The following is a 57,671-nucleotide window of genomic DNA, read 5'->3' as shown; positions in this document are numbered from 1 at the left end:
CCGTGCGCTCGGTGTACGTGGAAAGCTGTTCCATGTTCACCCGCGGCGGCGTGTATCGCGTGGTGAAAGAGGCCCTGGGCGGAACGTTTGCCAAGTTGAGCGTCTCCGCGCTGATGTTTGACTACATCCTCACCGGCCCGATCTCCGGCGTCTCCGCCGGCCAATACATTGCCGGGCTGATCAACGAGCTGTTCTCCGCGGCAGAAGTCCACGGCTGGGTGCCGCGGGCCATGCACCACATGCTGAACGGCCACGCTCTCCACATCAATGAGAATTACGCCGCAGCGGCCTTTGCCCTGGCCGTGACCATCTATTACTGGTGGGAAAACATCAAGGGCATTGAGGAGTCCAGCGACAAAGCGCTGCGCGTGATGCAGATCACCACCGTCATGGTGGTCATCCTGTTGGTGTGGGCGATTTACACGGTGATGAAGAACGGCGCTTCCCTGCCCCCGCTGCCCGTGCCTGCAAACCTGAAGTTCAGCGACGAGGCGCTGGGCTTCCTGAAAGGGACGGACCTGGCCAAATCGTTCGGGCTATTCGGGATTCTCATCGCCTTCGGCCACTCCGTGCTGGCCATGAGCGGCGAAGAATCGCTGGCCCAGGTGAACCGCGAAATCGCAAGTCCAAAGCTGCGCAACCTGAAACGCGCGGCGCTGATCATCGCCGTGTTCAGCTTTGTGTTCACCGGAATCGGCTCCATGCTGGCCGTGATGATCATTCCGGACAGCGTGCGGGTTTCGGTTTACAAAGACAACTTGATCAGCGGCATGGCCATGTATATGGTGGGGCCGCATATGCTCAAGCTGATCTTCCGGGTATTTGTGGTGGGCGTGGGGTTCCTGATTCTCTCCGGCGCCATCAACACCTCCATCATCGGCTCCAACGGCGTGCTCAATCGGGTTTCTGAAGACGGGGTCCTGACGGACTGGTTCCGGCGCCCGCACCGGAAGTACGGCACCAGCTACCGCATCGTCAACTTGATCGTTGGACTGCAGTTGATCACCATCCTGGCCAGCCGGGGCAACGTGTACGTGCTGGGTGAAGCCTACGCTTTCGGCGTGATCTGGAGCTTCACCTTCAACAGCCTGGCCATGCTGGTGCTCCGCTTCAAATACAAGGGCGAACGCGGTTGGCGCGTGCCTCCTAACATCCCGTTCCCCATCGGAAGAGACAAGGCCACCGGCAAGTGGAAGACGGTTGAACTCCCCGTGGGCCTGGCGTCCGTCCATCTGGTGCTGCTCTCGACCGCGGTGGTGAACATCTTCACCAAACAGGTGGCCACGGTGGCCGGGCTGGCGTTTTCCATCGGGTTCTTCTTCATCTTTCTGGTCTCAGAAAAGGTCAACAAACGCAAGTTCGCGCACGTTGAGCAGCAAATGAAAGAGCACTTCCAACTGGTGCAGCAGGACACCATTGGACGTGAAACGGTCCAGGTGCGTCCGGAGAACCTGCTGGTCACGGTGCGCGACTACAACACGCTCAACCACCTGCGCTGGGCGCTGGAAGTGACCGACACGCACGACCAGGACATTGTGGTGATGGAGGCCCGCCTTACCGGCTACGGCTCCGCCGAATACGACCTGGCCATGGAACAGATCTTCAGCGACTACGAGCAGACCTTGTTCACCAAGGCGGTTTCCATCGCGGAGAGCTACGGCAAAACCATTTCCCTGCTGGTGGTCCCGGCGCGTGACGTCTTCTCGGCGATTGTGCAGACCGCCAGTTCCATGGAATCTTCCGCCGTGGTCTCCGGACTCTCCAGCAAAATGACGGGCGAAGAGCAGGCCTTCCGCCTGGGCCAGGCCTGGGAGGCCATGCCTGAACCCAAGCGCCAGTTCGTGTTCCAGGTGGTGCGCCCTGACCAGTCCGTGGAAAGCTACCGCATTGGCCCGCACACGCCAACCATGAAGACTGAGGACGTCCATCTGGTGCACAAGATCTGGCTGGACTTGAAGAAGTTTCCGGGGACGGAAGAGATCCATCACTCGGACATCATCACCCTGGCGCTCACCCGCCTCTCTCGCGACTACAACCTGGACAGAGACGACGTGCTGAAGAATCTAAAGCGGAGTAGCCGCGCAGCCTCGACCGCCACCACCACCGCCACGACCGCGTCCTTTGTGCGCGAGCCCGACACCGTGGACACCCAGAAGCGCACCGACGATCCGCGCAAAGACCGGCCCATGCCTCCCATGACCGGGCCGAAATAGCGATTTACCGCAACGGGCGCGAAGGATTTCACCGCAAAGGACGCAACGGACGCAACGGGGTGGGAAGTCTTTGTTGATTCATGTCGCGGCAGAAAAACTTCGACCAAGAAGCGATCTTTGCCCTAAAAAGAAAACATCTCTCTCTTCCGTTGCGCCCTTTGCGTCCTTTGCGGTAAATCAGGCGTGAATGCGCGCGGCCAATTGTTCGCGAACAAACGAGACAATCTCCGGCGTCACGTACGGAGGAGGTTCGATCAGAAACTGCGGCTTGCCCGCAAGACGGTCCATGGAAACCAGGTCCCACTTGGCACCACCCATGCCCATGCCATTGGCCTTGTGCAGGATCACCGCGTCGGCGCGGTCCAGAAACTCGTTGGCGGAAACTTTAAAGTCCTGGGTCCCGGCGTCGAGCACGCTGAGGTAGAGGTCGGGCTTGAGGAAGCCCATGATGCTGTTGGATTCCATGATCACGTTTTCCGCGCCGGCAATCTTGCGCTCAATGTCGGCGATGGCTTCACTCAGGCGGCCTTGCCGCGTGCGCACCCATATGGAGCGCTTGGCGCCCGCGACCAGGTAGCGCGAGGTGTCCGTCTCGCCGCTCAGGTCTTTTTCGTCGCTCAAGGCGCGGAAGTGGTCGTCTCCGGTGTCGCAGTCGCAGGGCTTGCCGTCGGCGGAGCAGACACCGTGGCCGAACTGGGTGATCTTCAGGGCGGTCCAGTTGAACTCCGGCAACGCCGCGATCAGACCCGCGACCACGCTGGTCTTGCCCACGCTGCGCGAATGCCCGCCAATGACGACTAGTGCCATGGCGCTATTTTCGCAGCTTTGGAGAGCTTTAGAAAGAGCCAATTCCACCACGGAGACACACGAAATTGGTAATCGGGTAATTTGGTAATTGGGTAAGGTAATTATCCCTTGACATCAAGTAGAATGCAGGGCATAATGTTTGTGGTGAAAAGATCATGAACCGCAGACAAACAATTCCAAAGCACTTGCGCTATACGATCAATGATTTTAACGCTCAATTCCCTGATAACGATAGCTGCCTTGAGCACCTCAAGGAACAGCGGTTCCCCGGCGGGATTGCCCACTGTGAGAAGTGCGGAGTCGAGCGGAAGCATCACCGCGTTACGGGTCGCCCTGCGTATGCTTGCGGTCACTGTGGAACGATGATTTCCCCGATGGCGGGAACAATCTTTGCGAAGTCGAGCACGTCTCTCCATCTCTGGTACTACGCTATGTATTTGATGGCTTCCACTCGTTGCGGAATTTCGGCAAAACAGATTCAGCGGGAAACTGGAGTCACGTATAAAACTGCATGGAGAATGTTCAAACAGATTCGTTCGTTGCTGTCCGAAAACAATGACACGCAATTGGAGGGAGACGCCGTCGAAATGGACGAATCTTACTTTGGCGGAAGAAACCGCAGAGGGTCTAAACCCGGTCGCCCAGGAATCAAGAGCCATAGACAGTGTGTGGTGGGTATCGTGGAACGCAATGGACGTGCTCTTGCGCTGACCTCGGAGAACGCAACAAAGCAAAATCTGCATCGCATTGCACAAGAGCGAATCCTGCCTGAGTCCACAGTGTTCACGGACGATTGGATGGGCTATGGCGGGTTGGCTGAGGCCGCGAACGTTACGCACAAGCGCATCAATCACTCCGAGAAAATTTACGTCCTAGGTGACATTCACACCCAAACGATTGACGGCTTTTGGAGCCTGATAAAACGCGGCATCGGCGGCGTCTATCATCAGGTTTCAAAGAAGTACCTGCAAAGCTACTTAGACGAGTACACGTTCCGCTACAACCGCAGAGATCAGGGGAATTTGATATTTAATGCTTTTTTGGAGAGGGTTTGCGAGAGAGCGGTTTAGCCGCTCTCTGTAAGATTCCGTGGAATGATTGGCGTGATATCGGTCGCATCTTCTCAGCTACCTCTTGAGAAGGCGCGAATTTAGCTCGGGGTTGATCGCTCTTTGAGTTGCCGCTCATGTAGCGTTCTCCTTCCCCTAGTTCGTGATTTTAGCACGAACGGGAAGGGAGAAGTGTCCTCACTTGATCTCGCCGGCGAACATACTGACAACATTTTTGATGTACTTCGCAAGCTGAAACAATCCTGGGATGACAGGCTTGTAATCCAGGTCCCCAAACTCTCTGAAGGATACTTGCGGGGTGACTATTGCATACTTTTGCATGGCTTCGGGGATTGTGGGGATCGGCTTGTTGGCCATTTCCGCCTCGCGCTTCATTCTGTCAATTTGGGACACAAATTCGCGGAGGTCGAGTCTCGAGTGGAGACCGGGGAGAAGGATGACCAATTCTTGATGCTTGTCAATTCTGTCCATGTTGTGGACGATCAACAGGGGATCATTAATAACATCATCCCCTCTTTGGTAAGGCTGGAATTGCTCGATAAGCAAGCGTGCCTGAGTACTGGAAATTCCCTCTATCTTTCTCTCGTATCGGGAACGTTCCTTTTTCTTGACGGGTTCCTCGTCAAAAATTGGAAACTCAATAGCGCGGGCAAAATCTCGCCTATATGTGGTACTCGAAAGCTGCCAGGCGACGTGGTCGAGAGCCGATCGGAGATGATGAATTACCTCCCCTGCCAAAACGCTGAATCGTGGGGACATAGCCCGAGAACTGTGGTAATCAATCGCCTTCTTGAATGTCTCCATGTCTCCTTGGGGGATTATGGGATACTCGCTTTCTTTGAAAAACAAAGCGATTTCAGATTCGAGATTTCGGATATTTTGATCGGCCCGTTCTAGTTTTTCAAACGTGCCATCCAGCGGATGCGTCATGCCCTAGATTGAAACACAAAGGGTACTTGATCTCAAGGGATAATTACCTTGGGTAATTGAAACCAACGGCACCGGCTGCGAGTTTTGCTCTCAGAACCTTTGCGAGGTCCTTCAGATTACTCAATTACCAAATTACGAAATTACCCAATTACCAAATCTCTCCTACAATGTCCCCGTGGACAACTGGAAGGCTCATTGGCTCTGGCGTTATGGCAGCGCGATTCTGGCGCTGGGGGTGCTCGTCGCCGGGCTGCACGCGCTGCGTCCCGCGCTCAGCCAGACCACCATCGCGCTGGGGCTGGTGCTGCTGGTGGTGTTGGTGGCGGCGCAGGCCGGACGCGGCCCGGCGCTGTGCGTCTCCATCCTGGCCGGGTTGTCGTTCAACTTCTTTTTTATCGGTCCTTATTATTCTTTTCGCATTCATCGCCCGGAAGACGTGGTGGCTTTCTTCGTCTTTATCATGACGGCGGTGCTGGTGGGACAGCTTTCTTCGCGGCTGGAGAAGCGCGCGCTGCAGGCCGACGAACTGCGCCGCAGCGAACAACTGAAGACCGCGCTGCTGGACGCCGTCACGCACGATCTGCGCACGCCGCTGACTTCCATCAAGGCGGCCATCAGCACGCTGCGCGAAGAGCACGTTTCCGCGGAAGTCCAGCAGGAGTTGTTCGAAGTGATTGAAGAAGAATCTGACCGGCTCAACCACTTCATACAAGGCATGATGGACATGGCCAAGCTGCAAGCCGGCGAGATCAGCCTGGAGAGCCACACCGTCACCGCGGAAGAAATGGTGGAAGACGCGCTGCAGCGCGCCGGGCCGCTGCTGGGCAAGCATCCGGTGGAAACTTCCATTGAGCCGGCGCTGCCCGCGCTGCAAGTGGACCCCCGCCTGATCTCGCAAGTGCTCTTCACCCTGATTGAGAATGCGGCCAAGTATTCTCCGGCTGGCGCGCCGATCAGTCTCTCCGTCCGCCATAGCGGTAACCATTCGGTTTGCTTTGCGGTTTCCGACCAGGGCCCGGGCATTGCGCCGGAGCTGCGCGACCAGGTCTTCCAGAAATTTTTTCGCGCGGGAGCGCGGCCGGGCTTTGGCGTGGGGCTGGCCATCGCGCACGGCATTGTGCAGGCCCATCGCGGCAAGATATGGATTGAAGACGGCGCCCGTGGACAAGGCACGTGTGTTCAGTTTCAAATTCCCTTGCGGGAAAATGCGTGAGCCGGGAAAGCGGTGCGACGCAAGAATTCGCGCGCCGAGAAACCCATGACTGAAGACGGCAAAAAAATCCTGGTGGTGGACGACGAAGCGCAGATCACGCGCGTGTTGCGCCGCGCGCTGGAGTCCGCGGGATTTCAGGTGCGCGTGGCCGACGACGGCCGCTCCGGGCTGGAAGGCTTCCGCTCATGGATGCCGGACCTGGTCATCACCGATCTTTCCATGCCCGGCCTGGACGGCCTGGAACTGTGCTCGCGCATACGGCAAATGAGCGAAGTCCCCATTCTGGTGCTTTCCGTTCGCGAAGACGAGGCCAGCAAAGTCAAGGCCCTGGACTTGGGCGCCGACGACTACGTGGCCAAACCCTTCGGCATGGCCGAACTCACGGCCCGCGTGCGCGCCTTGCTGCGGCGCAGCGCGCCTCCGCTGCAGAACGAGACCGGAATCGAAGTGGGCGACTTCAAGATTGATCCGCAGCAGCGGCTGGTGGAGGTGGGCGGGCGCGCCGTCCATCTAACGCCCAAAGAGTTTGACCTGATCCAGTATTTCGTCGCCAACCGCGGCAAGGTGCTCACCCATCGCGCCATCCTCTCCGCGATTTGGGGCAGCAACAGCGCGGAGCAGCCGGAGTACCTGCGGGTGTTTGTCGGCAACCTGCGCAAGAAGCTGGAAGCCGACCCGCGCGCGCCCAAGTACATCAAAACAGAGCCGTGGATCGGCTACCGCTTTGATCCGCAGTGAGCTGGATCACAAACTGCAGGTGCGAAACAGCCATCGGCCCTTACCCTTTCTTTGCGGTCTCTTTATAACTTCTTTATGCCGTTTGGCCGTAGCTTGGAAGAAGAGGGATTCTTCCAATGTTTTTGCGCGTTATGGTCGTGATTCTGGAGTCAATCTTCCTGATTGGGCTGGCAGGATCGCTGGTAGTAGCCATTATGGCGTTTGTGGGCGACGTCCACGTCTTCTTCGACAAGGACGATGTGAAGGACAAAGAGCCGACCCGCTCCCATTCAACAACGGCCCTGCCCACCCATCTCTGAGGATTGGCGGCTACATCTTCTCAAGACCCAATTGCACGCTCTCCCTTGTCTCTCCTCGGCTGTGGGGAATTCCTGAAACCTCCTCAATCGAAGCCAACCGGCTCCGTATTGCCTTCAGTTCTTCGTGACCCAGCTTTTCGGCGCAGCCCGTAGCAATCCGTCTCCCGCGTTCCACGAGCGAAGCCCGGAAGCTCTGATCTGGGGTGGTCATAGCAATATCACCGAGGGCGCGCAGGATACGCAGGCTGACGGCCGCGTCCCCCTTCGCGTAAAGACGTATTTGCTCAAAAGCTGAGTCAAGCAGCCGGTCAAAGCTGCCCCATGGAATGCTGACCCGCACGACACCCGGTGGATCAAAGAGCAGAGATTCAGGCGGTTCCTTGGAGACGTAGCGGATCAGAATGCGGCTCAATTGGTCCACACAGCCGATTGCGGTAGTAGGGTCGTTCACCGCAGGCGAAATGGCTTTCAGGGCAATGTCGACAATCTGCAAGACACCAAACTCGACATCCTGCTGCAGAGTTCTGGAGGGACCTATGTCGAAAGCCCCGCGAAACTCGGCGGCAATCTCAGGCGACACGCGGTCCTCTTTCGAGACCACCAGGAGAGGTATGCCCGCTGGCACGAAATGCCCAACCCGCCGCAGAAGATGGACCTGTATCCGGTACTTTTTCGCCAGAAACGTGAGGCGCTTGGTATCGACAAAGCGGATGTAGCCTGAGGACTGGTTCAGAACTGCCGGCGCCCACGCGCTTGGATCGATCAAATTGGCGTACCGCGGATAATTGTCCATGTGGGGCCTTGGCATGAACGCGTCAATCACCGCTTCTGTTTCCGACGCGATTCGGTCAACGATATGGCTGACGCTGATTGCTTGGGTGATGTGGTGAATGAAAAACAGCAGCCAAGCCACGCACGCCAGGGCGAGAACCATTGCGCCAAGGACCGTTGCGACCGGAGCGAACGGGGCAGGCAGGGAGCGCGCCGCCGGCAGGGCCGCCATGCAATAGGAGAAAGTGCCAAGAAAGATGCCAAGAGTCCATTGCGTCACGCGGTCTCTTGCGAAACTCACGATGATACGCGGGGAGAACTGCATGGAAGCCAGCGTGAGCGTCATCAACAGGATGGCGAAAACAATAGAAACCACCGTCATGATGGAGGTGGCTATTTGTCCGAGAATGACCTGCGCGACTTGCGGGTCAGCATGCGAGGGGAACAGGATCTTCGGCACCCAGGCGCTGATGGTGGGGACGTTTTCTTCCAATTGCGACAATAACGCCCCCGCACATCCCAGCGTGAGTGCGATCGCCAGCGGACGAAGCAGAAAGCCGCCACGCAGGTTATACGTTATGTGCCGCAGCAATAATCGCAGTCGAATATTCATGGGACGTCTACCCAAGTTTAGCCGCTCGAGCTTAAGCCAGAAAGAAAAACCGTCGGTCGCAAAAAGCAAACTACCCGGTTGAGTGTGGCCTGGAACGCATATATTGCTATTGGAAGGCTTGGCGAGAAGGCCGGTACTTCGCTCGTGTGAATATCCCGCGTTAGGGGCCGACAACTCAAACGCTACCGGAATAACAAATGCTCCAGAATCGGACCCAGAGTTAGCGCGGGAAAATAGCACAGCCCGGCAACAATCAAGATTGTGGCGGTCAGGGCCAGCGCGAACAATGGAGAGTCCGTGCGCAACGTGCCTGCCGACGGCGGGGTGCTTTTTTGCGTCGCGACCAAGCCTGCCAGGCCGAGAGCGGGGGCAGCCAGCGCGAATCGTCCCAGAAGCATGGCCACCGTGGTTGTCAGGTTGTAGAAGACGGTATTGGCGCTCAGTGCGGCAAAGTTCTGGCCGTTGTTGGCAAAGCAAGATGTGTAGGCGTACAGAATCTCGGTAAAGCCGTGGACGCCCTGGTTGGTGGTCAATCCGGCAAGCCCAGGCTTGCAGAGCACGGCCAGAGCGGTGAGCGGAAGAATGGTAAGCGGCGCAGCCAACGCGTAAAGCATGACCATCTTGGTTTCCGCCGGGCCTATCTTCTTGCCCAGGTACTCGGGCGTCCGGCCCATCATCAAGCCAGTCAGGAAAACAGCGATCACGGCGACCATCAGCATGCTGTACATGCCCGTGCCGAGTCCGCCGAACGCTACTTCGCCCAGCAGCATGTTGACCAGCGGCGCCATCCCGCCCAGCGGACTGAAACTGTCATGCATCGCGTTGTAGGAGCCCGTGGCGGTGTTCGAGGTCACGGTTGCCGTGAGCGCGGAGCCGCCGACGCCGAAACGGACTTCCTTGCCTTCCAGATTTCCCGCAGCTTGATTCACCGCCGCGAAAGCATGGTTGCCCCTGTGTTCCGCCCAATGCGTCACTGTCAGTCCGGCCACGAACAATGCCAGCATGACGCAGTAGAGCATCCAGCCCTGGCGCGGCTGCCGCGTCATTCTCCCAAAAGTATTGGTCAACGAAGCTGGCAACAGCGCAATGGCCAGCATTTCAAAAAAGTTGGCCAGCGGCGTGGGATTCTCATAAGGATGAGCACCATTGGCGTTGAAGAAGCCTCCGCCGTTGGTGCCTAGGTTCTTGATGATTTCGAACGCGGCCACCGGGCCTTGCGGGATGACTTGTTTGGTCCCTTCCAGCGATGCCACCTCTGTGTAGGGGTGGAAATTCATCGGCACACCCTGCCACAGCAGAAGAACAGCACCCAGCAGAGCGCCCGGCAGCAGGACCCACAGCAGAGACCGGGTCAAATCCACCCAGAAATTGCCCAGCGTTTCCGACCGCTGGCGGGCAAAGCCGCGGATGAACGCCACGCCAACCGCCAGGCCTGCAGCCCCGGCAAGAAAGTTCTGCGCGCAGAGCCCGGCCATCTGGCTGAAGTAACTCATGGTGTTTTCGCCGCCGTAGGCTTGCCACGTGGTCGTGGTGGAAAAACTGATGGCCGTGTTCATGGCCAAGTCAGGTGTCAACGGAGTGGTGTGATATTGCGGATTAAACCACGGAAGAAAATTCTGCAATCGCAGAATCGCGTACAGCAGGAAAGTTCCCGCCAGACTGAAAAGCACAAAGCAGGTTGCGTATTCCCTGGCGCCCATTTCCACCGCGGGATTCACGGCCGCAACGCGATAGAGGAGTCTTTCCATCGGCGAACATAATCGGTCGAGGGCGGTTTTCTGCCCGGAGAAGACTTTTTCCAGGTATCGCCCCAGCGGCTTCACGCAAACCGTCAGTGTGACGATGAACGCAACGTATTGGAGGGCGCTGTAAAAGTCCATAGATGGCTTGGCCGGTGCGCGGGGCACGCTGCCGTCATGCCGCATACGCCCGTTGCTCCGCGCAGGCCTACTTGGCCGCTCCGACCTTCTTCACGGGAAATTTCTCGTCCAACGCCAGATTCAACTGCAGCACGTTGACGCGCGGTTCGCCCAGGAAGCCTAGCTGCCGGCCTTCGGTATGTTCACTCACCAGCACGCGAAGATCGGATTCCGCGATGCCCCGGGCCTTGGCGACGCGAGGAACCTGAAAGTCCGCGCCGGCAGGCGTGATGTGGGGATCAAGGCCAGAGCCGGACGTCGTCACCAAATCAACCGGCACCGGCTTGCCGGGATTTTCCGCCTGCAAGGCTGCGACGTCAGCCTTCACGCGATCAATGAGCTTCTGATTGGTTGGGCCGTAATTGCTTCCGCCGGAGTTGGTGGCGTCATAGCCGTTGCCCGCCGCCGACGGACGGGGATGAAAATATCCAGAGCCGGTAAACGGCTGGGCGATGATTTTCGATCCGACAATCTTTCCGCCCTGCGGCACCAGTTGTCCGTTGGCTTTGTCTTTGAACAGCACTTGTGCGAGGCCGGTGACCAGCAGCGGGTATGCGACGCCCAGCAGGACGGTGGTCACCACCGTGTAGAGAATCGCGGTAACAAGATTTTTCTTCATCTCCATCCTCGCTTCATTCCGAACTATGCCAGGCCCACGGCCCGGATGATCAAGTCAATCATCTTGATTCCGATGAACGGCACAATCACGCCGCCGGCGCCATAGATCAGCAGATTGCGGCGCAGCAGCGCGTCCGCGCTCATGGCCCTGTATTGCACGCCGCGCAGCGCCAGCGGAATCAGCGCCACGATGATCAAGGCGTTGAAGATCACCGCCGACAAGATAGCGGACTGCGGCGTGGCCAGGCGCATGATGTTCAGCGCGTTCAGCACCGGGAACGTGCCGGCAAACATCGCCGGGATGATGGCGAAGTATTTGGCGACGTCATTGGCGATGGAAAAGGTGGTCAGCGATCCGCGCGTCATCAATAGTTGTTTGCCAATCTCCACAATTTCCAGCAGCTTGGTGGGGTTGGAATCCAGGTCCACCATGTTGCCGGCCTCTTTGGCGGCCTGCGTGCCGGTGTTCATGGCCACGCCCACGTCTGCCTGGGCCAGCGCGGGAGCGTCATTGGTGCCGTCGCCGGTCATGGCGACGAGCTTGCCGTCGGCTTGCTCGCGGCGGATCAAATCCATTTTGTCTTTGGGCGTGGCCTGGGCCAGAAAGTCGTCCACGCCGGCTTCGCGGGCGATGGCCGCGGCGGTGAGCGGGTTGTCGCCGGTAATCATCACGGTGCGGATGCCCATGGCGCGCAGTTGCGCAAAGCGTTCGCGAATCCCGCCCTTCACAATGTCTTTGAGTTGGATCACGCCCAGCGCGCGCCGGTTTTCTGACACTACCAACGGCGTGCCGCCGGCGCGGGCAATGGTCTCCACGGCGGCGCGGACTTCATTGGGAAACGCTCCGCCGTTTGCGAGCAGATGTTTTTCAATGGCGTCGGCGGCGCCTTTGCGGATGGAACGGCCGTCCAGGTCCACGCCGGACATGCGCGTCTGCGCGCTGAAAGGTACGAACACGGCTTGTGACGCAGCCAGGTCGCGGCCGCGCAGCCCGTATTTCTCTTTGGCCAGGACGACAATCGAACGGCCTTCCGGAGTTTCATCGGGCAGCGACGAAAGCTGCGCCGCGTCGGCAAGCTGATCATTGCTCACGCCCGGCGCGGCGACAAAGTCCGTGGCTTGGCGGTTGCCCAGCGTAATGGTGCCGGTCTTGTCCAGCAGCAGCGTGTTAACGTCACCCGCGGCTTCCACGGCGCGTCCGGACATGGCGAGCACGTTGTGCTGCACCAGGCGGTCCATGCCGGCGATGCCGATGGCCGAGAGCAATGCGCCAATGGTGGTGGGAATCAAGCAGACCAGCAGCGAGACCAGGACAAAGATCGTCTGCTTCGCGCCGGAGTACATCGCGAACGGCTGCAGCGTGACCACGGCGAGCAGGAAGATCACGGTCAGCCCGGCGAGCAGGATGTTGAGCGCAATTTCATTCGGCGTCTTCTGCCGCTCGGCGCCTTCCACCAGAGCGATCATGCGGTCCAGGAACGTTTCCCCGGGGTTGGACGTGATCTTCACTTTGATCTGGTCGGATAGAACGCGCGTGCCACCGGTGACGGCGGAGCGATCACCGCCGGCTTCGCGGATGACCGGCGCGGATTCGCCGGTGATGGCCGATTCGTCCACGGAAGCCACGCCTTCCACGATTTCACCGTCGCCGGGAATGGTTTCGCCGGCGACAACCAGCACCAGGTCGCCGAGCCGCAATTGCGATCCCGGAATGCGCTCGGTTCGGCCGCTCGCGAGCAGCCGGTTGGCCACGGTTTCTGACTTGGCGCGACGCAGCGTTTCCGCCTGCGCTTTGCCGCGGCCTTCGGCCATGGCTTCAGCAAAATTTGCAAACAGCACGGTGAACCACAACCACAGCGTGATCTGCAGATCAAAGCCGAATCCCGGCTTGTGGGCCATGGCGTCACGCACCAAGAGCACGGTGGTGACCACGCTGCCCACTTCCACCACAAACATCACGGGATTTCGCATCATTTTGCGCGGGTCCAGCTTGACCAGCGAGTCCAGCAGCGCCTGGCGGACGATTTTTACGTCCCACAGCGATTTTGATTTTGTTCTTGCCGCCATTCGATTGCTCCCCTTAGAAAGTCTTTCCTGCATGCATCAGCAGGTGTTCCAGGACCGGTCCCAGGCTCAGCGCCGGGAAGAAGGTCAGCGCGCCGACGATCAAAATCACGCTCACCAGCAGCACGGTGAACAGCGGAGTGGTCACCGGGAACGTCCCCGGCGAAGGCGGAACAATCTTCTTCTTGGCCAGGCTGCCGGCCACCGCCAGCATGGGCACGATCATCAGAAAGCGGCCGATGAGCATGGTGAACCCCATTGCCAGGTTGTACCAGCGGTTGCCGCCCAGGCCGGCGAAGGCGGAACCGTTGTTCCCCGTGCCGGAGGTGAACGCGTAAAGGATCTCTGACAGCCCGTGCGGCCCGCCGTTGTTCAGCGTCGCAAGTCCCGAAGGCAGCAGGGACGACAGCGCCGACAGCACCAGGATCGCCAGCGGGAAGATGAGCACGTACAGCATGGCCATCTTCACGTCATAGCTTTCGATCTTTTTGCCCAGATATTCGGGCGTGCGGCCGACCATGAGGCCAGCAATGAAGACGGACACCACAACAAAAATCAGGATTCCGTACATGCCGGCGCCCACGCCGCCAAAGACAATCTCACCCAGCATGATGTTGACCAGCGGCACCATGCCGCCCAGCGGGGTGAAGGAATCATGCATACCGTTGACCGCGCCGCAGCTGGCGTCGGTGGTGACGGTGGCAAACAGGGCGGAGTTGGCCATGCCGAAGCGGACTTCCTTGCCTTCCATGTTGCCGCCGGGCTGCATCGCCGAACTCTGCTGATTCACTCCTGCCAGCAGAGGATTTCCCCGGGTTTCCGCCCAGTACGCAGTGGTCACGCCGGCAAAGAACAGCACAGCCATGGCCGCGAACACCGCCCAGCCGTGCTTCTGCGATCCGGTCATACGCCCCAGGGTGTAGGTGAGGCCGGCCGGGATGGCGAAGATCAGCACCATCTCCAAAAAATTGCTGAACGGCGTGGGGTTCTCAAACGGATGCGCGCTGTTGGCGTTCAGAGGGCCGCCGCCGTTGGTGCCCAGTTCCTTGATGGCCTCCTGGGAGGCAAACGGACCCTGCGCGATGACCTGGTCGGTGACGGTGTCCATCACCGGTTTGCCGTCTTTGTCCACGACCGGCTTGCCGTCCTGACCGGTTTTCTGGACCTGTTGCGGCTCAACCAGCTTTACGGTGTCGTAGGGCTTGAAGTTTTGAATCACGCCTTGCGAGACCAGCAGCAGAGCGGCCACTAACGAAATCGGTACCAGCACCCACAAAGCCGCACGCGTTGTGTCCACCCAGAAGTTGCCCAGGGTGTCTTTTTCGCGGCGCGCAATGCCGCGGATGAAAGCCACGGCCAGCGCCATGCCAACGGCGGCGGAGGCAAAGTTGTGATAGGCCAGCCCCGCCATCTGCGTGAGGTAGCTCATCACCTGCTCGCCGGTATAGAACTGCCAGTTGGTGTTGGTGGTGAAGGAAGCAGCAGTGTTGAAGGCCAGATCGGGCGCGACCGCCGCGAACTTCTGCGGGTTGAGCGGCAGCCATTGTTGCGTGCGTTCCAGCAGGTACAGCACCAGCATGGAGACGCCGCTGAACAGCAGCATGGCGATGGAGTATTCCGTCCAGCGCATCTCGCGGTCTTCATCCACGCGGGTGAGCTTGTAGAGCAGCTTCTCCACCGGGCGCATGACCGGGTCCAGGAAGGTGCGCTCGCGGGAGAAGACCTTGGTCATGAAAATCCCCATGGGCTTGGCCACGAGAAGAACCACGACAAAGAAGAACAGGATTTGCAACCAACCGTTGAGCGTCATCAGAATTTCTCCGGACGCAGCAGCGCGTAGATCAGGTAGACCATCAGCAACGCGGTGATGGCCAGCATCAAAATGTTTTCGAGGTTCATAGTTGGCCTCTACTTCAGCTTGTCGCACGCGACCGTATAGGCGATGGCGACGGTAAAGAACACAAACGTGAAGACAATCATCAACAGGTCAAACATTTGCAGACCTCATCAAAGCGCCTACCAGGAGCCTTGCTTCTGGCCAAACCACCAGATCAGGCCCAACGTGGCGGTGTTTTGTTCCTTCTTCAGCACGTTCGGTACGTCGGTAAGGAAGAATGGTTGATTGGAGAAATCGCGGCGCCATTCCATGCGCGCCAGGAAACCGTCGGCAAACTTGTATTCCGCCGTGGCCGTGGATTCCTTGAGCGCCTGGGTCACGCCGCTGAACAGGCCGCCGCGGTCGGACAGGTACTCGCCGCGCGCGGCCAGCGCGAACTTAGGCGTGAATTGATAACGAACGTACGCGGCGCCGCCAGTCACCCGCGCAGGCGCGGAGCTGCTGAACACCCGGTTGATCACGTAGTCGGCTTCTGCCCCCAATGTCAATTTCGACGTCGCGTTCCAACTGACGTATGTGTCCAGGATGTGCTGGCGTCCGTTGGGCGTGGGAGTGATGTTCGCTACCGGCAGTCCAGGCTGGGTTGGACCCGCGGGCAAGCCGGGATTCAAGACCGCCAGCACGTCGCGCTGCTCCTGGCCAAAATAGTAGTTCAGGTTCCAGGAGACGGTGCTGCGCGGCTTCACGGTGAAGATAAACGCTTGCGATTTGAAGCCGTTGAAGTCTTCGGTTTGCTGCGCGCCGTTCACCAGCCAGTAAGTGAAATTGATTTTCGGACTGAGGTTGTAACCGGCCCGGAAACCCATGTGGTAGAACGGCAGAAAATTGAAGTAATAGGAACGCGAGTAATTGATCTGGTCTTTGGTGTAGTTGTTCTCAAATCCCAGCGCGCTGGCCCACTTGCCGAAATCAACGGTAAGGCCGCTGCCCACGGGGAACACGTACGTCCCGTAAGCCTGGAACAGCGGACGGTAAGTCTGCGGCCGCAGTTCGTTGGCGGCGCTGCCCTGCAAGGTTTCCGTCGCCTGGCCATACTGGAAATCCAGCCGCACGCCGTAGCGCCGCTTGGCGTCAAGGTCCGGCGCGCGCTCAATGATCAGATTGGCCTGGTTCAGACTGAAGCTGTTGCTGCTCACGTCGTAAGCGCGGAGGAGGTTGACGCGGCCGATCGGCTGGTTGAAGTTGTAAGCGTAGTAGCCGTCCAGCGAGCCGTTGATGGTTGTACCGCGAAAGAAATCGAGCACCGCGCGGTCTTCCTTGGCGATGGACTGGCCGTCAGGCTTTGCTGCGGCCGGTTGGCTTGGAGTGACGGCAGTTTCTTTGGCCGGTTGAGGATTGGAAGCCTGATTTTTCTCGAGCTGTTCAATCCGCGATTGCAGTTTGAGCACCAGTTCGCGAAGCTGCTGGACTTCCGAATCAGAGGAGCCGGAGCTTTGCGCGTGCATCGGCGTGCCGATCAAGCCAAATCCCGATAGCATTAGCATGGCCAGACTCCAGTAGACAAAACGAGAAAGCGTGAATTGTGAATGCATAACTTGGCTCGAGATGGCGTTACCATCTGGCGAACCAAGTTAAATGGTTTGCAACTGCAATACCCGCAAAAACTTTCTGGAAACATAAATGTTTTATAAAGACGCTGCCGTCCACTCGTCTTAAGAATCAGAATTTAACCAGAATGGCCATGTTCAGCCGGTTTTCCCGCTTGCGCAGATCGGGGGTGAAACCGGTGACCAAGGAGCCGGGCGCGCCCTGGTTTCCGCCCGCAGGGGTGATTCCGCCGGAGCCGGAGAAGTACGGCACATTGGCCGCGCGATGGTTGTACTCCGAGCGGAACGTAATGTATTGGCTGGGCATCCAGTCAAAGGTCGCGGACGCGTCCCAGGCTTTGTAGGGATCACCGGGGCTCTCGGTGAAGTAGGGCGTCCCGGAGAAGGCCGTTGCGCCGTTGATGGGCGGCAGCAGCACCAAGTAACGTCCGGGATTGTTGATGGCCCCGCCGCCCAAGGTCACAGCGTACAGGTCTTTGTGGAACCAAAGCCGGTTGTAGATCATGTAGCCCAGAAAGCTCTGCTTGGGACCGCTCTTGCCGTTGCCGAAGCAGCTTACGCCGCCGCCACTTTCGCAGCCGGCATCACCGGTAAGGGAGAATGCTGCCTTGCTGATGAAGTTGTCCGGGCGGTCGTAATACTTGTATTGAATGCTGTCGTCAGTGTGCCAGCGGGTGCGGCCAGACACGCCCAATGCGTCCCTGCCCAGAGCGTACTGGTTGCCGAGAATGGACCACTTCCCGTTTGGACGCCACAGGATCTGGCCGCCGACACCCGGCCGGTGGTTGAACCTGCCGTAGGACTGCCATCCGTTGGTGAGCCACGGTTCGATCTTCAGTTTGTCCGTGGGGAAAAACTGCACCCGGAGTCCATTGAAGAACCAGGGCGTGTTGGAAGATACATACGAAGGCTGGTAGGCCCAGTTGTCGAAGTTGTAGTAGCTGAACAATCCAACGTACGACATGAAGATGCCGGCGTCCACGTTGATTCCATGCATCACGTTGAAGTGATACCCGCCGTAGGCCTCGGAAATATAGCGGTAAGCGCCAGCCAGGTCCCACTGGCCGCGTCCGGGACTGGCGTCATTGCGCGGCGTGGTGACCGAGTACATGCCAAACTGGGTCATCAGGCGGGCGCGCACGTTGTCATAGTGAAAGTCGCCGCCCACGCCCAACTGTGTGAGTTGGAACTCATTGGCGCGAAACACTTCGCTCGATCCGCCGATGGTGTTATCGGAAGGATGGTTGAAGTCGTAGATGTAATCAACGTCTGCGCGGATTTCCGGCGTAAAGAATTTTGAATCGAAAGCCGCTTCTTTGGTGCGCGCGTTGCCGTTGAGCCAGGTGAAGTCGGCGAAGGCGAACGGGTCGGCCGGTTTCTTGACTTCCGGCGTGGCCGCCTGGGGAGCAATGCTGGGCGACGCAGGACGCGCTGCGGACACGCTTACAAAATTCGCGTCCCTCGCAGGCGACGGCGAATTTGACGGTGTCCCGGCAGCAGTGGAAACACCCTGGGCTTTGAGCATGGCCTCCAGTTCCTGAATGCGCGCCCGCATCCTTGCGAGTTCTTCCAGAACTTCAGCATTCGTGTTGGGCGCGCCCGGCGCTGCAGCAACAGAGCTGGAAGAAGCGGCGGGCAAGCCAGCCGCTTTGTTGTCAGCCACTGTGGTCTGGGCATGAACACGTGGAGCGACCGTGCACAAGCAAATTGCGATCAGAATGGCGACAGCGCAGGCACTGGTGGCCGCACATCGCCTTTGTCTCGTTTTCATGATGAATGCCAACCTTTCTGTAAGAAACGTGTGTTGACTCTGTCTCGCGGCGCAACTTTCCACCAACGTCCCATCGCTGAGCGATATTTGTTGGCGAGAGCGCCATACTGAAGTCAAGCGGAACGGCCTGGCGGGGTTCCAGGAGCCTGCTGCTTGGATGCTCGCGCGGTTCGCTTTCGTGTCCGTGTGATTTCGACAACATGGCCGCCATAGCTGAAGCGCGAAGGGGCCCAGCGCTCGACGCACACCAGGGAAGCAGCGCTGCCCTGGTAACGGCGTAGTTCTTGGGAAAAACCCAGAAGGCACCACAGCAGGAACGGAGTCGCTAAAGCGGCGCAACCAATGATGAAGCCTGAAAGAAGCATTGCCCACATCCTGCTCGCTATTCTCAAAGGTGAGAGCAGCGCGCAAGAGTCATTGCACAAGATCAGGCATAAGGAAGGAATTGGGAAAACGTAAATGTTTTGTAAAGGCGGATTGACGCACGCGGAATGAACGGTGGTTGCGGGAAAGACGCTTGGCTGGCGAAAACAGCAAGCGAGCTAAGGCCTTAAGACCAACAAAGAATATTGGCCGGCCCCGCTTACGCAGGAGTTTGCCCGGCGCTAGCGCCGGAAAGCCGAGTCCCCGAGCCGGGTAGTGCGCGCTTCCATCTGAGGATTGATCGAAATCACGTGAATCGTGTGCTTGTCTGGGTCCACGTGGCACCGCACTGTGAGGTAGGCGCCCTCCCGGCCTTTGAGAGTGTCTGCGTTGTCCACGGTCCACTTGTTGATCTCGTCGCTGATAAGGGACTTTCCGTTATCGCGAACCTCGCCCGAGATGGCGAACACTTTCATTCCCGTTGCCGGGCCGGGCTTGGTGCTTCTCTGCGCCGCGACCACTGATGACAACGCAAGGACGACCGCAAGACCAGCCAACATACGTCTTTTCATGCATCCCTCCGATTGACTATGGCCAGCGGACCCCGATTCTCGGGCACTCGCTGGCCGCAGCAATAGTTGGACGCTACCTTATCCCGTAAGAATCCAGTTGGGAAATTGAAACTATTTATGATCGCTATTCGGAGTGGTTATAGGTCGCCTGCGGGCAGGACAGCCGTTGGTGATCACCGCGCAGGCTACGCCTCTGAGCGGGAATCTCCGTCTGGCGATGGTGGTAAGAGGACGCCCGCCATCCTGCGCAGGCGGGCCTATCCTGGAGAAATCCACCGGATGAAGGGCGTACGGCTTTTCAGCGCGATCCCAACAAGATGGCCAGCCCGATCACCGTGGCTGCGCTAGAAACCCGGGCGCGAGCCGGGGTGGCAGCGGGCTTGATGGATCGCGGCGCAGGACGCACAACTTTGACGCTCACGATCCTCTTGTGCGCTGTTGCGCCATCATCCACGCGCACCAACAGCCCGATCGGCTTCCTTCCCTGCTTCAGCTCGCGGGTAAAACCTCTGAAGCACCAAAGCATGGCGAGGACGGCCAGAAAACTGACCATCATAAGAACCATAAACAACGTCATGACCGACTCCAGTTCCCGCGGCCTCTTGGATGGCACTCGGGAAGAAGATCAGTTGACTACATTCGGCATAAGGAGACGGTAAGCAATCCATCAATGTTTTATAAGGCTGGAGCCGCGCGTCCTTACAAAAGATTGATGCTTCGCCAATGCAATCCTTATGAGCGGTTTCGTCTAATGTAACTGGGCAATTTGCCCAGGAGTGGTTGACACCATGTTGTACAGAAGCATTAAACCGCTGGTGGTAGAAGCCGTCCAGGTGGCGGAACAAACTGAAGTTCGCACCGAAACAGGTATTCTGCACGCGGAAAGAGGAGATTGGCTGGTGCGCGATCCGCAAGGCAATCTTGCCCTTTGCGACGACATCAATTTCAAGTGCACGTACGAGTCGCTGGCCATGTCCACGCCGATTGAAGACCTCAACGAAAGCAAGCCCTGCGGTTGCTGAGTTACGCCCAATTCATAGAGGCTCGCCGCTGGGCTGGAAGCGGTAGCCCACCCAAGGCTCGGTAAGGATGTACTGCGGAGTTTCGCCGTGCTCAATCTTTTTGCGCAACTGGTTGATGAAGACGCGCAGGTATTCGGGCTGCTGCACGCTTTCTCCGCCCCACACGGCGTTGAGCAGAATGCGATGGGTAAGAACTTTGTTGGGATGGCGCGCCATGAAGATGAGCAAGTCAAATTCCTTGGGCGTGAGATGGACTTCCTTGCCGCTAACTTTTACCTGGCGCGATTCCGGATTGATGTAGAAATCGCCTTCTTCCACCGGCGAGGAAACTTCTTCCGCCGTGGCGGCGACGCGGCGCAGGTTGGCGCGCACGCGGGCCAGGAGTTAGTTCACGCTGAAGGGCTTGGTGACGTAGTCGTCGGCGCCGGCGTCCAGGGCTTCAATCTTGTGCTTCTCTTCTCCGCGCACCGAGAGCACGATGATGGGCACCTGGGAGCGCTCACGCACGGCGCGCGTCAGCTCGATGCCGGTCATCCCCGGCATGGAAAGGTCAGTGATGATCAAGTCCGGCAGCCAGTCCATGGCGGCGTTGAAGGCGCTTTCGCCGTCGGCGGCGGTCTTCACTTCGTAGCCCTGGGAGTTCAGCGTGGTCTTGAGGACGCGCGTGATCTGGGTTTCATCGTCCACCACCAGGATGCGGCTGCGTTCCGCCATCAGTCGCTTTCCTGGTTGACGATGTGGACGTCCACCTGCGGCGCGTTCATCAGGAAGCGATGGATGGCGCCCAGGTAAAGATATTTTTTCCAGCCGTGGACGGCGGAGCGGCCAAAGATGACCTGGGTGATTTTTTGTTCGCGAACAAAGTCAGCGACGGTGGTGGCCACGGTGGCGCCTTCCAGTTGGACTACTTTAGCGCCCAGGTTTTCGGCAAAACGGATGTTGGCCAGCAAGCTGCGATCGCGCTCTTCGGTGCGGCCTTCACCGCGCTCCACGTGGACCACGTAAAACTCCGCGTCCAGCCCCTGGGCCATGCGCGCGCCGCGGGCGATGATCTGCTGCGAAGCGGGATTGGAGCTGATGCACACCGCCACGCGCTCACTCACGCCCCAGTTCTGATCAATGTGCTTGCGCTGGAGATACGATTCCAGGCTGCGGTCCACCGAGTGCGTGACGTGCCGCAGGGCCAGTTCGCGCAACGCCAGCAGGTTGCCGGGACGGAAGAAGTTGCTCAGCGCTTTTTCCGCGCGCTCCACTGGGTAGATATCGCCGCGGCGCATGCGGGTCTGCAGCGCTTCCGGCGTCAGGTCAGCCAGCACAACTTCATTGGCGCGCTCCAGCACCCAGTCCGGCACGGTTTCACGCACAGTGATGCCGGTGATGCTCTGGACGGTGGGCGTCACGCTCTCCAGATGCTGGATGTTCATGGTGGCCAGCACGTCAATCCTGGCTTCCAGGATTTCCAGCACATCTTCATAACGTTTGGCGTGCTTGCTGCCTTCGATGTTGGTGTGCGCCAGTTCGTCCACCAGCACGACCTGGGGCTTGCGGGCAAGGATGGCGTCCACGTCCATCTCCTGGAACACGGTGCCTTTGTACTCCAGCGCGCGGCGGGGGACCACGTCAAGCTGGCCCAGAAGTTCGTTCACGCCTTTGCGACCGTGGGTCTCCACCACGCCCACCACCACGTCCTCTCCGCGCTTGCTGCGGCGCGTGGCTTCGCTGAGCATGTTGTAGGTCTTGCCCACGCCGGGAGCGTAGCCAAGAAACAGCTTGAGGATGCCGGCCTTCTTTTCCGGCGCGGCCTGCTCCAGCCATTGTTCGGGCGTTTTGGGCACGGCAAACTCCTCAAGCGGCTCTCGGACTTTGATCCACGATACAATCAGCGCGTGAAACTGTTTCGTTCAGCACTGCGCGCGCTGGCGTGCGCCGCCATGGTGGCGCTGATCGTTCTTGTATACGTGAAATTGCTGCACGTCAATCCCACCACGGCGGCGGTGACGTTTTTGCTGGCGATCTTGACGGTGGCCGCGGCCTGGGGACTGCGCTACGCGCTGCCTATGTCATTGGTGGCGGCGCTGTGCTTCAACTTCTTTTTTCTGCCGCCGGTGGGGAAGCTGACCATCAATGACAATCAGAACTGGGTGGCGTTGTTTGCATTCTTTTTCACTTCCGTTCTGGCCAGTAACTTGTCCGAACGGGCGCGCAAACAGACGGCGGAAGCGCATCGCCGCCGGCAAGACGTGGAGCGGCTGTACGTCTTCGGCCAGCAACTGCTGGTCGCCGACAACGTTCTCGAAGTTCTGAAATCCGTCCCGGGCTTTGTGACCGAAACTTTTGGGGCGACGCACGCGGCGCTGTACGTGACCAGCAAGGACCAGGTCTACCGGTCCGACCCGGAACGCCAGGAAATTCCCGCCGACGACTTGCGCGATGCGGCCGTCCGCGGGGAACTGATGATCAGCGCGGAACGCCACTTGGCCGTGGCTCCGGTGCGCATGGGCATACGGACCGTGGGGGCTTTTGCCGTGAGCGGCGTGATTCCTTCCCGCGAGACGCTGGAAGCCATCGGCAGCCTGATTGCCACGGCCATTGAGCGGGCGCGCGCGGTGGAAGACCTGGCGCATACCGCGGCGTCGCGGGAAAGCGAGCGTCTGCGCTCGGCGCTGCTGGATTCGGTGACGCACGAGTTTCGCACGCCGCTCACCGCCATCAAAGCGTCTGTGACTACGCTGCGCTCCGGCGCCAGCCTTAACGACGAGCAGCAGCAGGACCTGCTCGCGGTGATTGATGAAGAAAGCGACCGGTTGAATCGCCTGGTGGGCGAAGCCGTGGAGATGGCGCAACTGGACGCGCATGAAGTCAAGCTGTCGCTCGGGCCGCACCAGATTCGTGAAGCCATTGACGCCGCGCTGGCGGAGGCCAAGCACGTCACGGCCAGCCATACGGTTGAGGTCCGCCTGCCGGAGCGCCTGCCGGCCGTACAGATGGACGTGGGATGGATCAAGAAAGTTTTGCAGCACTTGCTGGAAAATGCGTCGAAGTACTCGGCCGAAGGAACGCCGATCTTCATCAGCAGCGAGGTCCGCGGCGACCGGCTGGTCACCAGCGTGGCCGACCGCGGCGCCGGCATTGACGACCTGGAACGCTCCATGATCTTCGACAAATTCTATCGCGGCCAGAGCCAGCGGTTTCGCGTACAAGGCACGGGTATGGGACTGGCCATCGTCAAGGCCATTGTGGAAGCCCATAACGGGCGCATCGAAGTCACCAGCCAGCTTGGACAAGGGTCAGTGTTTTCCTTTGGCCTGCCGCTGGCGCTGGAAAAAGACAAACAAGAGAAGCTGGCCCTGGCGTGAGGCGCGTCGGGTCAGCGAAAAATGAGCAATTTCGCGGCCGGCAAAGGCCCTTCTATACATAGTTTCCCAGCTAAATTCGTCGGCAAAGGTCATTGAACTTCCAGTCAATTGAAACTGGCATCCTGCTGTGATAGCGTACCAAGAACGCCCGCAACTGAAATCCAGCTCCAACGATTGGGTTCAGCTCGGCTGCCCAAACCGGCGCCCCGGCCGGCAAGGTTTTTTGCAGGCGGGAGACGGGAGCAAAGAAGAGGGTCATGAAGGACGCAATGGACGCAACTGCCCCACGCCAATCCCCCGATCGCACGGACGAAGAATTCATCAGCCGCAAGCTGATTCGCCCTTCGCTGGGCGCCGCTCCTCCGCGGACGGAGCCGGTGCAAGAGCGCCGCGAACGCCTGGAGCGCACCGACCGCGCGCCCAACAACGGTCCGCGGCGGATGAACTCGTCTGACCAGACGCACGCGGAAAACTACTATTACCAGAAACAGATCCAGGGCAAGACTCCGGTGGTGGTGGTGCTCAAGGACGGCGAACAGGTGCAGGGCGTCATCGAGTGGTATGACAAGATTTGCATCAAGATGGTGCGCAACGGCGGATCCAACGTGCTCATCTACAAGCCTGCCATCCGCTATATCTACAAAGCCGGCGAAGCGATCAAACCGTAAGGCCTAAGCATGGGCCACGTGGCGAACGCGGTCTTGTATTTCGTCTTACACTTCATACTGGCCAACTGGCAAGAACTCCTGGGTTTCATCACCGGGGTGCTGTGTGTCTGGCTGCTGGTGAAAGAGAACATCTGGAACTGGCCGGTGGGGATCGCCAACAACATCTTCTACATCCTCATCTTCTTTCAGTCCGGCCTGTACGCCGACATGGGTTTGCAGTTCGTGTACATCGCCATCGCGCTTTATGGATGGTGGAACTGGCTGCATGGCGGACGAAACCACTCTGAGCTGGCCGTAAACCGGGCTTCCCCAGCGACGCTGCTGGCGTACGCGGGCGTCGCGGCGGCCGCCACCGGCGTGCTCTACTTCCTGCTGCGCCGCTTCACCCCCAGCACCGTCCCCTTGGCCGACGGCCTGACCACGGCCATGTTTCTGACCGCGCAATACATGATGTCGCGCAAGATCGTGGAGAACTGGTGGTTCTGGATCATCGGCGACGCGCTGGCCATCGGACTGTACATCTACAAAGATCTTTATCTGACGGCCGTGCTGTACGTGGTGTTCATGGCCATGTGCGTGGCGGGATTGGTCGAGTGGCGGAAGACGGCGAGCCGGGTGGCGATGGTGGCGGCGTAGATCAGGAGTTTTTCACCAAGGAGGCACGGAGAAGAGCAAGAGAGGCCTTTGCCGGAGCTACCACCGTCACAAGGTAACGACATTGCAACGCCAACGACAGCCCAGCGCCGGAGGCACGAGGGACCATCAGCGGGGAGGCGCTGGAGAGACCCAAACCCAACTTTCTCCCAAATTTTCAAAGAACCAATTCTCAGCCGCCTAGGCAGCAATCCTGATCCGCGGTCATCCGCGTCAATCCGCGGCAAGACTTTCTTCTTCAAAATTCACCCGGCCAACGTTGCTCAACGCCAGTTGCAGGTAGTAACCCAATATTGACGCCTGCTTGTACTCCAACTTTCCGTCCACCACCGCCTGCGCGCCTTTGGCGATCGCCGCATGGATCGCGTTGGCGTCGCCCAGGTTCGGCAGCTCGATCCGCTGCGGACGCGCCTCCTCCAGCATTAGGTGCATGTGGCAGTATTTCTTGCCCCGAACCCTCGGGGCCCGGCATGTCCCGCCGCTGGCTTTCCGGTACCGGCAACGCGGGGCGTTGTTCGCCCGCTCCAGCGTGCTCCTCATCTTGTTGAAAATTTTCTGATTTGTCTCGTCAAATTCCAGCGCTTTCTCCTGCAAGCGCGGATCCTGCTCCAGGCATTCCCGGTATTCTTCAAAGCACGCTCCCAACTTCTTCAACAGTTGGGCCGCTCTGGTTGAAGTCCAGGCCTGCCGTTCCCGTTCCTTGTGCTCGCGTGCCCGGCGCTCGTCGCGCTGCCGCATTAGGACCGTGCGCTCGTCCTGCGTCCTCGCCTCGTTCCATAACGCCCGCTCCGCCGCGTTGAAGCCCAGCGCGTCTTCGCCCGGAGCGTAACCAAAATCGTCATTCACGCCATACGGCGGACGATACCCATCCATAAATCTCTCCTTGCTCTTGCTGCTCCTACTTGGGGGCGATTGCTCATGGTCTTGGTTTTCAAATTACCCGATTGCCAAATTACTCAATTACCAATTTCCCTACCCCCACCCCCGGTTCCTCCTTTTTCGTTGAAAACAAAGGCACAACTCCATTCGACCGGCCGGTCACCGCCCGGTCACCGGTCAGTCATCGAACGGTCACCGCACGGTTGACCCCTCTTTTTTGCCTCGTTTCGGCCTCGAATCCCTATGTTTCCTGCTTTCGACTCTTCTTGCCTTTCCTGAGGACCGACTGCTGAGTGCTCAAAGGCTTCTTTATTAGCGAATACATAGCGAATCATACGCCAAATCCTAGCGCATTCGGTAGCGAAAGTAAAGGGAATACACGTCTATTTTTTGAAAGAGAAACGCCCAGCGCCGGGCGTGGAATGACTTACCCAGGCTGGCACCGATAAATTGGGGCTTGACCGCCTGGCATGACCCAGCGCCGAAAGCGCGAAATGAGTTGGCCGGTGGCGATGGAAAGGGGTTTTGACCGTCTCGGATGTTCCAGCGCCGAAGGCGCGAAATGAGTTAGCCCAGGCCGGAAGGCCTGGGCAATGGGGAGGGAAACCAAGCAGAGCCCGTAGGGGGCGGCATTCAGATACGATAATCGAATTGGCAAACATATTTCGGCACACAAGTTTTACAACGATATGACCTGATTTCGCGTCTTCATTATTATTAATGAAAAAGCGCATGCCATTCTTCAAGGAGAATTTTTATTGCCAGGAGAAAGATTAGGACGACGCCCAACCATTCGATAATTAGCTTTTTTGCTCGGAGAGGACTCACACTGACCTCCAGAATTTTTTCTTCTGTTTTGGTTCAGTGCGACTTAAAACCAGTATGAATCCAAACTCCCAACTGTCAAGACCCCGTATGTGCTTCGAAATTGCCTCAGCCACTGTGCACAGCAAAAACGGGCGCCAGGAGGCGAAAAACCAGGTCGTTTTGCGGCCTTAAACGTACCCGCTAATCTCTAAATTCAGAAATTACGGGTTTTAAACCACTTACAAATCTGTGGAAATCTTCCGAAAATATTTTTTCTCTTTCGCATATAGGGCACTCCCCACCGTCGCTCTCAAGGCGACAACACTGCAATCGCAACGGCAATCCAGCGCCGTAGGCGCGAAATGAGTTAGCCCAGGCCGGAAGGCCTGGGTAGGATGGTAAAAGACTCACGAGCGCCGTAGGTGCGGCACTATCCAAATACGTACTTGGGATCAAACTCGATCCGGTGTTTCTTGAGCAGGGCAATAAACTCTTGCTCAAACGTCATCTTGCGGTGGTGCTTGGGCTGGTTGCGAATATACCGCTCGACCGCGGCGAGGTTCGACTCGCTCACACTGAACGCTCCATACCCTTCCTGCCACGCAAACTTGATTCCGTGCTCATTCATCCACTTCGAAGAGTTTGATTTCAGCAACGACACTGCTTTGGCCAACGCCAAAGCCGGAGGTACCTGGATCAGCAGGTGGACGTGGTCCTCGATGCCGCCGTTGGCCAGGACCAGGAATCCATGATTTCGTCCAATTCCGCCCATGTAGGACCACAATTTGGGCTGCATTTGTTCGGCGATGATCTTCCGGCGCTCTTTCGTGCTGAAAACAACGTGAAGATGGTTTTGCGAATAGGTGTGTGACATGTATCGCCCCTCCGGGGCTCGCCATTTTAACCTATCCCTACCCAGGCCTTCCGGCCTGGGCTAACTCATCCCGCGCCTCCGGCGCTGTAGCAGCTTGGTAATTGCGGTTGGCTCTGAAAAGGCACTGTGTTTATTCCGGCTGCTCGACCCTTCGCCCGCGAGACAAATGGGAGGTGCTTACTCCAGCGCCGCTTTCAAAGTCATGATACTGCACCCACGACAACTCCAGCGCCGTAGGCGCGGACTGAGTTAGCCCAGTGCGTCCCGAGGCGCGTAACACGCGCCGAAGGGCAAGCGCTGGGTAAGCAAAGAAAGAAATCCTTCCTTACTGCCGTAGGCCGGAGCGCAGCGAAGCGACAAAAGAACAGCACGCGCTCACCGCCGTTCCCACCCCTATCCCGGCCTTGCGCCACTCCACCGACCCAAGACGCAATTCCTCTCTGTGCCCTCTGTGGTAAACCCTTACAGCTTCGGCAGCACGATCCCCGCCTGCTTCTGGTACTTGCCGGCTTTGTCTTTGTAGCTGACTTCGCACGGCTCGTCGCTTTGGAAGAAGAGGATCTGGCACAGGCCTTCATTGGCGTAGATCTTGGCCGGCAGCGGCGTAGTGTTGGAGATTTCCAGGGTGACAAAGCCTTCCCACTCGGGTTCAAACGGCGTGACGTTCACGATAATGCCGCAACGCGCGTAGGTGGACTTGCCCACGCAGATGGTCAGGACATCGCGAGGTATTTTAAAGTACTCAACGGAGCGGGCCAGGGCAAAGGAGTTAGGCGGCACCAGGACGGACGCTCCTTTCACGTCGATAAACGAATTGCGGTCAAAGTTCTTGGGGTCAACGATGGAGGAGTTCACGTTGGTAAAAATCTTGAATTCATCGGCCACCCGCAGGTCATATCCGTAAGAGGAGAGCCCGTAAGAGATCACGCCTTCGCGCATCTGGCGGTCATTGAAGGGGTTAATCATGTCGTGTTCCAGGGCCATTCTGCGGATCCAGCGGTCACTTTTTATCGCCATTGGTATGAGGGTCCTTGAGGTGCTGTAGAGTCGTTTTTCCGGGTGTGACGAAGAAGTCATCTTACTTGGCCTATTGGGGCATTGACAACCGGCGTGAAAGTCCAATAATATCTGCAAGTTACGCCCCCTTTGCAGAATTTGAGGAGAGCTGACCCGTGATTAAGCTCGATATCATCAACGAAGTGGTCAATAAAACCGGCATTACCAAGACCAAAGCCGAGCTGGCGGTGGAAACCGTGTTTGACAGCATGAAGAAGGCTTTGGGCCAGGGCGAGCGCATTGAGTTGCGCGGCTTCGGCGTGTTCAACGTGCGTCCGCGCAAGACTGGCATCGGGCGTAACCCGCGCACCGGCGCTGAGGTCAACATTCCTCCCGGCAAAGCCGTGCGCTTCAAGCCGGGCAAGGAATTACAGTCCATCGACTAAGAGCCAAGGCTGCCGAGCACAGGGCCATCCGTATCAATGCCGGACCAACTATCTCCTCCGCTGGAATACCAGGTCTACGATCCTGAGAGCCGCGAGATCAGGGTGTACGTGATCCATCCGCCCAAGCGGCGGTACTGGCTGCACGCCCTGCTCTTCCTGGCGACCATATTCACCACGCTGTGCATTGGCGCGCGCTTGCAATACAACTTTGACCACCACTTGCCGGCGTTCTCCAGCAGCGTCTCCGATGATCTGGACTACTGGCCTTACTCCTGGGCGCTACAGGATTGGCGCCGGCTGCTGCTGGGCGCTCCGTTTTCCGCCTGCCTGCTGGGCATCCTGACCGCGCATGAGTTCGGGCATTTCGTTCTTTGCGTGCGCCGCAAAGTTTACGCCACGCTTCCCTTCTTCATTCCCGCGCCAACTTTGATCGGCACGCTGGGAGCGTTCATCCGCATACGTTCTCCCATTCGCAACCGCTCGGATCTTTTCGATATCGGAATTGCCGGGCCGATCGCCGGGTTTGTCGTGGCCGTGCCTGTCTTGTTCTACGGACTGATGATGTCGTCGCCGATGCCCGCCGGCATGGCCCAGAACGATCTGGTCTTCGGCACGCCGCTGATCTTTCATCTGGTCCACCGCGCGCTGGAGTTGTTCGGCAACCACTTGGGCGGCCAGTTCGCGGTGAGCAGCCTGTATCTTCATCCTGTGGCCATGGCCGCGTGGGTGGGCATGTTCGCCACCGCGCTCAACCTGCTTCCCGGAGGACAACTGGACGGCGGACACATCATCTTTGCCCTAAACCCGCGCTGGCATCGCCGCATTTCCCTGCTCACCGTCACCGTGCTGCTGCCGTTGAGCTGGTTTTACTGGGCCGGATGGATGCTCTGGGCCATTGTGCTGCGCATGACCGGAGACCGCCATCCTGACGTTCCGCTTTCTCCCGCACTGGACAAAAAGCGGCTGTGGCTGGCGGCGTTTGCCTTGTTCATGCTGATCGTCACGCTGGCGCCCGCGCCCATCACCAGCAGTAAATCCGATGAACCTTCAAGTCTGCAGGGAATCGTGGAGCAATATCATAAGAATCATCCAGCAAAATCAAAGTAATGACAGCGCGTCCACGTCCGCGATAACGCTGGTGCGGGGAATTTTTTGTTCGTCGGCGAAGGCCAGCATGCGGCGCAGCGCCGCGTTGAGTTTTTCGCGACCTTCGCCCTTGACGATGAAGTGATAACGGTAGTCGCGCTTCAATCGCATGATCGGCGCCACGGACGGTCCCAGCACGCGCAAGCCTTCATTGCGCGTGGATTCAAACCAGTGAGCGAGCTTTCCTGTCCACTGCAAGGTTTGTTCCAGCTTGTCACTGCGCACCAGCACGTTGGCCAGCGCGCTGAACGGCGGATAATGCATCCATTTGCGGAAGCGAATTTCCTTTTCGTAGAACCCGTGATAGTCGTGCCGCTGCGCAAACAGAATCGCGTAGTGATCGGGATGAAAAGTTTGCAGGACCACCTTGCCCGGCGTCTCGCCGCGCCCCGCGCGTCCCGCGACTTGCGTCAGCAACTGGAAGGTGCGCTCCGCTGCGCGAAAATCAGGGAAGCCCAGCGCGTAGTCGGCGCCCACCACGCCCACCAGCGTCACGCCGTGAACGTCGTGCCCTTTGGCGATCATCTGCGTGCCAACGAGCAAATTGATTTCGCCGGCATGAAATTGGTTGAGCACGCGCTCAAAATCGTGGCGCGTGCGGACCGTGTCGCGGTCCAGCCGCCCGATGCGCGCCGTGGGAAACGCCGCGTGCAGCCGCTCTTCCACTTTTTCCGAGCCTGCGCCCAGGAAATAAATATGTTCGCTTTGGCACGCCGGACAAACTTTAGGCACTGGCTGGCGATATCCGCAGTAGTGGCATTCCATACGATAGCCGGCTTTGTGAAACGTGAGCGCGATGGAGCAGTTCTTGCATTGCAGCGAATCGCCGCACGCGCGGCACAGCACAATGGACGAATACCCGCGCCGGTTCAGCAGGATCATGGCCTGCTCGCCTCGGCCCAGGCATTCGGTGACTTCCTCGATCATCTGCCGCGAGAACAACCGGTCTTCGCCGCTCTGCTGGAAGTCAAACTTCATGTCCACCACTTCCACTTCCGGTAACGGACGCCGCTCCACGCGCTCTTGCAGCTCAATCAGTTGATACTTGCGCGACTCCGTGTTGTGGTACGACTCAACCGACGGCGTGGCTGACGCCAGCACCACCGCGGCGTTGCTCAGCTTGCCGCGCATCACCGCCACGTCGCGCCCGTGGTAGCGCGGCGTCTCTTCCTGCTTGTACGACGCGTCGTGTTCTTCGTCCACCACAATGAGCGCCAGGTCGGCGACTGGCGCAAACACCGCGGACCGCGTGCCCACCACGATGCGCGCTTCGCCCCGGCGAATGCGGTGCCACTGCTCGGCACGCTCGTCGCCAGACAAAGCCGAGTGCAGGATGGCGACTTGCTCGCCGAAGACCTGATGCAGGTTTGCGGCCGCCGCGGGCGTCAGTCCGATTTCCGGGACGAGCAATATCGCCGCACGGCCCGCCTCCAACACCGACTGCATCGCCGCCAGATAAACGGCGGTCTTGCCCGAACCGGTTACGCCGTGCAGCAGCGAGACGGAGAACTTCTTTTCGACAACTGATTTCTGAATGGATTGCAACGCGGCCTTCTGCTCCGCATTGAAAATAAAGTCAAGATGCGAAGGGCCTCGCTTCTTCAAGCCTCCAACATGGAACTCCGCCGCTTCTTCTTCTATCTCCACCAGGCCGCGCTTGACCAGAGTCTGCAACGTGGTTCGCGGGACGGGTAATTCTCTGATCTCTTCCACCGCTGCGCGGCCTTGACCTGTTTGAAGAAGCCTGGCTTGTAGAAAGGCGATGATCGTTTGCTGGTTGGCGTTGAGCTTGGCTGCGGGTTTGCCTTCTTCGGGCAGTTTGCTTTCCACTGGCTTGAGCACCGCGATCTCCACCGTGCGTCGCGCGTCGCGTGCTTGCGAAGCGTCCTCCCGCATCACCCATTTCTTGCGGACCAGATTGCTGAGCACCTCGCGGGTCGCTCCGGTGGCCGAACGCAGCGTTCCTTCCAAGGCCTCGTCTGACATGGCCAGGTAATCGAGCACAGCGTGCTCCACCATCTGCGCGTCAATATCCTGCTTGGAGCGCCGCGACGACCCGGCCGTCGCCGAAGCATGCAGCGCGTCATGACCGGCGTCGGTGATGCGGTAGATTTTGGCTTTCTTGATCTCCGCCGCCAGCGGCAGCATCGTTCTGCAGACTTCGCCGATGGGCGCCAGGTAATACTGGGCAATCCATTGCCCCAGCTTCATGAGGATGGCGTCCAGCACCGGCTCGGCGTCCAGCACCTGCAGCACGGTCTTTGCCTGCATGGAAGGCGGCCGGTCATGCAGCGCGGTGACTACGCCGGAGAGCCGCTCATTGCGAAACGGGACCAGGACGCGCCCGCCGACTAGCGGCGTATGGTCACCATTGAGATAGGTGAACACCATGTCCAACGGGACCGGCAGGGCGACGTCACAGAATTGGGGAAGCGATGGCAAGGAACAATTGTACGGGCTGCCCCCTGAGTCGGCGAATCACGCCTTTCCTCTGCGACCTCAGCGCCCTCTGCGGTTACGCATTCGAGATCACCCGATTTTCAATCTGCGTCATCAGCGTTCATCAGCGGTAAGGTTTGCCTGCGATCCCGGCGACCACCGACGACCGTGTGGCACCGGCACTCTTGCCGGTGCTCTTGTTCTTACGCTGCGACGTCTGCATCCTCTGCGGTGAATCCGCCTTTCCCGATCACCGGATCACCCGATGGCCCGATCTCCCGATTCTCTCAGGTTGTATCATGTAATTTGAGGTTTCATGGAGCTACGATGAAGTTTCCCATCAAAGTTTGTGCCGTCTGCTCAGAAGAGTTTGAGTTGAAGCCGGGCAAGCCCGGTTTCGCCAACCGCTGCCCAGCATGCAGCGAAGCGGAGGCTGCTGAGCCCGCGACCAAGCGCCGCATGGACGCCGACGAACGCAAAACGGCCAAGGAAGCCAACGAGGCCCGCCGCCAAGCCATGCGCAATCTGCTTTATCGCAAAGATAGTTAGCACCGATTTGCTTTGCGCTCTTTGCGTCCTTTGCGTGAATCCGCCTTCCTGATCACCCGCTCCTCTTCTCTTCCGGCAGCGCGCTCTCAATCGCCACCTGCACCGCTTGCATCAGCTCTTCGCGGGAAGAAAACTTCTTTGGGTCAACTGGCGGATGGAACACCAGCGTCGCCGTCCCGCTGCGGATGAGGTTGCTGCCTCGGGGCATCAGCTCGGCCGTGCCCAGCACGGTGATGGGAACGATGGGAAAGCCGGTTTCCGCCGCCAGATGAAACGGACCTTTCTTGAAGGGCCGCAAACGCCCGTCGGGCGAGCGGGTGCCTTCCGGATAAATGGTCATGTTGATGCCGTGGCGCATGACTTCGCCGGCGCGATGCACGCTGTCAATCGCCGACTCGCGGTCTTTGCGGTCCACCGGAACAATTTCCGCCAGCTTCAGCGCCTGGCCCAGAATCGGAATGCGCCACAGTTCTTTCTTGGCCAGCACCGACGTGCGCCGCGGAATCATGGGCACCAGCACCGGCGGATCAAGATTGGAAACGTGGTTGGACATAAAGATGTACGTCCCCTGGGGATCAATCTTGTCCAGGCCGATGAGTTTGACCTTGACGCCGGCGATGCGCACGCCCAGGTAGGCGAAGCCGGTGCCGAGAAAATACAGAAAGCCGATCTTGCCGGTGATGAGCGTCCAGGGAAAAGCGATGAGCGCGCAGGGCGGGACCGCGACCAGCAAGAACACCAGCGCCATCGTGGTGCGGACGGCGGCCACCAGCGTCCGCAGCGTTTTCATAATGCCCGAGGGGCCCCGCGCAGTTCTTCCAGCTTGCGCGGAAGCTTTTCATAAATTCCGCCAAAGCCGCCGTTGGAGAGAATGGCTACCACGTCGCCCGGTTGCAGTTCGGGCGCAATCTCTTGGACGATCGCATCGGCGTCGGGCAGTTCGCGGGCCGGTTTGCCCGCGCGCTTCAGCGCGTTGACCACCGTGGAAGTCGCCAGGCGTTCTTCTTCCGGAACCGCTTCAGGTTTGAAAATGGTGGTGATGATCACCTGGTCGGCCAGCGCCAGGCTGGCGACCAGTTCTTTCTGCAGGACTTTTCTGCGCAGCGTGTTGGACCGCGGTTCAAACACCGCCCACAGCCGCGCAGCCGGATATCGCGTGCGCAGCGCCTGCAGCGTAGCCGCAATGGCCGTGGGATGATGGGCAAAATCGTCAATGATGGTGATGCCGTCAATCTCGGCTTTCACTTCCAGGCGGCGCTTCACGCTCTTGAAGCTCTTGAGCGCCTCGGCAATCACCGCCGGCTCAATGCCGTAGTGGGCGGCCATCGCCGCGGCGGCCGTCGCGTTGAGCACGTTGTATTCACCGGCAAGAGAAAACTCAAAGTCCGCCCAGGGCTGGCCTTCCCGCAGGACTTGCCAGGTCGTGCTCTCCGGCGCAAAGTTCATGTTGACGATCCTCCAGAACGCGCCTTCGCTCAACCCGTAGCGTTCCACAGGCGTGAACGCTTTGGCCAGGCACTCGCTCACGTTGGCGTCGGCATCGTAGGCGATGATCTTGCCGCGTCCGGGGACCATGTTCACCAGGCGCTTGAACGCTGTTTTCACCGCGCCCAGGTCGGCGTAAATGTCCGCGTGATCAAATTCCACGGAAGTAAGAATGATGGCCTGCGGAAAGTAATGAAGGAATTTGGGGCCTTTGTCGAAAAACGCGGTATCGTATTCGTCGCCTTCCAGGATGAAGTGTTTGCCCTGGCGAAGGGCAAAACTGCTGCCGAAGTTTTCCGCAATCCCGCCCACCAGAAATGACGGGTCTTTGCCGGCTTGCTGAAAAATCCAGGCCAGCATGGACGTGGTGGTGGTCTTGCCGTGCGTTCCCGCCACGACGATCGGCTCGCGCGTGCGCAGAAAGAAATCGTAGAGCGTGTCCGGCATGGAGCGGAACGGAATGCGTTCGTTCAGGACGTGTTCCACCTCCACGTTGCCGCGCGAAATGGCGTTGCCGATTACCACCCAGTCGGGCCGCGGCTTCAGGTTGGTCTCGGCGTACGGCTGCGCCACCGGAATGGCGATGGACGCCAGAAAATCCGACATCGGCGGATACGCCGCCGCGTCTGACCCGGTGACTTTGAACCCGCGCTGTTTGAGCAGCCCGGCCAGTGACGCCATGGCCGTGCCGCAGATTCCAATGATGTGTACGTGCTGCTGGTCCACGATAATTCCAGATTAACGGATTTGCGTTGCTGCTTCCAATATCTTCAGGACTACGCCCTGCGGCCCGGCGGTCAGCTCCGCTTGCACGCCCAGCGGCAGCGTGACGTTGCCGCCGGAAACGTGCCCGGACTTGAGTCCGTACGTGATGGGCACGCGGTATGGCTCCAGTACGCGCTTGATGACCTGCTGCAACGTGTACGTTTCGCCCGCGGGCGGCACACAATCCAGCATTTCGCCGAACACGAACCCGCGCACCCCGCGCAATTTGCCCGCAAGATGCAACTGCATCAGCATGCGGTCAATGCGAAACGGCTTTTCCGCCACGTCTTCAATAAACAGGATTGTGCCTTCGGTCTGGACTTCAAACGGAGTTCCCAGCGATGCCGCCACCATGGACAGGCACCCGCCGTACAAACGTCCCAGCGCGTTGCCGGGCTGCAACACTTCAACGCCGCTGCCGGGAACCGTCCACGAGCTTGCGCCCTGTAAGCAGTTGTTCCAGCTCACGTTGTCGAAAGTTCCGTCAGCAATGTCCTTGGCCAGCATCGGGCCGTGGAAGGTGACCAGGCCCGTGCGGTCGGTGATGGCCGTGAGCAGCGAAGTAACATCGCTGCAGCCAAGCAGGATTTTAGGATGCTTTGCGAACAAGCCGAAGTTAAGTTTGTCCAGCAGGTAGTTGCTGCCGTAGCCGCCACGCACGCAGATCAGCGCGGCAATATCATCGCGGACCAGCAAGCCTTCCAGCTCGCCCAGCCGCCGGCTGGCGCTGCCCGCGAAGTAAAGGTCGCGATCAAAAATATCTGGCGCGAAGACCGGCTCGTATCCCATCTGCCGCAGGCGATTGCAGCCGGCTTCAAAGGCCTCGCGGTTGAAGCTGCTGGCCGGGGCCAGGATGCCAACTTTATCGCCCGGCTTCAGCGCCGCAGGTTTTATTGTTTTTGCCTCAGCCAAGAAACTCACCTCGGCAAATCAGCTCGGCGCTTCCGCGCAGGAAAACGCTGTTGCCTTCCCATCGGACAATCTGCGTTCCGCCCACGGCCTGCACCTGCACCGGCGACTTCACTTTGCCCGCGGCAATCGCCGCCACTGCGGACGCGCACGAGCCCGTCCCCGATGACTGCGTTTCCCCTACGCCGCGCTCGTAGAAGCGCACTTCGATGGCGTTTGGGCCGGGAATGCGGACAAACTCCACGTTGACTCCATCCTTGAAACTAGGCTGGCGCTGCACTTCCGCCGCATGCGCCGCCCAGGCAGGAGGAAATTGGCTCACCAGAATCACATAATGTGGATTGCCCATGGAAACCGGCGTGCCGCGAACTTCGCCCGCGCTGGTGGTCAGCGAAAACGGCTCGCCAACCTTCGGCTGGCCCATGTCCATCGCAAACTCGTAACGGTTGTCCGCGCGCGAAATCAGTTCACAATGTTTCACACCCGCTCCAGTGCGGATGGCCAGCTTCTCCGCCGCGCCTCTCGCAACCAGGTACGCCGCTACGCAGCGCGTGCCGTTGCCGGAGATTTCCGCTTCGGTGCCATCGGCGTTGATCAGCCGGATCTCCGCATCGCAGTCCTGGCCGGGGGACAGCCACTCCACGCCGTCGGCGCCCACGCCGTGGTGGCGGTCGCAAATCCGCTTGCTGAACTCCGCCACGCTGGCGGGGGCATGCCGGCCTTCGATGATCAGAAAGTCATTGCCGCACGCTGAAGCCTTGGTAAAGGGTGTGGTCATGGGAGATTGATCTCGGGTTCAGGAGCTATCTTTACTTTGGGAGTCATCCTCGCTTAAGACGCATCCTGGGACTCGACGACAGATTCATAGTCGCGCAGGTCTGGCGAAAGGCGCATGCGGTCGGCCAGTGCTTTGTGCTCGCTGCGCGTCGCGTCCACGCTAAAGTCTACTCGTCGCTGGCCATTGGTCCGGCTCAATCGCATATTGTGCAGCTCTCTGCCGCTCTCCTTGAGAGTGGAGTTGATTTCATCCACAATCTCGTCAACGGACTTGCCGGTGACCACACTGTAGCTCATGCGCAGCGGCTTCAGGTTAAAGCGGGTCTCCATCTGGCCCAGCACGATCAGCGCCAGCACGATCAGCACCGTGGAAAATCCGGCCAGCAGGTAGAGTCCGCCGCCGCACGCCATGCCCACCGCTGCAACCACAAAGATGGTGGCCGCCGTGGTCAGCCCGCTCACGCCGCCTTTGGAACGCAGAATGGACCCGGCGCCGATGAAGCCGATCCCGGGAATGATCTGCGAGGCGATTCGTGTCCAGTCACCCCCTCCCCCAAGTTCCGCAGAGAGGATGGTGAACAAGGCCGAGCCGAAGCAGATAAACATGTTGGTGCGCAGGCCGGCAGGCCGTCGTTTGATTTCGCGTTCAATGCCAATGATCCCGCCCAGCACCGCCGCCAGAGCGAGCGCAACCAGGTGCTTGGAAACCAGAGTCTCAAACGGAATGTGAGGAATCGCCACTAGCGCGTAGATCATTGCCGGCTAATCTTGCCCGATTGTAGCACTCGCGTCAGCGCGTGAGTCGTAGCATTGCGAATACAGTCTACTCAATGCCCGGTTTTCGACTGCGGGTGCTTGAATAATAGATGACAGCCTTTTGCCCGCCCGGAGTACCCACCGCGGCAACCTCTTCCAGCCCCTGCGGAAATAGGCGGACGGAGCGGGCAACATCGTCGCCTTGTAACGCAACTACATAGTCTGCCGAAAGCGCGGGCTGGGACAGCGCGATTTCCCAATACGGCGGATTGCTTTCCCGCAGCACGCGGCGGAATGGAATGCCGGCCAACTGGACCGCGCCCGGATGCGTGCCGCAATCCATCATGATCGTCGCCGATGGCGGCAGTTTCTTGAGCTCCGCCGCCAGCAAGCGATCGAAATCCATCCGAACTTGGCCGTTGGCCTGGGCTTCACGCAGACAGATAGGCGCGCTCTGCCACACCGACGCGTAGCTGATGGCGACGGCCACAACCACTGCGCTCGCCGCCAGGCGCGGCGTAAAGAATTTGCTCAGAAATTCGCAGCCCAGTGCCACGAACACCGCCACAGCAGGCAGCAACTGCAAACCGTAGCGCACGTTGTAATAGCTGAAGGGCCACCAGTCGGGCAGATAAATAGGCACGCTGCCCCATGCCATCATCACCACATAAAACGGGACTGGGACCCACAACAGCGCCCACGTCCAGAAGCGGCGGTCAAAATAAATCATAGCCAGCAGCGCCACAAAAGCCGCGGGCAACATCAGGTACTCAGTCCGTCCCTGTCCCATATTCAACCGGACCGTCTTCAGGAAATACTGCGCAGCCACGCGCGGTGAGTTTTCTCCCGGATACGTGTGCATGGTCGCGGTCCGTGTGCGCTCCTGGATGGCATGCGCCGAGTAAGGACCGTTGGCAAACTCCAGCGCGTTGTCGTACGCCGCGTGGTTGTAAGCCAGCCATACGCCCGCAGTCGCGCCCGTGAGCAGAAGAAATCTGATCAGCCCGCGGCGCACCGGCCACGCCGTCAAGCGAATCTTCCACGCAGCCGCGAAAGCCGCCACGGCCACCACCGCGGCCAGCAACCAGCCGTCGTAGCGGACCAGCATCGCCGCGGAAACCACCATCGCGCATTTTTCCAGCGCGCGCCTTCCCTGCCCCGGATCGTCTTTGGCCGCGCGCGCGAACTCGGCGAAATACACCGCGGTCCACACGAACAGCGCCAGGTACAGCGGCTCGGTCATCGCCGTGGACTGCATATAGATCAGGTTGGAATTCAGCGCGAAAATTGCCGCCGCGATCCATGCCGCCGTCCGCGAAGCCATTTCGCCGACGAGACGCAACACGCCCAGCGCGCCCGCAACGTATGCGACCAGCGAAGGAATCGCCGCGCCCACGCCGCTCTGCCACAGCCAGTTGTTGGCGACGAAAGGCAAATCGAGCACGTGCGGCAGCGGCAGCCACACCGTCCCCAGTTGAAACAAGCCAGGCGTCCGCGAATCAAACACCCTCCGCGCGATGTTGATGTGGGCCACCGCGTCGCCATATAAGAGGATGGCGTTCTGGCGATAGTAGAAGACCAGGGCAGCCGCTCCAACCAGGCTTGTCAACAGCGCCAGCAACGCGTAGTCGCGCCCGCGGACCTCCTGTTGGGAACTTTGTGGCTGCATAGGTTTGTAGAAGTCTCTGCCGAAAGAATTCTATATGGACGCCACGGCTTGACTCGGCCCGCGAGCTTTGCTAACTTACCTGCCGTACCTCGCGGGTCCTGACCATCAGCCTAAAGATGTCAGGGGCCCTACCTACGATTCTCCTCGCAGGATTCGTGGATGGAGGAGATTGCGAGCATAACGATGGCGTGTGCTTGCTCTTCTTCAGGTTGGGAATCCTGCCGTTCGGTCCCCAGCCGCGGAGCGGCCACTAACGAGGAGAATCCATGATCAACAAAACCAAATCCATACTTTTACCCTGCGTGCTCGCGCTGTGTCTTGGTGCCATAGCCACCGCCGCGCCTCAGTCCAACAATTCATCGCCGTCGCCGGCGTACAATCAAAACCAACCCAAAAAGGAGAAGCCCGTGAAATTCAACAAAGTCACTCCCAACCTCATTGTCGCCGACATGGAAAAGAGCCTGAAGTTCTATCGCGACGTACTCGGCTTCTCCGTCTCGCAAACCGTGCCGGACAAGGCGCCCTTCATCTTTGCCTGGATGCAGCATGGCGATGCCGTTGTTTTCCTTAACCAGCACATGCCGCCGCAACCCGGCCAGCCTGACTTGTTCGCCGGACGCCAGATCGGCGGTACGCTCAGCTTGTATATCGCCATGGATGGCATTGATGAGTTCCTCAAGACCGTGGAAGGCCGCGGGGTCAAGCTCGCCGTGCCGCTGCACAAAGAGTTTTATGGGATGAAGGAGTTCGCCGTGTACGATCCCGACGGCTACCTGCTGATCTTCGCGGAGAGAGTGGAGTAGCCGGTTCGCCTACTTCCGAAGTTCCGAACCCCGGCGCAGTTTGCCGGGGTGAGGAATCCCTATCGTTCTAAAAAGCACTGACGGGAGAGGGCACGACTTTGTGAACCAAAAGCCGCGAGGCCGGCTTGCGCGCCGAGCGGCTTGCTGCAAGCGCTGAGTGCTTTCGCAACGCAGCTATGCACGCTGGCGGTTTGGAGCGGAGCGACATCAATCCAGATGCGTCAGTTCGCGGAACACTTTATAGCGTTCGTCAATCTCTTCGCGCGTGAGTTTCTGCAGGCGCTCGGTGCCGAAAGCTTCCACGGCGAACGATCCCATCACGCCGCCGTAGAACATGGCGCGCTTAAAGACGTCGCGAGTCAGCTTTTGTTGCGACGCAATGTAGCCCATGAAGCCGCCGGCAAAGCTGTCACCGGCGCCGGTGGGATCGGTGACTTGCTCAATCGGCAACGTGGGCGCGCGAAACGGATGCCGCCCGATGCCGAAAGAGCCGTCCTTGAAGAACACCGTGGCGCCGTACTCTCCGTGCTTGATCACCAGCGCCTGCGGGCCCATGGCCAGCACTTTTTGCGCCGCCCGAGCCAGGCTGGCGTCGCCGGCGAGCATCTTGGCTTCCGTGTCATTGATCAGCAGCGCGTTCACCTGCTTGAGCATCTCCAGCAGGTTCATGCGGTGGTCTTTGATCCAGTAGTTCATGGTGTCGCCGCCCACAAACTTGGCGTGGTGCATCTGCTTGCGCACGTTGACCTGCAGCACCGGATCAATGTTCGCTAGAAATACAAACTGCGTGTCTTTGAACTTCTCCGGGATTTGCGGATTGAAGTTGCCAAACACGCCCAGTTGCGTGTCCAGCGTCTTGGCTTCATTCACGTTCTCGCCGTATTCGCCGGCCCAGAAGAAGCTCTTGCCCGCTTCCCGCGCGATGCCGCTGATGTCAATCTTGCGAGCGAGGAAGACCTGCTCTTCTTTTTCCGTGAAGTCCTCGCCCACTACGGCGACGACGCGCACCGGCGTGAAGAAGCTGGCCGACAAAGAAAAATACGTGGCCGCGCCGCCCAGGATCTTGTCGGTCTTGCCGTAAGGAGTTTTGATGGCGTCAAACGCAACGGAACCTACCACAAGCAAGGACACTAGGGCTTGCCCTCCTGGGTCTTGGCGAGATATTTGTCCAGCAACAGCGCCAGTTTCTGCCGCGTGGCCGCGGGAATCTTGGTGGGATCGGTGAGCAGCGCAAACTCCAAGGCCGACCCGCATTTGCATTTGCGCTCTTTGGGCATCACGGCGATGGCCTGCTTCACCACTTTCGCCGCGTTCTCCGCATTGGTGTTCAGCACTCTTACGATCTGCTCCACCGTGACCGAATCGTGCTCCGGATGCCAGCAGTCGTAGTCGGTCACCATGGCCATGGTGGCGTAGCAGATCTCGGCTTCGCGCGCCAGCTTGGCTTCCTGCAGGTTGGTCATGCCGATCACGTCCGCGCCCCAGCTGCGGTACAGGTTCGATTCCGCCTTCGTCGAAAACTGCGGGCCTTCCATGCAGACGTATGTCCCGCCGGACTTGCCCACTACGCCAATGTCCTTACAGGCTTGTCCGATGGCCGTCCCCACTTCCGGACATACCGGATCGCCGAAGCCTACATGGGCAACGATCCCATGGCCAAAGAACGTTGAGACACGGTGAAACGTACGGTCAATAAACTGGTCAGGGATCACGAAGTCCGTGGGCTTGTGCTCTTCTTTCAGCGAGCCCACGGCGGAGACGGAAAAGATCCGCTCCACGCCCAGGTCTTTCATCGCGTAAATGTTGGCGCGAAAATTGAGCTCGCTGGGCAGGATGCGATGCCCGCGTCCATGACGCGCGAGAAACGCCACTTTGCGGCCTTCCATCGTGCCCAGTACGAAGGCGTCTGACGGTTCGCCAAACGGCGTCTGCACCGTGACTTCTTCCATGTTGGTGAGCCCGGGCATGGAATACAAACCGCTGCCGCCGATAATGCCAATCTCAGCTCGCTGCAAACAGTCTTCTCCTCAAGCAATATTCAAACTCGTGATTATAGCGAAGGGCGCAGATAAGACGCGACGATGTCATTTTGAACGAAGCGCCGCAGGCGCCAAATGATCTAGCTCCAATGCTGTTCGCCTACGACACGACAAATCCGCACAGGCCATGTGCCCAGCGCCGTAGGCGCGAAATGATTTAGCTCCAATACCGTTCGTCTACGAAAGGACAAGTCCGCGCAGAGCCATCGTGTGCCCAGCGCCGTAGGCGCGAAATGATCTAGCTCCAATACCGTTCGTCTACGACACGACAAATCCGCACAGGCCATCCTGTGCCCAGCGCCGTAGGCGCGAAATGAGTTAGCCCAGGCCGGCAGGCCTGAGGAAGGCGGGAAAAACGATTCAAGCCCCGTAGGGGCGACACTCCACATTCTTTATTTCGAAGAGCCAGATCATCCAATCGTTGACTGGCTTATTTCGTGCCGTGTGTTTCGCCCTACTGCGCCTGCTTCAACCCCGCCTGGATCAGCTTGTCGGCATACGCGGCGTCAAAGCTTTCCACCGCCACCACCATTGCGCCGGTCTGCTGAACAAAGATAGGGCCGTCAGCGCTGGTGTAGCGTTTCAACCCAGGTTTTGCTGGATCATCGGCCAGATGTTGCAGGCCGCTATAGCGCTGCGGCAGGGCTGAGAGATAAATCCTGGCGAACTCCTGCGCCGAGGCCTCCGTCGCCCACTTGGACGCGTAGTACAGGCCCACGTGGGAAGAAGAGTTGGTGTCGCCCGGCTTGGCGCCTTTGCGACCGGCAGCGTAGTAGGAGCCGCCGCGCCAGTCCTGGCTGAGCCGCTTGGCCACGGCATCTTCGGAATAGACCTTGAGCAGAATCGTCACATCAAATTCGCCGACCGCGCCCACGTCGAAGGGCTCGTAGTCTTTTTTCAGGAAGCTGAAATCGGGCAGATAGAGCGGCGGAATGTGATGTCCGGCGAGATATTCCTTGGGCTGCAGGATTTCATGCGTCGTCTGCGGCATGCGGTCCAGCACGCCGGTGTAAGCCAGCTTCTTGCCGCCCGCCATCAGCAACTCTTTGATGAAATTCGTCCCCTGGCGATAAGGAAAGATCAGTTCTTCGCGCAGCAGCAGGGGCGCGCTGTCAAACAGCGGGCTCTTGCCGTCTCCGCTTTTGTCCATGGAGCTTTGCATCATGTCCACGAACTGCGGGGAATCTTCCACGCTCTTGCCCACCTGGGACAGCATGTAATCCAGCAGCACGATCATGCCCTGGCCTTCCATCACCGCGCTGCGGCAGGTGGACTGCTCATCGTTGTCAATGGCCGCTTTCAGGTCCTGCAGGCTGCGCTTCTCAATCTCTTCATCATGCTTGCTCATCTTGAGCAGGTCATAGCTCTGGTCCTGCAGGGCGTGGGTGAGCTCATGCGCCATCACCGGCTTCTGCATGATGGGAGAAATCCAGTCCAGCAGGTTCATGGTCTTGGTTTTTTCGTCGTAAAACCCGGCCACCTGCTCGGCCAGCAGCTTGATCATGAAGTCGTGCAGGTTGAAATTGCGCGGCAGCAAGCCAAACTTCTTCAGCACCAGTTCGGAGCGCTCAAAGCGGATGCGGTCCACGTCCGTCTTGAATTTTTCGCTGATGTACTTTTCCACCTGCTCCCGACTGATGATGGCCTTCTTCACCTCGTGCTTGATGGGCAGCAGCGTGTCTTTGCTGACAAAGTGCAGCACTTCGTCCACGGTTGCCAGCAGTTCTTTGGCTTCGTCCGGAGTGAGCTTGTGGTTGCCCTCCATCTCCTCCGTGTCTTCCGTATCCACGTGCGCTGGCGGGACTTGCGGCTTTTGTGGCGAAGCTTGCGGGGACGCTGCCTGCGGACTGGTGGCCGACGGCGCGGGCGTTTGCTGGGGCGCGGGTTGCGACGGCGAAGACGGTTGCTGAGAAGAAGACGGCTGCGGGCTCTGCGCCCAAGTAAGAGTGGTTAAAAGGCAGAAAACAACGAGGAAAGAAAAGAAAGATTTTTTCATTGAATAGATCAGCGGGAACTTGCTCTCCTTGCGATTGGCCATCCCATTTTCAGCGGACCATGGGCATCCAAATCAGCGCTGCAAGATATTGTACGCTCTGCGCCGCGGTGCTTTGTTTCGATAGCTTTGTTTGGTAGCGGATCAACTCGTACTGCCCCTTCGCTCGCGTGGCACAGCCCGCGGTCCCCGGCACACGTTTTCGCGTCACGGCGTTGGAGGCGCCCTCGCTGTGCGGGTTTGCAACGGAAAAGCCAACAACTTGGGGAGTTACGTGCTGCGAACCAGGCGACGGCCCAGCGCCGTAGGCGCGAAATGAGTTAGCCCAGGCCGGCAGGCCTGGGAAGGCAGGAAGAACGATGCGAGCGCCGTAGGTGCGGCACAAGAGCTAAAAAAATGCCGCTGATCGTCGAACGAACTTTCGAACAAACGATCAGCGGCAACGTTTTACTCCAGCACCGGCTCGGCCGCGCGGATGTACTCAATGACCGAATCGCTCCAGCCATCCACGTGCATCCAGGCGCCGTAGCCGACACCGTTCTGGTAACTGGCCACGTTCAGCATCCAGCCCCGCGCCTTGGGGTTGGGGACGGAATCGTGCGATTGCTCGTCGGTGATCACGATCAAGCGGTCGTACTTCTCGTCCAGACCCTGCAGCGCCTTGCCCAGGTACGTTCCGTTGTGACGCTGGCTGGCGTTCAGCGCGTCACGCAGAGCGAACCCCTGCCGTGCCGGCACGCGCACCAGATCATCGGAGAAAGTGTAGATGCTCACCTGCTCGGCGATCTCGCGCAGCAACACCGCCAGCCCGTAGGCCGCGTCATTGCGCCGCATCTCTGAACGGCGCGAGAGCGGCGCGTCCATGGAGCCGGAGACGTCCACCAGCAGCACGGTCTTTCCCGGCAGCTTGGCTTGGCCTTCCTTGTTCTGCGCAACCAACGCCCGGAACATCGCCTGTTCGATCTCCGCCTCCCACTGCGGAGCGTAACGCGCTGCAGCGATAAAGCGGAAAGGCAAAACACGCTCGGTCTTCATGCGCGCCAGGCCGTCGCGGATGGCCTGCTCGCTGACCTTGGCTTCCGCCATGTTGCGCAGGTTGCGCAACAGGGCCAGCGCGCCCAGCTTGTTCTCGCTGAGCAGGCGCTCCCAGGCTTCGCGCTTGTCGGCTCCGCCGGAAAGCGCAACTTCCCAGGTGTACGGCGTTGCCAGTTCGCCTTCCACCAGGCGCTTCCACAGCGCGGCCTGCGCTGCGTCCACCGGCTTGGCGTGACACAGGAACAGTACGTCACGCAGCTTTACCGGCGCGGCGCGGTTGTACTTGCCCAGCGCGTACTCGTCAAAGCGCGTGAACGCCGCGGCCAGCCCCTTCTTCACCTGCGCCGAAAGCGGCTGTTTGCCTTCGCTCCAGTAGAGCGCCACGAACTCGCTGAGTTCGTCGGCACGCTGGATGACGCGGGCCAGCGTCTCCGCGACCAGCGCACGGTGCGTCGCCAGACGCGCCATCTCGCGGACCAGCAACAGCGGCGCGTGACGCAACTTCATCTGCGTGCGGGCTTCCACCGCCAGCGCGGCAACCTTTTCCGCCGGCACCTTGGCCACCAGCTCGCGGATACGGCCGGCGATGGCCACTCCGTCCTCATAGAACTGGTCTTCCCACAGCATGCAGGCCAGCACCGAGCGCCGCAGCTGCTGCTCCGCGGAGATGTGCCGCGCCGGCGCGCCTTCATGCGTGCGGTGTCCCTTGAACCAGGGCAGGTTGCCGAGATTGAGCGTGTTCATGCGAGCCATGATGTTTTCCTCTTCTTTGTTTGTGGACCGCAGGCGCCTCCGCCCGCGATAGCTTATTTCCTGGCTGCCGTAGCAGCCGGCATCTGTTCGGGAACCTCTTCCGGGACGTCTTCGGGTATCACTTCCGGGATCTCTTCCGGAAGCTCTTGCGACTGTTCTTCCGCAACTTGAGAATCCCGCAATTCATTGACCGCGACGAAGCCTGCTTTCTTACCGGCGCTCTTGCTTCTCAACAGCCACGCGATATCTTCCAGGTCTTCAACGCAAGGCAGCCGTTTGTCAACGTAGTCAGTGCACTCCCGGACACGAAAGGGAATGCGGATCACCTCGAGCAGACGATCGCAAAGCGTGATTTTCTCACTCTCTGAGTAGCCACGAATGATGCGCGCGTAAACACAGGTGTCGCATTGCGATGCCTGCCCCACCGGCGTACCACCATACACTTTTCGTAAGTCCATAAACGAACTTTCTAAGCAGCCCGCAGGCCGCGGAAAATTCGCCGGGGAACCAGCGATCCAGGTATTCCAGCCTATTAGGCCGGTCGTTTATCAGGCGATGTAACCCGGACCTTCGCCACCGACGATACTTCGTAAAGCAGCTTACGTTGGAACCAAATTCCTCACGGGGAACATTTGACCGGAGAATTAGGTCCGTTGTTCTCAATTGAACTACAGCACTCGAGATGCCGGCGGGACTTGCGCTCCCATCATGCGCCGAATTTGCGCGCGCGATGAGTTGGCGGTTACCCGCGTCCACGGACAGGCGATGTATCTCCTGCCTCCACCACCGGTGAAACTTGTTTCCAACGTTGACTGCTGCTAAGGAACTCAGGTGTTGCAACCAGCCTGGGTTCCGCCCTGGTGAAACTCTTTCTTACAACCTTGAACCTGCCGGGGAACAATCGGCCTCGGGTCGGAAAAGCTCTTGCGAGCTTAGCCTTCATTAACAGTGAAGTAACCCAAGCCTTCACCACCGGCAAAAATAGTCGCCAGGGAATAAGTCGGTAAGAGTTTTTGGGCTCGCCGCTCTGCTACTGAGCTACGGAGCTTGCGCCCCGGCAGGATTTGCACCTGCGACCTTCGAGGTAGAAGTAACTCTTGCCTTCGCCACTGACGATGTTTCAGGGTCAGGGAACACACGACTGCGGATGGCAGCTTGCGCCGCCTTCGATTGGAAAGCGAAGTATCCGCAATCTCCGCCACTGACCGAACCATGGCGATATCAATTTGTCTCGGGGCGCGAGTCCGCTCGCGCCGAAATGGCCAATGAAAATCAGGGCCTGACGCCCTTGTTGAACAACCGGTTGGGAGCCCATCGCTGGGGGAACAAACGCCTATGGCATCTGGTCGATTACGTGTCGAAGTAACCACAGACTTCGCCACCCAGCGGAAATGGTTTCGCTTCCGGCGCACGTGCCGGTACAGCGGGTGTGTTACAGGGTTTGCTTAGGACTGAAGCGCTTGAGGTTAGCTAAGGTAATTGCCAAACGCCCATGGGCTATCAGAACTAGCAACTAGTTCTGTCAGCCTCCGCAACGAGATTTGCGTTATGTGTTTCATGACGGGCGTTCTCCTACGCAGATACAGTATAGCCAACCGTAGTTAGCTTGTGAAGCAACAATGTACGGAATTGCAGAAAATAAAATGTGAAATGAGAATTTCTTGCAGCGAACTGCTGAATTTTTAGTTGGGGTCTGTTGTTTGAACATGGCAAATGGTTTCTTTTTCGCGCTTCCAGCGCAAAACGGTGAAAGAACGGCCCGCTCAGCACGCCTTGGATGACCTAAGCGATGGCCTAAACGAGGTTAGCGGCTTTTTCACTCCTGGCAATTTTGGCAATTCCGGCGATTTTGGCAATTCAGTTCGACGCCATTAGCCGGCAATGACGAAGCCGATAGGGATCCCTCACTGCGTTCGGGATAAAGAAGCAGCAATCCACTCCGCCGCTTCCTTCGTCCCCAGGCTCCCGCCGATGTCAGCCGTCGTCTTCTTCTGCTGCACGGCTTCGAGCACCGCCTGATTGATCCGCCCGGCTTCTTTGGCGAAGCCCAGATGTTCCAGCATCATGGCCGCCGTGGAGATCGCCCCAATGGGATTGGCCACGTTCTTCCCCGCGAACGGCGGCGCCGAGCCGTGCACCGGCTCAAACATGGACGTCTTTCCCGGATGGATATTTCCGCTGGCGGCCATCCCCAGCCCGCCCTGGAGCGCGGCGGCCAGGTCGGTGATGATGTCGCCGAACATGTTGTTGGTCACGATTACGTCAAACTGCTTGGGGTTCAGGACCATGTGCATGCACAGCGCGTCCACGTACATGTGCGCCGCCTGAATGTCCGCGTACTCGGCGGCGACGAGTTTGAACACCCGCTGCCACAACCCGCCGGCGTAGGTCATAACGTTGGACTTGTCGGACATCAACACTTTCTTGCGGCCCTGTTTGCGCGCCAGTTCAAACGCGAAGCGTACCACGCGCTCCACGCCTTTGCGGGTGTTGAAATCTTCCTGCGTGGCGATCTCGTCGGCGGTTCCCTGCTTAAGCACGCCGCCAGCGTCCACGTACGGGCCTTCGGTGTTCTCGCGCACCACCACAAAATCAATCTCTTCCGGCTTCACGCCTTTCAGCGGACACAGCGACTCGTCCAGCACCTTCACCGGACGCACGTTGGCATACAGGTCCATCTTGAAGCGCATGCCCAGCAGGATTTCCTTGGCGTGGATGTTCGTTGGCACGCGCGGATCGCCCAGCGCGCCCACGAAGATGGCGTCAAAGTCGCGCTCCAGCATGGCAAAGCCGTCCGGCGGGATGGTGGTGCCGTCTTTGAGATACCGGTCAGCCGACCAGTCAAAGTGCGTGAACTCCACCGCCGCACCAGAAGCCTCAACAACTTTGATGGCCGCGGGAATGACCTCTTTGCCGATGCCGTCGCCGGGGACGACAGCTATTCTTCTCTTCATGTCGCTCCGCTCCAAACCGCCTAAGATTGCACCTTGCGCCGCGTGTCATCCGCGCTTGCAGCACGCGGTTCGGCGCACTAGATGGCCTCACCGCGAAGCAAACAAAGGAATACTACCAGCGACGGGGGCTATTCACCACGGAGGCACGGAGACACGGAGAAAAACAAAGATTAGCCGCGAATCAAAGCAAATGAACACGAATCAGGAGAGGTGCGGGTTGTCGCGCAAACAGGCTTTAGTACGCTTCCATCCCTGACTTCGGTTTTTTTTGATTCGCGCGTTTTCGCGTGCATTCGCGGCCAATTCTTCTTTGCTTCTCCGCGCCTCCGCGTGGGGAAACAGAAAGTAGATGACAGTCGCGGAACGTCGCGGAATATTGCGGGATGTTGCGGGATGGCGTGGGGTTGGGGGGATGGCGTGGGGTTGGGTGGATTTTTAAAAGATGACAGTGGTGTGGGACGGAAAGTGTCAAGAAGCGGCTGTAAGCCGTTGAGTCTTATGGCGGTGCGACTAGGAAATGCCAAATCCTAGTCGCATGAAATCCTAGTCGCATTATTGCCTCGAGTGTTCTTGTGTCGTGGCGGCGGACCTCTCCAATCTACGGAGCATCGCGCGACACTGGAGACTCTGCGGAAAGAACACAACATCGGACTTGTCGGCTATAAGCTCCGCTCCATCGAGGCAATCAACAACGTTCTCCGCTGCGCTTCGAAAGCCCTCGCTTATTCCAGGCGCGCCTGCGGGTTCATGACCAGCGCTCGGCCTGGTCTGTCCCATCAAACAAAAGCCAGATGCCAGCATTGCGAGCACACACAACGAGTATCTCCTAAAGGTCATCACAAAGGTTCCCTCTCTCTCTCTTTCAAAGCAAAATGCGAGATGGCCACCGGCAGCCATCCCGCGACGATAAGTCAGAATTGTACGCGCTCTCAGCGCACGCGCACCATCGCTTGCGCGGGCGGCAACGGGATACAGTCCGCGTTGTCGCCGATGCCGACGAGCGCTCCAAAGAACACCGGCTCGCCGTTGACGAAATCCCAATGCTCGTCTAGGCAGCCTTCGTGCTGATGCGACATGAGCGCGGAAACGGTGCCGGTGAAAGCCGAGGTGAACTGCTCCAACCCCGCCACAGTCTGCCAGGAGCTAGAGAAGTTAACCGCGCCTGGCGGCGGCGTGAAGTCGCTGGAAATATCGCCGGGCGGATCGCGCTGCACGATGGCATCGTAAGAAGTAGGTGGATCGCTTGCCGTGACCGATGCAGGGATGATGGTATAGCCGGGCGCGTGGCCGGCCACGGTGAGAATTTGCACCTTCCATTTGCGGCTGAGATAGTCAACGTAATTGAAGCCGATGCAGCGCCACGCGCCGTCTGCATCATGGTGCAGGACAAACCACAGTTCATCCAGGTGAGTGGCCACTGCGCATTGCGCGGGCGTTCGCCCGTTCCAATAGCTTTCGCAGTGGTCTTTGTGAAAATGCCAGAGCTGGAGATCGGAGTCGCACACGCCGAACGCGCAACCGAGCGACGAACGATCTATCCACATGTGGTAGCCATTACCATCCTGAAACTGCCAGGTGACCGTGATGGCGGACGGCTTGGGCGTGGACGTTTGGGGCGGAGCGAGTGAGCAGCCGCCGCAGCCAGCGATGATGCTCAAGGTGATGGCGAGCAGGAGTGATGCTAGAGTGGTCTTAGCCATGGGTCGAAGCCTCTTTTCGATTTGTGGTTAGCACCGGGGTTCGTGTTGATCGCACGGTCTCGGTGCGTTTGTTGTTTTTAGAGAGAGATGCTGTCGCAGCTCGCTAGTTCGTGATTCAAGACAAACAAGAACACCTCTTTCGCGTCTTGGTCGCCGGCCTCGCTCCAGTTCGCCAGACGAGTCAGGTATACATGGGAATCATTGGCCAGCAATACTTCGCGGAACGTTGGATCAGACTGAATCGCATAGCCGCGCTGCATAAATGCGTCCTTGCCGCTGGCACAGCTCTTGCCTGTATTAAAAAAATCGTTGTTTGCGGGAATGACCGACCCGAGGCAGGTGCGTTCGAAAGACTCGGCAATCAGAAGGCTTGCGCGAACGCCCGTGGTGCCCTGTGCAGCTCTAGCCCACGGAAGAACGAGCGCAATGAATTGCGCCAATAACAAAGCTGTTTGCAGACTGTCGCTGAGCATGCCGCGGTCGCTGCACGCACTCGTTAGATGCAAGTCGAAGCTCAGGTCCGCGCGGAGTTGCCGAGCGAGCACAATGTCCATTGCCGGCGCTTCGCCGGCATACTCGCTGCTGTTGATTGCCTTGAACGATAGCAGTCGCGCAGCGTTCCCATGCTCTTCGTTCTCCTGTACGGTTGTTGGTTGTCCCGCAGTCCGTCGAAGAGCGCGGTAAAGCTCAGGGTCGCGCTCTGAAAGGTTCTTAGGGGGTGTCTGTTTCGTGGTCCTTGTCATAGTCGTTGCCTCTCTCTGTTTCAGAACAAAAAGCCGGTTCCGCCGTGTATGGCGGACCTGCGCTTCAAACCTTTCTTTTGTGTGTGAGTTCCCTTCTCGTTGGGGTTGGCTGCGCGCGCCGCTCTGCGCAGCATGTTCCTTAGCGCCCAAATGACGCTGTTCGCTTCTCCGAGCGTGCGGATCGCTCCGCCGCGCACGGGCGATGACGTGGAATTAAGGAAACCTGCGAAGCGCTCAGGCGTCCAGCCGAGCTGCAAGCGCAAATCGCCGAGCAGCTCCAATGTTGGCGCGTCCACGAGACGTATTTCATTCGAAGGGTTGGCGCGTCTTCCCGCAGTTCCGTAGGCGTGCGCCTGGTCGCGATCTGGAAGCCTACGCCGAGCGGGTGTGATCTCCTGGCCGAGCGCTTTCTTCATCAGGTCAATCAGCCGCGCGGCCTCATCCGGGAGCAGCGAGGAAAAGCTGTCCAATTCATGCCCGACAATTCCAGAGGCCCACGCCAGACGCTCGTTGCGCGCGGCGCTGTCAGGGCCGAGGTTCAGGAAGCGCGGCGCATATAAATGGAAGAGCGAATGCAAAGCCGACAATTGCGACGGCCACAGTTGCGCGTTCCGCGAATTGGCAAGCTCGTGGCTCATGCGCTAGCTCCCTTCGCCAGCGCCGCCGCGTCCGCCTCGTTCTTCCGCAGCCGTGCCTCTTCAATGGCAAAGAACAGCAGCCGGGCCGAAATATATTTGCGCTTTTCACCGCGGTAGTAGTCGGCCTCAAAGCACTGGTCGATCATCTTCTCCATGGAGGCGGCGGCGATCTTCGGAAGCTCTGTCCGAAGTATTTTGCGAGCTTCATCGCGGGAGAGACCGGGGAGATGATAGGCGAAAGGCTGTTCAGGAAGACGCGCGTGGTTTCATAGCTTGGCGGCGCGTCGCCGGCGTTTAAACGCAGGCGATGCCATTCACGATCTAAAGCCTCGTGCGTAAGCCGCACGCTCAGGCGTTCGTTCAAGAATTTGTTGGTGGCGAAGGCCGCAGCATCTTTGTGCCGGCTGAAGAAGCGCGACAGGTTGGCGTCGCTACGTTGTCCGTCCGCCAGGGCGCCCGGTCCGCCGCGCTTGTATGCCTTCCACCATCTCCAGATGGAACTCTCTGAGCCGAGGCCAACCGTGACTAAGTGCTTCACGATCTCACTCAGGCTGGTAATCTCGGCGCTTCCTGCACCGAGTTTGAACAGCGGCGTGCTGCCGTTCTTCGTGTTGACGAATTTGATCATCGGAGCGATAACCTGCAACCGCTGCTCGGCCTGTTTCCTGTCTTCCGGGTCGAGCGACGCCAGCGAGCGGATGACCTTGTCGCTGTCTGGCGAGTCCAATTTGACAACGGGATGCTCGGAAGACTTCACCAGCGCCAACGGCGCGGCGGTGATCTTTTGTGTAAGGCGCTTGGCCTGGAAGTCCATAGGCAGGTCGCTGGCGTTGTACTGTTGAGAGGACTTGCCGTTGCCCATGCGCGCGCCGGGGCGCGTCTTCAGTTCCCCGCTTCCCTGCTTGCGGAACACTGTGCTCCTGTCCCACCCGGTGATGGCGACAAGCTCGGCGAACGTAATCCAGTCGGCGCGTGGTGGCATAAAAAAACAGTGTCTACAGAGAGACTTGCTCCTTTGCTGAAGTCTGCGGGAAACGAGATTCAATCAATTGAGTAAGCCTGAGCATTGCGGACAGCAAGGCTGCTGATCCCTGCGCTTCCCTTTGCGGCTGTTCAATCCGAAGGTCAAACCAGCGAGCAAGGGTCGAACAAGCAAGTCTCCGCCCGGCAAGTGGCGAAACGGCTTGCGATACCTGCAACCAGGTCTTCCCCAACGCGCGTTCTTCGACAATTGCGTCGCGCACGTTTTGCCCGAGCCGGTCGATCCACAACGGCTGCCGGGTGCGGCGCTTTTCCCCCATGCGCGGAGGGCGGTATCCGGGACGATGCTTACCCGTCCGCATCTCTGTTTTCGTGTTTGCCGTCTCTGCCATTTCGCTCTCTCAGCTAAAAATTCCGCTTTGGGGGTCTGATCCCCCTTACCAAATCAATTCCTTGCCCGGTGTTGCGCGTGACAAGGCCCCTCAAAAGAATTTGTGGGGCTACCCTACGTGACCTATTGACCAGCGAGGTTCCCACGGGGGTGCTGATGTTTGACATTTCAGGCGCTCCCATGCTTGGAAACGCGCTTCCCTTTGCGCGGCTTTCTGCGCGCAATGAAACGCAGTCCTTTTCGTACCGTCTCTGTGAGAACGTTCGCGGCTGCTTCTCCAAACTCCAACACGTCACGGTTACGTTTGCTGATGACATACTTTTCGAGTCGGTCATCGCCGACGATCTCGCTGAACGCTTCGAGCCAAGCTGCGGGGAAACGGGAAGAACGGTTGACGGCTGAGGTATATGAATTCAGTATGTGCACCGTGATATGCTGGCCGAGCCGAGAACTCAGCTCCTCGGCGATCTGTTCCCTTTTTTTTGGACAGCGTTTAATGATCTCGGTTACAAGCAGCCGAAGCGCTGTGTCTTGGTCTGGCGAGGTTGCCAATTTAATGCCCTCACTTTGGCAGATTTAACAAACGATAAGTAGAGTAATATCAAATGGTAAACAAAAGCAAGAGGAAAATGAAGCCAAAGACCGAGTATCCGGAGAAGATAAGGGCGCTCCAGGAATTTACTGGCATGAATCAGGGGCAATTTGCGGACGCTTTAGGAGTGCCGCAGTCCCTGGTGTCTGCATGTCAGAGCGGTGCGAAACCGCCTTCAACTGATCTTCTAGTGAGACTCGGCAAGGTCGCCGCCGAACAGAAGCGCTACGACGATGCGATCTGGTTTTTGGGTGAGGCTGGAGTGGAGTTAGGAGTGTTGGAATCGATAGGCGACAAGCTTCGAGCAGACCGCACATCTTCAGCAGCCGATGACGATATTCACATACGCTCTCTTGAAGGACCGGAAGATAAACAGTTCAAAGACTGGATGATCGTCAATAAGTTCTCGACGCGCTTTTTGCGAGTGCGGAGCGAAGGGAAGCCGTTCACGATTAGATGGCAGTCGTTTGAAGCGGCCGATTTGCCTACTGTAGGTAAGCCCTTCGCGGAGGGGGATATCCTGCTGGTTGATCCATCGGGAACAGATTTAAACGCACTCGAAGCAGGAGCGTTCATCGCCATATCCGCCAAAGGCAACTACCTGGCTGGTTTTCTGAAGAAGAGACCTGCTGGTATTAAAGGGGGGGACTGCTTGTTAGCGAGGCCGGGGCTTAAGGACATTTTCCTTGCTCGCTTGGACTCTGGGACAGTGGAGATGTTTCCAGACTTAACGGTATTCGGTCGAGTGGTGGGGTGGCTTTGCCCTGCTAAGGAAAAACATTGAGCTGTGCGCTAGCATCCTCCGGCGCATCGGGGCGGCATGTGGGGCTCACTCGGCTGATTTGCCCCGAGTGGGCCTTGCCCCCGAAACGGCAAGAAGTAGGGGAGTAAAAAAGGAGAGAGACGTGAGCATCGTCACATTGCAAAAGCAGATTGAAGCGCATGAGGGTACGCTCGCCTCGCTTCGCGAATCCCAAGGGAAACTGGCGCAGTGTATCGCGGGATTTGAATCAGGGCGCACCAGAGTTGTTGTCGCAGCGCGTACCGGCGACGCGGCGGCAAAGGCAAAGCTGCGCGAGATTGATGAGGGCATTTCGACTGCTCGGCGCGAGCTGGCCGACGATGGCTCGGCAATCGCAGCACTATCGGCGGAGCTGGAGACATTCCGCAGTGAGCTTGAAACCGCGACAAAACAGGCGAAGCGCGATCAACTGTGTAAACTGGTTGATTCATCGCTGGCATCTGCGGAATCCGGGCCTGCTCGCATCGTGGAGCTGACACAAGAGCTTAAGCAGGCCATGGATGCTCTTGCTTCCAGTGCCAATCAAATCGACGGACTGCTGCGGGGGTTTGACAAAACGCATCTGGAATCAGTTGGCGACTCACTTCGTATTTCTGCAAACAACATGCGGGTCTTCATTGAAGCGAAGGCGAAGACCATCGAGGAGCTTACTGCGTCGGCAAAGGGAGTGTTCCTCTTGGCGTCGAGCGCCGTCAACAGTGTTCGAATCCCAGGCGAAAGAAAGAAGTCGACAAGTCATCAGTTGTATGAAGCGCTCGACCAAATCGGTATCGCTGGCCGTAGAGTGGCGATTGGCGAGAAGCTGTGGTTGACGCCCGCCGAGGCCGCGGACTTGCTCCAGAGTGGCGTCCTACGTGAATGCGAGGTGGAACAATGCGTTACCCGGTAATCAACGAAGGGCTGGCCGCGACAGCCACGAGGATAGCACGCGAGAAGAGGATCAGCTTCGGCGAAGCTCTGACGCTCGCTCGCCGTGAACCTGTTTCCAACATGTCGGACGCCACAAACGCGGAGTCGATCCGGCAACCGTGCACTGATGCAATGCTTCGATGGATTCCGATTCTTACGGCTCCGGGCGGTCCTCGGCAAATCAATACCTTCATTAACGAAGCAGTCGCCCAGGTTGAGTCCGCATTGGAAAAGTTGGGTCTGGGGCGGCAGCTTGTAGACGGAATAGAAGCCGTTCTTAGTGTTTTTTTGAACAAGAGTCTAATGGGCAACACTGCGGGCGAAGGTCTTAGCCCCGCCGATGCCCGCTCAGTAGTTGCGAACGCCGCTGATGCCTGCGTGCAAGCATACGCGGATGGGCTGCGGAACAAGATTGCCACTCAGGACTGGAATAGAGTGAATCCGGCAGATACCCTCAAATTGAGCGACGACCGGCGCAGCTATGTAGACATCACGTCGATCACATTGCGCGACACGGCGATGGCCATCTCCAAGCAGCGCGGGTTCTCGTTTGGCGAAGCTCTCACGCTCGCTCGCCATGGAGAGATTTGCATGGCTACCGATGTCCTCGAAGCAGACCATATCAAGCAAATTGTCGAGAGTGAGCTTCGCGGCTTTTTCGCAAAGGTGTTTGCTGGGAAACAGGAGATGATCCTTGACGCCGGCGAGGTATTTCAGGCAGGAGAAGCCGTGTCTAGCGCTATGGCGAAGCTCAATCTCGGGGCGACAATGGCAGGCACGCTTAAGGCCAAATTGACCGACTTTCTTAACAACATCCTGGACAGGGGCAAAGACCACCGCGTCAGTGTGAGCGCGTCCGACGTGGCGTCCATGGCTACGAAGGCCGCCGATCTCCTGGCGAAGGCATATGCCGGCGAGCTGGCCACGTTGCGTGGCTAGCGCTGCTGCGCGATTGGCAGTTTGCAAAGAAGGTGTGGTAACTTCTGAAACGTAGTAAAGGGCGGCACTACTTCGCTGCCCTGGACTGGAAATACTTCTCCGGTCCGCCTGGAGACTGACTGCTGCTCCGGGCCGCTTGCACGGCGAGCAATCTCCGAAATCTGAAACTCAAATCACAATTCAGGGGAGCCTCGCTAGTGAAGGACCAAGCCATAAATCCAGGAAAGCAGCCGCATCTGATGATCGCAATCGCGGACGCGAACGCCGTCGCGATGTTCCGGTTAGAAGGTGCGGTATGCGACGCCGCGAAGAAAACTCTGGCCGGCGGGAAGAGACCAAGGCGCGTGCTGTTCGCCATGCTCACCATTGCGGAAGGTGAGCAAGTACTCCGAGTCACGTTGTTCCGGTCAACGCGGAAGCTAGTCGGTGCCTTGTGTTTGAGCAACGCTAACGCGGAAAAACAACTCACAGCCGCTCTTGCCACGCGCGCGCAGAAAAAGGCTGGTGCCTAATGGCACGCTGCGACACATTCAGGCTCAGAGACAAAAAGACGGATGCAAGGAGCGCGGCGCATCCTGCGCCCAACCTCGCGAGGCTGCCAGCGAAGCCCAGCAAACGATAGATATCCCCATCAAGGATGGAAAGTGGACGTATACCTTCGCGATCGCGCGCGGACGCGAACAGTGGAACGCCGACAATCCGCCTTGTGGTGACTGCGGCGCGCGCCTCCGAAAAGGAACGGCGCACAACTGCAAACAGAAGTTCATGCGGGAAAGGATGGGGCGCTGATGGCGACG

At 58.8% G+C, this 57,671-nt stretch carries 53 protein-coding genes and 1 pseudogene (1 of these 54 running past the window's edge); 17 read left to right on the top strand and 37 right to left on the bottom strand.

From position 1 onward, the window contains the following. Positions 1–2,213 carry the 3' portion of an APC family permease gene (locus LAO20_10590; GenBank protein MBZ5531869.1) on the top strand. 148 nt of this gene lie to the left of the window's left edge, so only the last 2,213 of its 2,361 coding nucleotides appear in the window; the start codon falls outside the window, past its left edge; its stop codon occupies positions 2,211–2,213. Between the two features lie 177 nt (positions 2,214–2,390). On the opposite strand, the gene LAO20_10585 is transcribed toward LAO20_10590, so the two are convergent. Beyond that, a complete protein-coding gene (locus tag LAO20_10585) occupies positions 2,391–3,020 on the bottom strand; it encodes a hypothetical protein (protein ID MBZ5531868.1) in 630 nt (209 codons plus the stop codon). A gap of 155 nt (positions 3,021–3,175) precedes the next feature. On the opposite strand from LAO20_10585, the gene LAO20_10580 reads away from it, so the two are divergent. After that, positions 3,176–4,090, top strand: a complete 915-nt coding sequence (locus tag LAO20_10580; protein ID MBZ5531867.1) for an IS1595 family transposase — start codon at positions 3,176–3,178, stop codon at positions 4,088–4,090. Between the two features lie 177 nt (positions 4,091–4,267). Here the strand turns inward: LAO20_10580 and LAO20_10575 are convergent, their stop codons facing one another. Next, positions 4,268–5,020, bottom strand: coding sequence for a hypothetical protein (locus tag LAO20_10575; GenBank protein ID MBZ5531866.1), 753 nt, complete (start codon positions 5,018–5,020; stop codon positions 4,268–4,270). Positions 5,021–5,195: 175 nt separating this feature from the next. On the opposite strand from LAO20_10575, the gene LAO20_10570 reads away from it, so the two are divergent. From LAO20_10570 to LAO20_10560, 3 genes are all read left to right on the top strand, one after another. Next, the gene (locus LAO20_10570; GenBank protein MBZ5531865.1) at positions 5,196–6,233 is read left to right on the top strand and encodes a DUF4118 domain-containing protein; all 1,038 of its coding nucleotides are present in this window, start codon (positions 5,196–5,198) and stop codon (positions 6,231–6,233) included. A gap of 45 nt (positions 6,234–6,278) precedes the next feature. Further along, a complete protein-coding gene (locus LAO20_10565; protein ID MBZ5531864.1) occupies positions 6,279–6,971 on the top strand; it encodes a response regulator transcription factor in 693 nt (230 codons plus the stop codon). 116 nt (positions 6,972–7,087) lie between these two features. Further along, the gene (locus LAO20_10560; GenBank protein ID MBZ5531863.1) at positions 7,088–7,270 is read left to right on the top strand and encodes a hypothetical protein; all 183 of its coding nucleotides are present in this window, start codon (positions 7,088–7,090) and stop codon (positions 7,268–7,270) included. A gap of 10 nt (positions 7,271–7,280) precedes the next feature. Here the strand turns inward: LAO20_10560 and LAO20_10555 are convergent, their stop codons facing one another. The 10 genes from LAO20_10555 to LAO20_10510 form a co-directional block, all read right to left on the bottom strand. Continuing rightward, positions 7,281–8,654 (bottom strand): DUF2254 domain-containing protein, encoded by a 1,374-nt coding sequence (locus tag LAO20_10555; protein ID MBZ5531862.1) that lies wholly within the window; start codon positions 8,652–8,654, stop codon positions 7,281–7,283. 182 nt (positions 8,655–8,836) lie between these two features. After that, a complete protein-coding gene (kdpA, locus tag LAO20_10550; GenBank protein MBZ5531861.1) occupies positions 8,837–10,534 on the bottom strand; it encodes a potassium-transporting ATPase subunit KdpA in 1,698 nt (565 codons plus the stop codon). A 67-nt stretch (positions 10,535–10,601) separates the two neighbouring features. Beyond that, positions 10,602–11,192, bottom strand: coding sequence for a potassium-transporting ATPase subunit KdpC (kdpC, locus tag LAO20_10545; protein MBZ5531860.1), 591 nt, complete (start codon positions 11,190–11,192; stop codon positions 10,602–10,604). A 23-nt stretch (positions 11,193–11,215) separates the two neighbouring features. Then, complete coding sequence (gene kdpB, locus LAO20_10540) at positions 11,216–13,258, bottom strand: potassium-transporting ATPase subunit KdpB (GenBank protein ID MBZ5531859.1); 2,043 nt, start codon at positions 13,256–13,258, stop codon at positions 11,216–11,218. Between the two features lie 13 nt (positions 13,259–13,271). After that, the gene (gene kdpA / locus LAO20_10535; GenBank protein ID MBZ5531858.1) at positions 13,272–15,065 is read right to left on the bottom strand and encodes a potassium-transporting ATPase subunit KdpA; all 1,794 of its coding nucleotides are present in this window, start codon (positions 15,063–15,065) and stop codon (positions 13,272–13,274) included. After that, positions 15,065–15,154, bottom strand: a complete 90-nt coding sequence (kdpF, locus tag LAO20_10530) for a K(+)-transporting ATPase subunit F (GenBank protein MBZ5531857.1) — start codon at positions 15,152–15,154, stop codon at positions 15,065–15,067. Before kdpF ends, kdpA (LAO20_10535) begins: the two co-directional genes overlap by 1 nt. A 117-nt stretch (positions 15,155–15,271) precedes the next feature. Continuing rightward, complete coding sequence (locus LAO20_10525) at positions 15,272–16,636, bottom strand: porin (protein MBZ5531856.1); 1,365 nt, start codon at positions 16,634–16,636, stop codon at positions 15,272–15,274. 175 nt (positions 16,637–16,811) lie between these two features. After that, a complete protein-coding gene (locus tag LAO20_10520) occupies positions 16,812–18,254 on the bottom strand; it encodes a porin (GenBank protein MBZ5531855.1) in 1,443 nt (480 codons plus the stop codon). An 821-nt stretch (positions 18,255–19,075) separates the two neighbouring features. Further along, positions 19,076–19,405 (bottom strand): hypothetical protein, encoded by a 330-nt coding sequence (locus tag LAO20_10515; GenBank protein MBZ5531854.1) that lies wholly within the window; start codon positions 19,403–19,405, stop codon positions 19,076–19,078. Positions 19,406–19,703: 298 nt separating this feature from the next. Next, positions 19,704–19,982 (bottom strand): hypothetical protein, encoded by a 279-nt coding sequence (locus LAO20_10510; protein ID MBZ5531853.1) that lies wholly within the window; start codon positions 19,980–19,982, stop codon positions 19,704–19,706. Positions 19,983–20,193: 211 nt separating this feature from the next. Here LAO20_10510 and LAO20_10505 point away from each other — a divergent pair, with 211 nt between their 5' ends. Continuing rightward, on the top strand, positions 20,194–20,427 hold the full coding sequence (locus tag LAO20_10505) for a hypothetical protein (protein MBZ5531852.1): 234 nt from the start codon (positions 20,194–20,196) through the stop codon (positions 20,425–20,427). 12 nt (positions 20,428–20,439) lie between these two features. Here the strand turns inward: LAO20_10505 and LAO20_10500 are convergent. Further along, positions 20,440–21,141, bottom strand: a pseudogene (locus LAO20_10500) (response regulator transcription factor). Then, positions 21,141–22,262: a histidine kinase gene (locus LAO20_10495; protein MBZ5531851.1), complete on the bottom strand. Its 1,122-nt coding sequence runs from the start codon at positions 22,260–22,262 to the stop codon at positions 21,141–21,143. The pseudogene LAO20_10500 and the gene LAO20_10495 overlap by 1 nt, the downstream one beginning before the upstream one ends. Positions 22,263–22,313: 51 nt before the next feature. Here LAO20_10495 and LAO20_10490 point away from each other — a divergent pair, with 51 nt between their 5' ends. The 3 genes from LAO20_10490 to pnuC all read left to right on the top strand — a co-directional run bounded on the left by LAO20_10490 (position 22,314) and on the right by pnuC (position 25,087). Then, entirely contained in the window at positions 22,314–23,783 is a 1,470-nt protein-coding gene (locus LAO20_10490) for a DUF4118 domain-containing protein (protein MBZ5531850.1), read from the top strand. Between the two features lie 440 nt (positions 23,784–24,223). Then, positions 24,224–24,451, top strand: coding sequence for an RNA chaperone Hfq (locus LAO20_10485; GenBank protein ID MBZ5531849.1), 228 nt, complete (start codon positions 24,224–24,226; stop codon positions 24,449–24,451). Positions 24,452–24,460: 9 nt separating this feature from the next. Continuing rightward, positions 24,461–25,087 carry a nicotinamide riboside transporter PnuC gene (pnuC, locus tag LAO20_10480; GenBank protein MBZ5531848.1) on the top strand — a complete coding sequence of 209 codons (627 nt, stop codon included), beginning with the start codon at positions 24,461–24,463 and terminating at the stop codon, positions 25,085–25,087. A 231-nt stretch (positions 25,088–25,318) separates the two neighbouring features. On the opposite strand, the gene LAO20_10475 is transcribed toward pnuC, so the two are convergent. From LAO20_10475 to dcd, 3 genes are all read right to left on the bottom strand, one after another. Beyond that, positions 25,319–25,978, bottom strand: coding sequence for a hypothetical protein (locus LAO20_10475; GenBank protein MBZ5531847.1), 660 nt, complete (start codon positions 25,976–25,978; stop codon positions 25,319–25,321). A 1,243-nt stretch (positions 25,979–27,221) separates the two neighbouring features. Further along, on the bottom strand, positions 27,222–27,665 hold the full coding sequence (gene tnpA, locus LAO20_10470) for an IS200/IS605 family transposase (protein ID MBZ5531846.1): 444 nt from the start codon (positions 27,663–27,665) through the stop codon (positions 27,222–27,224). A 462-nt stretch (positions 27,666–28,127) separates the two neighbouring features. Beyond that, positions 28,128–28,682 (bottom strand): dCTP deaminase, encoded by a 555-nt coding sequence (gene dcd / locus LAO20_10465; protein ID MBZ5531845.1) that lies wholly within the window; start codon positions 28,680–28,682, stop codon positions 28,128–28,130. Positions 28,683–28,837: 155 nt separating this feature from the next. On the opposite strand from dcd, the gene LAO20_10460 reads away from it, so the two are divergent. Together LAO20_10460 and LAO20_10455 are read left to right on the top strand one after the other, a co-directional pair. Beyond that, positions 28,838–29,107 carry an integration host factor subunit beta gene (locus tag LAO20_10460; protein MBZ5531844.1) on the top strand — a complete coding sequence of 90 codons (270 nt, stop codon included), beginning with the start codon at positions 28,838–28,840 and terminating at the stop codon, positions 29,105–29,107. Positions 29,108–29,143: 36 nt separating this feature from the next. After that, complete coding sequence (locus LAO20_10455) at positions 29,144–30,214, top strand: site-2 protease family protein (protein ID MBZ5531843.1); 1,071 nt, start codon at positions 29,144–29,146, stop codon at positions 30,212–30,214. On the opposite strand, the gene priA is transcribed toward LAO20_10455, so the two are convergent. After that, positions 30,206–32,644, bottom strand: a complete 2,439-nt coding sequence (gene priA / locus LAO20_10450; protein ID MBZ5531842.1) for a primosomal protein N' — start codon at positions 32,642–32,644, stop codon at positions 30,206–30,208. The two genes, LAO20_10455 and priA, sit on opposite strands and share 9 nt — an antisense overlap. 375 nt (positions 32,645–33,019) lie before the next feature. On the opposite strand from priA, the gene LAO20_10445 reads away from it, so the two are divergent. Further along, on the top strand, positions 33,020–33,241 hold the full coding sequence (locus LAO20_10445; GenBank protein MBZ5531841.1) for a hypothetical protein: 222 nt from the start codon (positions 33,020–33,022) through the stop codon (positions 33,239–33,241). 52 nt (positions 33,242–33,293) lie between these two features. On the opposite strand, the gene LAO20_10440 is transcribed toward LAO20_10445, so the two are convergent. From LAO20_10440 to LAO20_10415, 6 genes are all read right to left on the bottom strand, one after another. Beyond that, entirely contained in the window at positions 33,294–33,989 is a 696-nt protein-coding gene (locus LAO20_10440) for a 1-acyl-sn-glycerol-3-phosphate acyltransferase (GenBank protein MBZ5531840.1), read from the bottom strand. Positions 33,990–34,027: 38 nt separating this feature from the next. Beyond that, a complete protein-coding gene (mpl, locus tag LAO20_10435; protein MBZ5531839.1) occupies positions 34,028–35,455 on the bottom strand; it encodes a UDP-N-acetylmuramate:L-alanyl-gamma-D-glutamyl-meso-diaminopimelate ligase in 1,428 nt (475 codons plus the stop codon). A 9-nt stretch (positions 35,456–35,464) separates the two neighbouring features. Then, a complete protein-coding gene (locus LAO20_10430; protein ID MBZ5531838.1) occupies positions 35,465–36,403 on the bottom strand; it encodes an LD-carboxypeptidase in 939 nt (312 codons plus the stop codon). Beyond that, positions 36,396–37,178, bottom strand: a complete 783-nt coding sequence (dapF, locus tag LAO20_10425; protein ID MBZ5531837.1) for a diaminopimelate epimerase — start codon at positions 37,176–37,178, stop codon at positions 36,396–36,398. Before dapF ends, LAO20_10430 begins: the two co-directional genes overlap by 8 nt. A 53-nt stretch (positions 37,179–37,231) precedes the next feature. After that, positions 37,232–37,933, bottom strand: a complete 702-nt coding sequence (locus LAO20_10420; GenBank protein ID MBZ5531836.1) for an MgtC/SapB family protein — start codon at positions 37,931–37,933, stop codon at positions 37,232–37,234. Between the two features lie 67 nt (positions 37,934–38,000). Beyond that, entirely contained in the window at positions 38,001–39,602 is a 1,602-nt protein-coding gene (locus LAO20_10415; protein ID MBZ5531835.1) for a hypothetical protein, read from the bottom strand. 407 nt (positions 39,603–40,009) lie between these two features. On the opposite strand from LAO20_10415, the gene LAO20_10410 reads away from it, so the two are divergent. Next, positions 40,010–40,405: a VOC family protein gene (locus LAO20_10410; protein ID MBZ5531834.1), complete on the top strand. Its 396-nt coding sequence runs from the start codon at positions 40,010–40,012 to the stop codon at positions 40,403–40,405. Between the two features lie 207 nt (positions 40,406–40,612). On the opposite strand, the gene LAO20_10405 is transcribed toward LAO20_10410, so the two are convergent. The 13 genes from LAO20_10405 to LAO20_10345 all read right to left on the bottom strand — a co-directional run bounded on the left by LAO20_10405 (position 40,613) and on the right by LAO20_10345 (position 54,184). Then, positions 40,613–41,536: a sugar kinase gene (locus tag LAO20_10405; protein MBZ5531833.1), complete on the bottom strand. Its 924-nt coding sequence runs from the start codon at positions 41,534–41,536 to the stop codon at positions 40,613–40,615. Next, on the bottom strand, positions 41,536–42,420 hold the full coding sequence (locus LAO20_10400) for an S-methyl-5'-thioadenosine phosphorylase (GenBank protein MBZ5531832.1): 885 nt from the start codon (positions 42,418–42,420) through the stop codon (positions 41,536–41,538). Before LAO20_10400 ends, LAO20_10405 begins: the two co-directional genes overlap by 1 nt. A gap of 478 nt (positions 42,421–42,898) precedes the next feature. Then, on the bottom strand, positions 42,899–44,482 hold the full coding sequence (locus LAO20_10395; GenBank protein MBZ5531831.1) for a hypothetical protein: 1,584 nt from the start codon (positions 44,480–44,482) through the stop codon (positions 42,899–42,901). A 402-nt stretch (positions 44,483–44,884) separates the two neighbouring features. After that, positions 44,885–46,225: a TROVE domain-containing protein gene (locus tag LAO20_10390; GenBank protein ID MBZ5531830.1), complete on the bottom strand. Its 1,341-nt coding sequence runs from the start codon at positions 46,223–46,225 to the stop codon at positions 44,885–44,887. 53 nt (positions 46,226–46,278) lie between these two features. Next, a complete protein-coding gene (locus tag LAO20_10385; protein MBZ5531829.1) occupies positions 46,279–46,683 on the bottom strand; it encodes a hypothetical protein in 405 nt (134 codons plus the stop codon). A 1,446-nt stretch (positions 46,684–48,129) separates the two neighbouring features. Further along, the gene (locus tag LAO20_10380; protein ID MBZ5531828.1) at positions 48,130–49,179 is read right to left on the bottom strand and encodes a 3-isopropylmalate dehydrogenase; all 1,050 of its coding nucleotides are present in this window, start codon (positions 49,177–49,179) and stop codon (positions 48,130–48,132) included. Positions 49,180–50,108: 929 nt separating this feature from the next. Further along, entirely contained in the window at positions 50,109–50,879 is a 771-nt protein-coding gene (locus LAO20_10375) for a hypothetical protein (GenBank protein ID MBZ5531827.1), read from the bottom strand. Positions 50,880–50,956: 77 nt separating this feature from the next. Beyond that, entirely contained in the window at positions 50,957–51,433 is a 477-nt protein-coding gene (locus LAO20_10370; protein MBZ5531826.1) for a hypothetical protein, read from the bottom strand. 209 nt (positions 51,434–51,642) lie between these two features. Continuing rightward, positions 51,643–52,260 (bottom strand): hypothetical protein, encoded by a 618-nt coding sequence (locus tag LAO20_10365; protein ID MBZ5531825.1) that lies wholly within the window; start codon positions 52,258–52,260, stop codon positions 51,643–51,645. Further along, entirely contained in the window at positions 52,257–52,415 is a 159-nt protein-coding gene (locus LAO20_10360) for a hypothetical protein (GenBank protein MBZ5531824.1), read from the bottom strand. Before LAO20_10360 ends, LAO20_10365 begins: the two co-directional genes overlap by 4 nt. Continuing rightward, positions 52,403–53,242 carry a hypothetical protein gene (locus LAO20_10355; protein MBZ5531823.1) on the bottom strand — a complete coding sequence of 280 codons (840 nt, stop codon included), beginning with the start codon at positions 53,240–53,242 and terminating at the stop codon, positions 52,403–52,405. The genes LAO20_10360 and LAO20_10355 overlap by 13 nt, the downstream gene beginning before the upstream one ends. Positions 53,243–53,255: 13 nt before the next feature. Continuing rightward, positions 53,256–53,633, bottom strand: a complete 378-nt coding sequence (locus LAO20_10350; GenBank protein MBZ5531822.1) for a hypothetical protein — start codon at positions 53,631–53,633, stop codon at positions 53,256–53,258. Positions 53,634–53,800: 167 nt separating this feature from the next. Continuing rightward, a complete protein-coding gene (locus LAO20_10345; GenBank protein MBZ5531821.1) occupies positions 53,801–54,184 on the bottom strand; it encodes a hypothetical protein in 384 nt (127 codons plus the stop codon). A 77-nt stretch (positions 54,185–54,261) separates the two neighbouring features. Here LAO20_10345 and LAO20_10340 point away from each other — a divergent pair, with 77 nt between their 5' ends. The 4 genes from LAO20_10340 to LAO20_10325 all read left to right on the top strand — a co-directional run bounded on the left by LAO20_10340 (position 54,262) and on the right by LAO20_10325 (position 57,386). Continuing rightward, on the top strand, positions 54,262–55,008 hold the full coding sequence (locus tag LAO20_10340) for a hypothetical protein (protein MBZ5531820.1): 747 nt from the start codon (positions 54,262–54,264) through the stop codon (positions 55,006–55,008). Positions 55,009–55,129: 121 nt separating this feature from the next. Next, a complete protein-coding gene (locus tag LAO20_10335) occupies positions 55,130–55,915 on the top strand; it encodes a hypothetical protein (GenBank protein ID MBZ5531819.1) in 786 nt (261 codons plus the stop codon). Next, positions 55,900–56,874 carry a hypothetical protein gene (locus LAO20_10330; GenBank protein ID MBZ5531818.1) on the top strand — a complete coding sequence of 325 codons (975 nt, stop codon included), beginning with the start codon at positions 55,900–55,902 and terminating at the stop codon, positions 56,872–56,874. The genes LAO20_10335 and LAO20_10330 overlap by 16 nt, the downstream gene beginning before the upstream one ends. Before the next feature lie 197 nt (positions 56,875–57,071). Further along, a complete protein-coding gene (locus LAO20_10325) occupies positions 57,072–57,386 on the top strand; it encodes a hypothetical protein (GenBank protein ID MBZ5531817.1) in 315 nt (104 codons plus the stop codon). The last annotated feature ends 285 nt before the right edge of the window (positions 57,387–57,671 follow it).

It is taken from the genome of Terriglobia bacterium, from assembly GCA_020072815.1.
GTDB lineage: Bacteria > Acidobacteriota > Terriglobia > Terriglobales > Acidobacteriaceae > Angelobacter.
Note: the sequence above shows the minus strand (reverse complement) of the source record. Positions and strands in the feature narration are given on the sequence as shown.

Bases quoted from the DNA above. Each gene is read 5' to 3' on its own strand.
- LAO20_10585 (MBZ5531868.1), bottom strand. From the start codon at position 3,020: ATGGCACTAGTCGTCATTGGCGGGCATTCGCGCAGCGTGGGCAAGACC.
- LAO20_10580 (MBZ5531867.1), top strand. From the start codon at position 3,176: ATGAACCGCAGACAAACAATTCCAAAGCACTTGCGCTATACGATCAAT.
- LAO20_10575 (MBZ5531866.1), bottom strand. From the start codon at position 5,020: ATGACGCATCCGCTGGATGGCACGTTTGAAAAACTAGAACGGGCCGAT.
- LAO20_10565 (MBZ5531864.1), top strand. From the start codon at position 6,279: ATGACTGAAGACGGCAAAAAAATCCTGGTGGTGGACGACGAAGCGCAG.
- LAO20_10560 (MBZ5531863.1), top strand. From the start codon at position 7,088: ATGTTTTTGCGCGTTATGGTCGTGATTCTGGAGTCAATCTTCCTGATT.
- LAO20_10555 (MBZ5531862.1), bottom strand. From the start codon at position 8,654: ATGAATATTCGACTGCGATTATTGCTGCGGCACATAACGTATAACCTG.
- kdpA (MBZ5531861.1), bottom strand. From the start codon at position 10,534: ATGGACTTTTACAGCGCCCTCCAATACGTTGCGTTCATCGTCACACTG.
- kdpC (MBZ5531860.1), bottom strand. From the start codon at position 11,192: ATGAAGAAAAATCTTGTTACCGCGATTCTCTACACGGTGGTGACCACC.
- kdpB (MBZ5531859.1), bottom strand. From the start codon at position 13,258: ATGGCGGCAAGAACAAAATCAAAATCGCTGTGGGACGTAAAAATCGTC.
- kdpA (MBZ5531858.1), bottom strand. From the start codon at position 15,065: ATGACGCTCAACGGTTGGTTGCAAATCCTGTTCTTCTTTGTCGTGGTT.
- kdpF (MBZ5531857.1), bottom strand. From the start codon at position 15,154: ATGAACCTCGAAAACATTTTGATGCTGGCCATCACCGCGTTGCTGATG.
- LAO20_10525 (MBZ5531856.1), bottom strand. From the start codon at position 16,636: ATGCTAATGCTATCGGGATTTGGCTTGATCGGCACGCCGATGCACGCG.
- LAO20_10520 (MBZ5531855.1), bottom strand. From the start codon at position 18,254: ATGCGGGCGCGCATTCAGGAACTGGAGGCCATGCTCAAAGCCCAGGGT.
- LAO20_10515 (MBZ5531854.1), bottom strand. From the start codon at position 19,405: ATGAAAAGACGTATGTTGGCTGGTCTTGCGGTCGTCCTTGCGTTGTCA.
- LAO20_10510 (MBZ5531853.1), bottom strand. From the start codon at position 19,982: ATGACGTTGTTTATGGTTCTTATGATGGTCAGTTTTCTGGCCGTCCTC.
- LAO20_10505 (MBZ5531852.1), top strand. From the start codon at position 20,194: ATGTTGTACAGAAGCATTAAACCGCTGGTGGTAGAAGCCGTCCAGGTG.
- LAO20_10485 (MBZ5531849.1), top strand. From the start codon at position 24,224: ATGAACTCGTCTGACCAGACGCACGCGGAAAACTACTATTACCAGAAA.
- pnuC (MBZ5531848.1), top strand. From the start codon at position 24,461: ATGGGCCACGTGGCGAACGCGGTCTTGTATTTCGTCTTACACTTCATA.
- LAO20_10475 (MBZ5531847.1), bottom strand. From the start codon at position 25,978: ATGGATGGGTATCGTCCGCCGTATGGCGTGAATGACGATTTTGGTTAC.
- tnpA (MBZ5531846.1), bottom strand. From the start codon at position 27,665: ATGTCACACACCTATTCGCAAAACCATCTTCACGTTGTTTTCAGCACG.
- dcd (MBZ5531845.1), bottom strand. From the start codon at position 28,682: ATGGCGATAAAAAGTGACCGCTGGATCCGCAGAATGGCCCTGGAACAC.
- LAO20_10455 (MBZ5531843.1), top strand. From the start codon at position 29,144: ATGCCGGACCAACTATCTCCTCCGCTGGAATACCAGGTCTACGATCCT.
- priA (MBZ5531842.1), bottom strand. From the start codon at position 32,644: ATGGTGTTCACCTATCTCAATGGTGACCATACGCCGCTAGTCGGCGGG.
- LAO20_10445 (MBZ5531841.1), top strand. From the start codon at position 33,020: ATGAAGTTTCCCATCAAAGTTTGTGCCGTCTGCTCAGAAGAGTTTGAG.
- LAO20_10440 (MBZ5531840.1), bottom strand. From the start codon at position 33,989: ATGGCGCTGGTGTTCTTGCTGGTCGCGGTCCCGCCCTGCGCGCTCATC.
- dapF (MBZ5531837.1), bottom strand. From the start codon at position 37,178: ATGACCACACCCTTTACCAAGGCTTCAGCGTGCGGCAATGACTTTCTG.
- LAO20_10420 (MBZ5531836.1), bottom strand. From the start codon at position 37,933: ATGATCTACGCGCTAGTGGCGATTCCTCACATTCCGTTTGAGACTCTG.
- LAO20_10415 (MBZ5531835.1), bottom strand. From the start codon at position 39,602: ATGCAGCCACAAAGTTCCCAACAGGAGGTCCGCGGGCGCGACTACGCG.
- LAO20_10395 (MBZ5531831.1), bottom strand. From the start codon at position 44,482: ATGGCCAATCGCAAGGAGAGCAAGTTCCCGCTGATCTATTCAATGAAA.
- LAO20_10390 (MBZ5531830.1), bottom strand. From the start codon at position 46,225: ATGGCTCGCATGAACACGCTCAATCTCGGCAACCTGCCCTGGTTCAAG.
- LAO20_10385 (MBZ5531829.1), bottom strand. From the start codon at position 46,683: ATGGACTTACGAAAAGTGTATGGTGGTACGCCGGTGGGGCAGGCATCG.
- LAO20_10380 (MBZ5531828.1), bottom strand. From the start codon at position 49,179: ATGAAGAGAAGAATAGCTGTCGTCCCCGGCGACGGCATCGGCAAAGAG.
- LAO20_10375 (MBZ5531827.1), bottom strand. From the start codon at position 50,879: ATGGCTAAGACCACTCTAGCATCACTCCTGCTCGCCATCACCTTGAGC.
- LAO20_10370 (MBZ5531826.1), bottom strand. From the start codon at position 51,433: ATGGACATTGTGCTCGCTCGGCAACTCCGCGCGGACCTGAGCTTCGAC.
- LAO20_10365 (MBZ5531825.1), bottom strand. From the start codon at position 52,260: ATGAGCCACGAGCTTGCCAATTCGCGGAACGCGCAACTGTGGCCGTCG.
- LAO20_10360 (MBZ5531824.1), bottom strand. From the start codon at position 52,415: ATGGAGAAGATGATCGACCAGTGCTTTGAGGCCGACTACTACCGCGGT.
- LAO20_10355 (MBZ5531823.1), bottom strand. From the start codon at position 53,242: ATGCCACCACGCGCCGACTGGATTACGTTCGCCGAGCTTGTCGCCATC.
- LAO20_10350 (MBZ5531822.1), bottom strand. From the start codon at position 53,633: ATGGCAGAGACGGCAAACACGAAAACAGAGATGCGGACGGGTAAGCAT.
- LAO20_10340 (MBZ5531820.1), top strand. From the start codon at position 54,262: ATGAAGCCAAAGACCGAGTATCCGGAGAAGATAAGGGCGCTCCAGGAA.
- LAO20_10330 (MBZ5531818.1), top strand. From the start codon at position 55,900: ATGCGTTACCCGGTAATCAACGAAGGGCTGGCCGCGACAGCCACGAGG.